55 protein-coding genes and 6 pseudogenes (1 of these 61 running past the window's edge) are annotated in these 56834 nt (G+C 68.0%); 32 read left to right on the forward strand and 29 right to left on the reverse strand.

Annotation, left to right across the window (positions count from 1 at the left end; genetic code table 11):
* The first annotated feature begins 54 nt into the window (after positions 1–54).
* Positions 55–873: a hypothetical protein gene (locus OG870_RS04095; RefSeq protein WP_327667730.1), complete on the forward strand. Its 819-nt coding sequence runs from the start codon at positions 55–57 to the stop codon at positions 871–873.
* 65 nt (positions 874–938) lie between these two features.
* Here OG870_RS04095 and OG870_RS04100 read toward each other — a convergent pair.
* Together OG870_RS04100 and OG870_RS04105 are read right to left on the reverse strand one after the other, a co-directional pair.
* Positions 939–1070, reverse strand: a pseudogene (locus tag OG870_RS04100) (methyltransferase); the annotation flags it as partial.
* Positions 1070–1220: pseudogene (locus OG870_RS04105) on the reverse strand (IS630 family transposase); the annotation flags it as partial. The pseudogenes OG870_RS04105 and OG870_RS04100, both read right to left, overlap by 1 nt.
* A 110-nt stretch (positions 1221–1330) precedes the next feature.
* Here OG870_RS04105 and OG870_RS04110 point away from each other — a divergent pair.
* Positions 1331–1753: an adenylyltransferase/cytidyltransferase family protein gene (locus OG870_RS04110; RefSeq protein ID WP_327690621.1), complete on the forward strand. Its 423-nt coding sequence runs from the start codon at positions 1331–1333 to the stop codon at positions 1751–1753.
* Positions 1754–1778: 25 nt separating this feature from the next.
* On the opposite strand, the gene OG870_RS04115 is transcribed toward OG870_RS04110, so the two are convergent.
* The 3 genes from OG870_RS04115 to OG870_RS04125 form a co-directional block, all read right to left on the reverse strand.
* Positions 1779–2096: a transposase gene (locus OG870_RS04115; protein WP_266593486.1), complete on the reverse strand. Its 318-nt coding sequence runs from the start codon at positions 2094–2096 to the stop codon at positions 1779–1781.
* Positions 2097–2113: 17 nt separating this feature from the next.
* Entirely contained in the window at positions 2114–2236 is a 123-nt protein-coding gene (locus OG870_RS48040; RefSeq protein WP_406348387.1) for a hypothetical protein, read from the reverse strand.
* 72 nt (positions 2237–2308) lie between these two features.
* Positions 2309–2641, reverse strand: coding sequence for a cupin domain-containing protein (locus OG870_RS04125; protein WP_266524100.1), 333 nt, complete (start codon positions 2639–2641; stop codon positions 2309–2311).
* A 220-nt stretch (positions 2642–2861) separates the two neighbouring features.
* On the opposite strand from OG870_RS04125, the gene OG870_RS04130 reads away from it, so the two are divergent.
* The gene (locus tag OG870_RS04130; protein WP_266593812.1) at positions 2862–3332 is read left to right on the forward strand and encodes a universal stress protein; all 471 of its coding nucleotides are present in this window, start codon (positions 2862–2864) and stop codon (positions 3330–3332) included.
* 341 nt (positions 3333–3673) lie between these two features.
* On the opposite strand, the gene OG870_RS04135 is transcribed toward OG870_RS04130, so the two are convergent.
* Positions 3674–6445 carry an aconitate hydratase gene (locus OG870_RS04135; protein WP_327690622.1) on the reverse strand — a complete coding sequence of 924 codons (2772 nt, stop codon included), beginning with the start codon at positions 6443–6445 and terminating at the stop codon, positions 3674–3676.
* A 416-nt stretch (positions 6446–6861) separates the two neighbouring features.
* Between OG870_RS04135 and gap the strand changes: the two genes are divergently transcribed.
* The 5 genes from gap (at position 6862) to OG870_RS04160 (ending at position 13196) form a co-directional block, all read left to right on the forward strand.
* Positions 6862–7869 (forward strand): type I glyceraldehyde-3-phosphate dehydrogenase, encoded by a 1008-nt coding sequence (gene gap / locus OG870_RS04140; protein WP_327690623.1) that lies wholly within the window; start codon positions 6862–6864, stop codon positions 7867–7869.
* 56 nt (positions 7870–7925) lie between these two features.
* Positions 7926–8393 carry a CBS domain-containing protein gene (locus OG870_RS04145; protein ID WP_327690624.1) on the forward strand — a complete coding sequence of 156 codons (468 nt, stop codon included), beginning with the start codon at positions 7926–7928 and terminating at the stop codon, positions 8391–8393.
* Between the two features lie 45 nt (positions 8394–8438).
* On the forward strand, positions 8439–9569 hold the full coding sequence (locus OG870_RS04150) for a thiamine pyrophosphate-dependent enzyme (RefSeq protein WP_266593476.1): 1131 nt from the start codon (positions 8439–8441) through the stop codon (positions 9567–9569).
* 80 nt (positions 9570–9649) lie between these two features.
* Positions 9650–10606 carry a dihydrolipoamide acetyltransferase family protein gene (locus tag OG870_RS04155; RefSeq protein ID WP_266845583.1) on the forward strand — a complete coding sequence of 319 codons (957 nt, stop codon included), beginning with the start codon at positions 9650–9652 and terminating at the stop codon, positions 10604–10606.
* A gap of 226 nt (positions 10607–10832) precedes the next feature.
* Positions 10833–13196, forward strand: coding sequence for a glycoside hydrolase family 65 protein (locus OG870_RS04160; protein WP_327690625.1), 2364 nt, complete (start codon positions 10833–10835; stop codon positions 13194–13196).
* A gap of 99 nt (positions 13197–13295) precedes the next feature.
* Here OG870_RS04160 and OG870_RS04165 read toward each other — a convergent pair whose 3' ends face one another.
* The 3 genes from OG870_RS04165 to tal all read right to left on the reverse strand — a co-directional run bounded on the left by OG870_RS04165 (position 13296) and on the right by tal (position 16310).
* Positions 13296–13790 carry a universal stress protein gene (locus OG870_RS04165; protein WP_266592408.1) on the reverse strand — a complete coding sequence of 165 codons (495 nt, stop codon included), beginning with the start codon at positions 13788–13790 and terminating at the stop codon, positions 13296–13298.
* A 154-nt stretch (positions 13791–13944) separates the two neighbouring features.
* Positions 13945–15195 carry an NAD(P)/FAD-dependent oxidoreductase gene (locus tag OG870_RS04170; protein ID WP_327690626.1) on the reverse strand — a complete coding sequence of 417 codons (1251 nt, stop codon included), beginning with the start codon at positions 15193–15195 and terminating at the stop codon, positions 13945–13947.
* A gap of 2 nt (positions 15196–15197) precedes the next feature.
* Positions 15198–16310 (reverse strand): transaldolase, encoded by a 1113-nt coding sequence (tal, locus tag OG870_RS04175; RefSeq protein WP_327690627.1) that lies wholly within the window; start codon positions 16308–16310, stop codon positions 15198–15200.
* 285 nt (positions 16311–16595) lie between these two features.
* Between tal and OG870_RS04180 the strand changes: the two genes are divergently transcribed.
* The 3 genes from OG870_RS04180 (at position 16596) to glpK (ending at position 20113) form a co-directional block, all read left to right on the forward strand.
* Positions 16596–17255 carry an ISAs1 family transposase gene (locus OG870_RS04180; protein WP_443063459.1) on the forward strand — a complete coding sequence of 220 codons (660 nt, stop codon included), beginning with the start codon at positions 16596–16598 and terminating at the stop codon, positions 17253–17255.
* Positions 17256–17498: 243 nt separating this feature from the next.
* Positions 17499–18386, forward strand: a complete 888-nt coding sequence (locus OG870_RS04185; protein ID WP_266524081.1) for an MIP/aquaporin family protein — start codon at positions 17499–17501, stop codon at positions 18384–18386.
* A 209-nt stretch (positions 18387–18595) separates the two neighbouring features.
* On the forward strand, positions 18596–20113 hold the full coding sequence (gene glpK / locus OG870_RS04190; RefSeq protein ID WP_327690629.1) for a glycerol kinase GlpK: 1518 nt from the start codon (positions 18596–18598) through the stop codon (positions 20111–20113).
* 236 nt (positions 20114–20349) lie between these two features.
* Here the strand turns inward: glpK and OG870_RS04195 are convergent, their stop codons facing one another.
* Together OG870_RS04195 and OG870_RS04200 are read right to left on the reverse strand one after the other, a co-directional pair.
* Positions 20350–20574, reverse strand: coding sequence for a hypothetical protein (locus tag OG870_RS04195; RefSeq protein ID WP_266524077.1), 225 nt, complete (start codon positions 20572–20574; stop codon positions 20350–20352).
* 116 nt (positions 20575–20690) lie between these two features.
* Positions 20691–20882, reverse strand: coding sequence for a hypothetical protein (locus OG870_RS04200; protein ID WP_266524076.1), 192 nt, complete (start codon positions 20880–20882; stop codon positions 20691–20693).
* Positions 20883–21050: 168 nt separating this feature from the next.
* On the opposite strand from OG870_RS04200, the gene OG870_RS04205 reads away from it, so the two are divergent.
* Positions 21051–22184, forward strand: coding sequence for a glutathione-independent formaldehyde dehydrogenase (locus tag OG870_RS04205; RefSeq protein WP_266524074.1), 1134 nt, complete (start codon positions 21051–21053; stop codon positions 22182–22184).
* Between the two features lie 198 nt (positions 22185–22382).
* On the opposite strand, the gene OG870_RS04210 is transcribed toward OG870_RS04205, so the two are convergent.
* The 7 genes and pseudogenes from OG870_RS04210 to OG870_RS48050 all read right to left on the reverse strand — a co-directional run.
* A complete protein-coding gene (locus tag OG870_RS04210; protein WP_266845597.1) occupies positions 22383–23132 on the reverse strand; it encodes a transposase in 750 nt (249 codons plus the stop codon).
* Positions 23133–23504: 372 nt separating this feature from the next.
* A complete protein-coding gene (locus tag OG870_RS04215) occupies positions 23505–23636 on the reverse strand; it encodes a hypothetical protein (RefSeq protein WP_266592396.1) in 132 nt (43 codons plus the stop codon).
* A gap of 25 nt (positions 23637–23661) precedes the next feature.
* Complete coding sequence (locus OG870_RS04220) at positions 23662–24564, reverse strand: helix-turn-helix transcriptional regulator (protein ID WP_266592394.1); 903 nt, start codon at positions 24562–24564, stop codon at positions 23662–23664.
* A 42-nt stretch (positions 24565–24606) separates the two neighbouring features.
* A complete protein-coding gene (locus tag OG870_RS04225) occupies positions 24607–25554 on the reverse strand; it encodes an alpha/beta hydrolase (protein ID WP_266592392.1) in 948 nt (315 codons plus the stop codon).
* Between the two features lie 69 nt (positions 25555–25623).
* Entirely contained in the window at positions 25624–26091 is a 468-nt protein-coding gene (locus OG870_RS04230; RefSeq protein ID WP_266592390.1) for a cupin domain-containing protein, read from the reverse strand.
* The gene (locus tag OG870_RS48045) at positions 26088–26294 is read right to left on the reverse strand and encodes a nitroreductase/quinone reductase family protein (RefSeq protein WP_354006203.1); all 207 of its coding nucleotides are present in this window, start codon (positions 26292–26294) and stop codon (positions 26088–26090) included. The genes OG870_RS04230 and OG870_RS48045 overlap by 4 nt, the downstream gene beginning before the upstream one ends.
* Before the next feature lie 23 nt (positions 26295–26317).
* A pseudogene (locus OG870_RS48050) lies at positions 26318–26548 on the reverse strand (nitroreductase/quinone reductase family protein); the annotation flags it as partial.
* A gap of 595 nt (positions 26549–27143) precedes the next feature.
* Here OG870_RS48050 and OG870_RS04240 point away from each other — a divergent pair.
* Positions 27144–28082, forward strand: a complete 939-nt coding sequence (locus OG870_RS04240; RefSeq protein ID WP_266845708.1) for an ISAs1 family transposase — start codon at positions 27144–27146, stop codon at positions 28080–28082.
* A 349-nt stretch (positions 28083–28431) separates the two neighbouring features.
* On the opposite strand, the gene OG870_RS04245 is transcribed toward OG870_RS04240, so the two are convergent.
* Entirely contained in the window at positions 28432–29901 is a 1470-nt protein-coding gene (locus OG870_RS04245; protein ID WP_266592386.1) for a hypothetical protein, read from the reverse strand.
* 411 nt (positions 29902–30312) lie between these two features.
* Here OG870_RS04245 and OG870_RS04250 point away from each other — a divergent pair.
* The 16 genes and pseudogenes from OG870_RS04250 (at position 30313) to OG870_RS04330 (ending at position 46356) form a co-directional block, all read left to right on the forward strand.
* Positions 30313–31063, forward strand: a pseudogene (locus OG870_RS04250) (transposase family protein).
* Between the two features lie 259 nt (positions 31064–31322).
* Positions 31323–33044: pseudogene (locus OG870_RS04255) on the forward strand (cbb3-type cytochrome c oxidase subunit I).
* A 15-nt stretch (positions 33045–33059) separates the two neighbouring features.
* Entirely contained in the window at positions 33060–33923 is an 864-nt protein-coding gene (locus OG870_RS04265; protein WP_323187458.1) for an HAD-IC family P-type ATPase, read from the forward strand.
* On the forward strand, positions 33920–34579 hold the full coding sequence (locus OG870_RS04270) for a potassium channel family protein (RefSeq protein ID WP_266592384.1): 660 nt from the start codon (positions 33920–33922) through the stop codon (positions 34577–34579). The genes OG870_RS04265 and OG870_RS04270 overlap by 4 nt, the downstream gene beginning before the upstream one ends.
* Complete coding sequence (locus OG870_RS04275; RefSeq protein WP_266845601.1) at positions 34576–35232, forward strand: potassium channel family protein; 657 nt, start codon at positions 34576–34578, stop codon at positions 35230–35232. Before OG870_RS04270 ends, OG870_RS04275 begins: the two co-directional genes overlap by 4 nt.
* 119 nt (positions 35233–35351) lie before the next feature.
* A complete protein-coding gene (locus OG870_RS04280; RefSeq protein WP_266592380.1) occupies positions 35352–35588 on the forward strand; it encodes a hypothetical protein in 237 nt (78 codons plus the stop codon).
* 169 nt (positions 35589–35757) lie between these two features.
* The gene (locus OG870_RS04285) at positions 35758–38127 is read left to right on the forward strand and encodes a SpoIIE family protein phosphatase (RefSeq protein ID WP_266592378.1); all 2370 of its coding nucleotides are present in this window, start codon (positions 35758–35760) and stop codon (positions 38125–38127) included.
* A 41-nt stretch (positions 38128–38168) separates the two neighbouring features.
* Complete coding sequence (locus OG870_RS04290) at positions 38169–39377, forward strand: PP2C family protein-serine/threonine phosphatase (protein ID WP_266592376.1); 1209 nt, start codon at positions 38169–38171, stop codon at positions 39375–39377.
* Between the two features lie 504 nt (positions 39378–39881).
* Positions 39882–40406, forward strand: coding sequence for a DUF2231 domain-containing protein (locus OG870_RS04295; RefSeq protein WP_266845605.1), 525 nt, complete (start codon positions 39882–39884; stop codon positions 40404–40406).
* 172 nt (positions 40407–40578) lie between these two features.
* Positions 40579–42432, forward strand: a complete 1854-nt coding sequence (locus OG870_RS04300) for a glycoside hydrolase family 15 protein (protein WP_266845607.1) — start codon at positions 40579–40581, stop codon at positions 42430–42432.
* On the forward strand, positions 42429–42911 hold the full coding sequence (locus OG870_RS04305) for a hypothetical protein (protein ID WP_266524063.1): 483 nt from the start codon (positions 42429–42431) through the stop codon (positions 42909–42911). Before OG870_RS04300 ends, OG870_RS04305 begins: the two co-directional genes overlap by 4 nt.
* 135 nt (positions 42912–43046) lie before the next feature.
* The gene (locus OG870_RS04310; RefSeq protein WP_266524061.1) at positions 43047–43544 is read left to right on the forward strand and encodes a VOC family protein; all 498 of its coding nucleotides are present in this window, start codon (positions 43047–43049) and stop codon (positions 43542–43544) included.
* 36 nt (positions 43545–43580) lie between these two features.
* Positions 43581–43943, forward strand: coding sequence for a DUF488 domain-containing protein (locus tag OG870_RS04315; RefSeq protein ID WP_266845610.1), 363 nt, complete (start codon positions 43581–43583; stop codon positions 43941–43943).
* A 234-nt stretch (positions 43944–44177) separates the two neighbouring features.
* Positions 44178–44636 carry a Crp/Fnr family transcriptional regulator gene (locus OG870_RS04320; RefSeq protein ID WP_266524056.1) on the forward strand — a complete coding sequence of 153 codons (459 nt, stop codon included), beginning with the start codon at positions 44178–44180 and terminating at the stop codon, positions 44634–44636.
* A 117-nt stretch (positions 44637–44753) separates the two neighbouring features.
* On the forward strand, positions 44754–45467 hold the full coding sequence (gene folE / locus OG870_RS04325; RefSeq protein WP_266592368.1) for a GTP cyclohydrolase I: 714 nt from the start codon (positions 44754–44756) through the stop codon (positions 45465–45467).
* 40 nt (positions 45468–45507) lie between these two features.
* The gene (locus tag OG870_RS04330; protein WP_266845613.1) at positions 45508–46356 is read left to right on the forward strand and encodes a dihydrofolate reductase family protein; all 849 of its coding nucleotides are present in this window, start codon (positions 45508–45510) and stop codon (positions 46354–46356) included.
* A 344-nt stretch (positions 46357–46700) separates the two neighbouring features.
* Here OG870_RS04330 and OG870_RS04335 read toward each other — a convergent pair whose 3' ends face one another.
* From OG870_RS04335 to fdxA, 4 genes are all read right to left on the reverse strand, one after another.
* Entirely contained in the window at positions 46701–47135 is a 435-nt protein-coding gene (locus tag OG870_RS04335; protein WP_266845615.1) for a hypothetical protein, read from the reverse strand.
* 110 nt (positions 47136–47245) lie between these two features.
* Positions 47246–47539 carry a cupin domain-containing protein gene (locus tag OG870_RS04340; protein ID WP_266592362.1) on the reverse strand — a complete coding sequence of 98 codons (294 nt, stop codon included), beginning with the start codon at positions 47537–47539 and terminating at the stop codon, positions 47246–47248.
* Positions 47540–47691: 152 nt separating this feature from the next.
* The gene (locus tag OG870_RS04345; RefSeq protein ID WP_266845617.1) at positions 47692–48375 is read right to left on the reverse strand and encodes a helix-turn-helix transcriptional regulator; all 684 of its coding nucleotides are present in this window, start codon (positions 48373–48375) and stop codon (positions 47692–47694) included.
* A gap of 5 nt (positions 48376–48380) precedes the next feature.
* Positions 48381–48707: a ferredoxin gene (fdxA, locus tag OG870_RS04350; RefSeq protein WP_266524047.1), complete on the reverse strand. Its 327-nt coding sequence runs from the start codon at positions 48705–48707 to the stop codon at positions 48381–48383.
* Positions 48708–48790: 83 nt separating this feature from the next.
* On the opposite strand from fdxA, the gene OG870_RS04355 reads away from it, so the two are divergent.
* Both OG870_RS04355 and OG870_RS04360 read left to right on the forward strand, forming a co-directional pair.
* Positions 48791–49522, forward strand: coding sequence for a DUF2249 domain-containing protein (locus tag OG870_RS04355; protein WP_266845620.1), 732 nt, complete (start codon positions 48791–48793; stop codon positions 49520–49522).
* Positions 49515–49961, forward strand: coding sequence for a hypothetical protein (locus OG870_RS04360; RefSeq protein ID WP_405626243.1), 447 nt, complete (start codon positions 49515–49517; stop codon positions 49959–49961). Before OG870_RS04355 ends, OG870_RS04360 begins: the two co-directional genes overlap by 8 nt.
* 542 nt (positions 49962–50503) lie before the next feature.
* Here the strand turns inward: OG870_RS04360 and OG870_RS04365 are convergent.
* Entirely contained in the window at positions 50504–50863 is a 360-nt protein-coding gene (locus OG870_RS04365) for a DUF488 domain-containing protein (RefSeq protein ID WP_266524043.1), read from the reverse strand.
* A gap of 182 nt (positions 50864–51045) precedes the next feature.
* Here OG870_RS04365 and OG870_RS04370 point away from each other — a divergent pair, with 182 nt between their 5' ends.
* Positions 51046–51834: a uracil-DNA glycosylase gene (locus OG870_RS04370; RefSeq protein ID WP_266845622.1), complete on the forward strand. Its 789-nt coding sequence runs from the start codon at positions 51046–51048 to the stop codon at positions 51832–51834.
* 225 nt (positions 51835–52059) lie between these two features.
* Here the strand turns inward: OG870_RS04370 and OG870_RS48055 are convergent, their stop codons facing one another.
* The 5 genes and pseudogenes from OG870_RS48055 to OG870_RS04390 form a co-directional block, all read right to left on the reverse strand.
* Positions 52060–52407 (reverse strand): transposase, encoded by a 348-nt coding sequence (locus OG870_RS48055; RefSeq protein ID WP_353963642.1) that lies wholly within the window; start codon positions 52405–52407, stop codon positions 52060–52062.
* 39 nt (positions 52408–52446) lie between these two features.
* The gene (locus OG870_RS04375) at positions 52447–53565 is read right to left on the reverse strand and encodes a recombinase zinc beta ribbon domain-containing protein (RefSeq protein ID WP_266845624.1); all 1119 of its coding nucleotides are present in this window, start codon (positions 53563–53565) and stop codon (positions 52447–52449) included.
* A gap of 33 nt (positions 53566–53598) precedes the next feature.
* Positions 53599–54300: a recombinase family protein gene (locus OG870_RS04380; protein ID WP_327690630.1), complete on the reverse strand. Its 702-nt coding sequence runs from the start codon at positions 54298–54300 to the stop codon at positions 53599–53601.
* Positions 54301–54572: 272 nt separating this feature from the next.
* Positions 54573–55046: a hypothetical protein gene (locus OG870_RS04385; protein WP_266524034.1), complete on the reverse strand. Its 474-nt coding sequence runs from the start codon at positions 55044–55046 to the stop codon at positions 54573–54575.
* Positions 55047–55255: 209 nt separating this feature from the next.
* Positions 55256–56834 (reverse strand): annotated as a pseudogene (locus tag OG870_RS04390) (ISAzo13 family transposase) (it continues 109 nt past the right edge of the window).

Below are 56834 nucleotides of genomic sequence, written 5' to 3' on the forward strand. Positions count from 1 at the left end.
GGCAACTTCACCTGGGAGCATGATTGTCCATCGGGTGGACAGGGGGAAAGCGGGATGACCACTGCGCACAGACGGGTTCGTGCGGCCATGATCGTTGCGGCGGTGCTGGCGGCCGCCGGCTGTTCCGGCGGGGGCGGTGACGACGCCGCTTCCAGCCCCTCCGCGACGACGACCGCGGCGGCCCCGGCCACCACCCCTTCGACGGCCTCGCCCACCCCTGCGGTCAAACCGTCGGACATCTACCCCACGAACGCGGCCGGCTGCCATCCGAACGCGAAGTGGAGTACGGCGAAGGCGGTGGACTGGGTCGACTGGGGGCAGGTCGGCACGCCCGCCCTGGGCCCGGGAGAGGTCCGGTTCCCCAAGTCCACGCCCGGCTTCGACGGGCCCCTGTGCGACCGGGTGACCGTCCAGGTCCAGTACTGGCGCGTCAACTACCGGCCGTCCAGCGCCACTTCGGCCGCCGACCCGCTTTCGAGGGAGGTGAACTACGACTACGCCCTGCAGTCCCTCAAGCGCACCGAACTGCACATCGACGGCCGCAAGGTCCACGACGTGAAGCCGCCGAAGGGCTTCGCCTCGGCCAAGGCCAGCCCCTGCGACGGCTTCCTGGAGGCGATCTACGTCGGCGCACCGCTCAAGAACCGCGAACTGCCGACCAAGATCAGCACGGGCAACACGATCGTCGGCGACGACGTCACCTTCCCGACCAAGCGCGTGGTCGATTACCACGTGTTCGCGCCGTCCGCGCCCCAGCTCTGCGACGACAACGGCATCCCCACGGCATCCCCCGCACCGTCCGGCTACCCGTCGTCCGGCTTCGGGCTGTCCACGCCGTCCTACCCCGCCTTCGACCTCACCCCGAAGAGCTGAGCGGCCGGGGGCTACGCCAGCACGCGCGCCAGCGCGAAGCCGTCGTGGCCCTTGCTGCCCACCGTCTACAGCGCCGTGCCGGTCAACCTCGCGTGGCTGCCGATCAGTTCGATCACGGCCCGGCTGCCCACCACGTCCGGCGAGGTGCTGCGGGCGTCGGCGACCTGGCCCTGCCGTACGACGTTGTCGACCACGACTCGTCGAACGCGAAGACGCGGTCGGGGAAGCGCGCCAGGACGCACTCGATGCGGTCAAGCTTGGCGTTGCGGTCCGGGTGACCCCTTCCAGGTCTTGGTGGGCTGGAAGGTGATGCCGCTGTGGGCGAGCAGGCACGGTAACGCCTCGCGGCGAGTGAGCCTTCTTGAGCCGCTTCGGGCGCCGACCGGCGGATGGTTGACGGAGCGGGGGCGGTTGGCCCAGTCTTGGTCGGCTTGGGACCGTCGAGAGGGCAACAGGCATGGCTGAGCGCGGGACCGTCTACGTCGACATGGTCGGGGACCTGTTCCACCCGGGACACGTCGCGCTGCTTAGGGCCGCGCGGGACTTCGGGGAGCGGCTGATGGTTGGGGTGCTCTCGGACGAGGTCGTGGCCGGGTACAAGCGCAGGCCCATCATGACGCTGGCGGAGCGGATCGCGGTGATCGAGGCGTGCCGGTACGTCGATGTGGTGCTCCCGGACGCGCCCTACCGTGTCACGAACGAGTTCCTGGACCGGCACGGCATCGACGTGGTCGTGCACGGTGACGACCTCACGGCGGACGCGGTCGAAGAGGTCTTCGGTCCTGTGGCTGATGCGGGGAAGCTGCGGCTTGTGCGGTACACGGCCGGTGTCTCCACCACCGAGCTCATCCAAGGGTGTCGCGCGGCGGACGCTTCATGAGGGGCCACGGTGACCTCGTAAGCTCCTAACGCGGATGTGATCCGGCCTTCCTAAGCCGCCTCCAGCAGATGAGGCTACAGCCCAACGAGACGAAGGCGTCGTGAAGTTCGAGGCGTCGCTCCCAGCGCACGGCCAGGCGCTTGAACTGGTGGAGCAGGGCGAAGGTCTGCTCGACGACGTAGCGGAGCTTGCCCAGGCCCTTGATGTTCGGGACGCCCTTGCGGGAGATCACCGGCATGATCCGGCGTTTGCGCAGTTCACGGCGGATAGCCCGGGAGTCGTACGCCTTGTCGCCCAGCACGGCGTCGGGGCGCCGACGGGGGTGCCCCGGACGCCCGGCCACCGGCGGGATGCCGTCGACTAGGGCATCATCTCGCGCGGTGTCGAAGCTGCTGGGGTCGCTGGGGAGGTCATCCCGGGTTCCGGAGCGGTGCGGACGTCGACCACGGCCAGCACCTCGGCGCCGTCCAGCAGAGCGGCCATCTCTTCTCTGGTGGCGGTGCTGTGCCCGAAAGTGAGCAGCTGTCCGCGGCTCTGGCCTGTGCGGTTCACACGTCAGCCGGGTTTGGCGACGGTGAGGAGCACCGCTGCGTCGTCGATCGCCTGGAGGGCGTGGCGGGCTGGGGGGATGACGATCAGGTCGCCGCTGCGCCCCTCCCAGGTGGTCTCGCCGCTGGTGAGCCGCACGCGTCCGCGCAGCACGAACAGCGTTGCCTCGCCAGGGCTCTCGTGTTCGGCCAGCGACGTTCCGGCGGTCAAGGCGAGGACGGTCTGGCGCAGGGTGTGCTCATGGCCCCCGTAGACGGTGGTGGCGCTGCGCCCGCTGGAAGTGGAGGCGGCCCGTTCCAGTTGCTCGCGAGCCTGTGCGTCTAGGGAGATCTTCTGCATGTGTGCGGTCTCCAGGTACGTGTGTCGGCATCCATCCGATGGTGTGCCGTGCGCCCGACCAGTCCCGCCTGGCTGTTGCGTCGCGACCGGCTGGACGCGCCGACCGGCACTGACTCCTACCTACTCGCCGGATCGGTGAGGCGCCCCTGTCGGCTGCGGTTGCATGGCGTATAACACCTATCTCGCACAGTGTGGACGTGTATGAAGAAGGGCGAATTTCATGGGTGGACGGGACTCGGCCTTGAACGTCGTGGTGGGTGTCGACGGCTCGCCTTCGTCGCATGCGGCGCTGCGGTGGGCGGTCAAGTATGCCGAGCTGATCGGCGGTGATGTGGTGGCAGTGGCTGCCTGGGAGCTGCCCTGGGCGTACGGGTGGTCCGCGCCCGCGGTGGACCCCACGTTCGACAGAACCATCGCCGAGCAGGGCCTCGTCAACCAGGTGCACCAGGTTCTCGGCGAGTCCGGCGCTGCCAAGGTGCGAAAGCGCCTGGTCAAAGGCAATCCCGTCGAGGTGCTGCTCAGCGAGGCGGAAGGGGCCAAGGCCCTCGTGGTGGGCAGCCGGGGCATGGGCGGATTCCGTCGCACGCTGCTGGGCTCCGTGAGTCAGCAGTGCGCGATGCACGCCACGTGTCCGGTCATCATCGTTCGAGGGACCGTCGAGGTGACGGGCGCCGGTACACAGGCCGAGTGAGGCGGGACCGGCTGTGGGCGAGGGCCCTCTTGGCGGCCCTATCCCGTTACGCACAGACGAGGCGGCGTGCCACGCTCGGGCACGTGCCCCCGGTGGCCGGCGACTTTCGCGAGTGGGGGATGAGATGCGCTTGGCCATCACTACGCTGCACTGCTTGCAGCGGCGGCGGAGGCGGAGGCGGAGGCGGGCAACGACATCCTTGCCGACCCGTCTGGAGTCGGCCGCAAGCGGACCGAGTCTCCACCACCGGACATTGCGGATTCGGCCCGGGGGATGCTGTTCATGGGCGTCTTTGTGTCGTCAATGCTCGGGAAGCCAGCAGTGCGGATCTCGCCGCGGTGTCATGAGGGGAGCAGGGCGCGCAGGGCGTAGGGCAGGATGCCGCCGTGCCGGTAGTAGTCGGCTTCCGTTGGGGTGTCCAGGCGCACCCTTGCCGTGAACCGTGTGGTGCCGCCGGCCCCTTCCGCCGCGACGGTGACCTCGTGGGGCAGCTCGGCCAGGCCGTGGATGGTGTACTGCTCCTCACCGGTCAGGCCCAGAGACCGGGCGCTGTCGCCGGGGGCGAACTGCAGCGGCAGGACGCCCATCCCGATCAGGTTGGAGCGGTGGATACGCTCGAACGACTCGGCCAGGACGGCCCTGACGCCGAGCAGCGCGGTTCCCTTGGCGGCCCAGTCCCGCGACGATCCGGAGCCGTATTCCTTGCCGGCGATGACGAGCAGGGGGACATCTTCGGCGGCGTACCGCGTCGCTGCCTGGTAGATGGTGGTCTGCTCGCCGTCGGGCAGGTGCCGGGTGTAGCCGCCCTCGGTTCCGGGGGCCAGCAGGTTGTGCAGCCGGATGTTGGCGAAGGTGCCGCGGATCATCACCTCGTGGTTGCCGCGCCGGGAGCCGTAGGAGTTGAAGTCCTCGGGAGCGATGCCGTGGGTTTGCAGGTATTCGCCGGCCGGGGAGTCCCGTTTGATGGCGCCGGCCGGGGAGATGTGGTCGGTGGTGACCGAGTCGCCGAGCAGGGCCAGCACCCGGGCGCCGGTGATGTCGTCCGGTGGCCGCGGCCTGCGGGGCATGTTCTCGAAGTAGGGCGGCTTGCGCACGTACGTCGAGGCGGGATCCCAGGCGAACAGGTCACCCTCGGGAGTGGGCAGGGCCCGCCACCGCTCGTCGCCGGTGAACAGGTCCGCGTAGCCGTCGGTGAACATGCTCGGCCGCAGGCTGGTGGAGATCACCTGCTGGATTTCGTCCTGGGTCGGCCAGATGTCGCGCAGGTGCACGGGTCGGCCGTCGTCGCCGGTGCCCAGCGGGTCGCGGGTGAGGTCGACCGCCATGGAGCCGGCCAGCGCGTAGGCGACGACCAGCGGTGGTGAGGCCAGGTAGTTCAGTTGTGTCTCGGGGTGGATGCGACCTTCGAAGTTGCGGTTGCCGGAGAGCACCGAGGCCACGGTGAGGTCTGCCTCGGCGACCGCCTGGGAGACCGCAGGGATCAGTGGCCCGGAGTTGCCGATGCAGGTGGTGCAGCCGTAGCCGACCAGGTCGAAGCCGAGCGTGTCCAAGTAAGGGATCAGTCCCGCGCGTTCGAAGTAGTCCATCACGATCCTCGACCCCGGTGCGAGGCTGGTCTTCACCCAGGGCTTGGACCGCAGGCCGCGCTCGACGGCCTTCTTGGCCAGCAGCGCGGCGGCGACCATCACCTGGGGGTTGGAGGTGTTGGTGCACGAGGTGATCGCGGCGATCACGACGGCGCCGTGCCCGATCTTGATGCTGCTGCCGTCCTCGAGCGTCACCGCAACGCGCTCAGGCGGCCGTGCCTTGCTCTCTCCGGCCGCCTCCAGGCACCCCGGCTGGTCGCCGGGGTGGCTGCCGGTGACGGACACCGGGTCGGAAGCCGGGAAGGACTCCACGCCGCTCTGGTCCAGCCCGACAGGGGCCGCATCGCAGGTCACCTCGCCGTCCAGGACAGCACTCAGGACCCGTGCGGCGTCCGCCAGGGCGATGCGGTCCTGCGGCCGTTTGGGCCCGGCGATCGACGGGACGACGGCCGACAGGTCCACTTCGACGGTCTGCGAGTAGCCGGGGATGTGGCCGGGGTCGTGCCACAGGCCCTGCTCTTTGGCGTACGCCTCCACCAGCGCCACCTGTCCGGGGCTCCGGCCTGTGAGCCGCAGGTAGGACAGGGTCTCGGCGTCGATCGGGAAGATCGCGCAGGTGGCGCCGTACTCGGGGCTCATGTTGCCGATGGTGGCCCGGTTGGCCAGGGGCACCTCGGCCACGCCGGGCCCGTAGAACTCCACGAAGGCGCCCACGACGCCGTGCTGACGCAGCCGCTCGGCGATGGTCAGCACCATGTCGGTGGCGGTGCTCCCTTCGGGCAGCGTGCCGGTGAGGCGTACGCCGACCACCTTGGGGATGAGCATGCTCACCGGCCGGCCGAGCATCGCTGCCTCCGCCTCGATGCCTCCCACCCCCCAGCCGAGCACGCCGAGCCCGTTGACCATGGGGGTGTGGGAGTCGGTGCCGACCAGGGTGTCGGGGAAGGCCGTGCCCTCTTCGGCGAACACCACTCGCGCCAGGTGCTCCAGGTTGACCTGGTGGCAGATGCCGGTGCCCGGCGGGACGACGCGCAGGTTACGCAGCGCGGTCTGCCCCCAGCGCAGGAACTGATAGCGCTCCCGGTTGCGCCGATACTCCAGTTCCACGTTGCGGCCGAACGCCTCGGGGACGCCGAAGTAGTCGGCGATCACCGAGTGGTCGATCACCAGCTCCACGGGCCGTCGCGCATCGATCAGCGCCGGATCGCCGCCGAGCGCAGCCATTGCCTCGCGCATCGCCACCAGGTCCACGATGCACGGCACCCCCGTGAAGTCCTGCATCAGCACCCGCGCGGGCGTGAACTGCACCTCCGTCGCCGGTTCCGCCGCCGGGTCCCACCTGGACAGCGCCTCGATCTGGTCGGCGGTGACAGTGCGGCCGTCCTCATTGCGCAGCAGGTTCTCCAGCAGGATCTTCAGGCTGTACGGCAGCCGTTGTGCGTCGGGCAGGGCGTCGAGCCGGTGGATGGAGTAGGAGGTGCCGTCTGCGTTGAGCGTGCCGCGGGCGGCGAAGCTGTCCAGGGACATGCGGGTGCCTCCTCAGTACAGGTCGGGCGGAGGTCGGCACGGGCTGGGGTCCCACCAGCGCCTCCCGGCGCAGAGCCGCGCCCGGATCGGCCACCCTGGTACGCGCGTACCGGTCGTCTCGCTGACCGCTCCCGCCGTCACCTCACGTCGCCACCCTGCACCCGTGCCCCGGTCCGCCGTGTCGACAGGCCAGCGCAGCCCTGCAGGGCAGTACCCGCCCAGACGGGCGGAGCGAACCACGGTCAGTCTCGACCACCGATACCCGGCCCGCAAATGGGGCGAATCAGGGAGTCCAGGGCAGGGGATGCGGGGCTCCCGGCTTCGCGCATCCCGCCTGCGTGCTGAGCGGAGGGGTGATAGGACGGATCAAGGGTCTCGTCCGCATTTGCCCGGAAACGATGGGAAGGGAACTCCGGATGGCGAAGATCGCGATCAACGGGCTCGGACGCATCGGACGGGCCGCGTTCAAGATTCTCCACGACCTCGACGGCGTTGAGGTGGCCGCGGTCAACGACCTTGTCCCCGCGGAGAACCTGGCCTACTTGCTCACCCACGACACGGTCTACGGACGCTACGGGAAGTCCGTCACCGCTGCCGGTGACGCGCTCGTTGTCGACGGACACACCGTCCCGCTGTACAGCCGCCGCGACCCGGCCGAGCTGCCGTGGCAAGAACTGGGAATCGACCTCGTCCTGGAGTGCACGGGTGCCTTCCGGCGCGAGGAGGAACTGGCCCGGCATCTCTCTGCGGGCGCACGATTCGTGATCCTTTCGGCGCCCGCCCGCACCGCGACGATGGCCACCGTGGTCCACGGCGTGAACACCACCCCGGCCGGGCAGCAGGTCATCTCCTGCGCGAGCTGCACGACCAACTGCATAACCCCGGTGGTGGAGGTGATGGACCGCAGAATCGGCGTGGAGCGGGCCGTGATGACCACCATCCATGCCTACACCTCCACCCAGCAACTCATCGACGGGCCCAGCAAAGACTTCCGGCGCGGCCGGGCCGGGGCCGCCAACATGCTTCCCGCCTCCACCGGCGCCGCGCTCGCGACCACCAAGGCACTCCCGGAGCTGGCCGGCCGCTTCGACGGCGTGGCCGTCCGGATCCCGATCCCGGTCGGGTCGATCGCCGACATCGTGCTGGTCACCGCCCGCCCGACATCGGTCGAGGAAGTGAACGAGCACTTCCGTGCGGAGGCCACCACAGGCCGCTACAGCGGCATCCTCGGCGTGTCGGACGAGCCGATCGTCTCCAGCGACATCATCGGCGACTCCCGGGCCTCGATCGTCGACGCGGCGATGACGCGGGTCGTGGACGGCACCCTGGTCAAGATCATGAGCTGGTACGACAACGAGTGGGGCTTCACCCACCAGATGGTCCGCGAAGCGCTCTCCGTCCTCGGCGTCAATCAACCGCGGTGAAACGCCTCACCGCGGTCGAGCGGACCGGCCGTTGCACCCACAGGGAAGGAACCACGGTGAAGGTCAGAGAGATCATGACCACCCGGGTGGTCACCGTGGCCGAGGACACCCTGGTGGCCGACATCGCCGCGATGCTGCGCGGTCACCGGATCAGCGCCGTGCCGGTCCTGGACACGGCCGGCGCGGTGGTCGGCCTGGTCAGCGAGTACGACCTGCTCGCCCGCCAGGGAGCCACCGCCCGCGAAGTAATGACCCGCGAGGTCATCACCGCCACCGAGGACACCGACGTCGAACAGGTACGCCACCTGCTGGTCGAACGCCGTATCCGACGCGTCCCGGTACTGGCCGGACTGCGCCTGGCCGGCATTGTCAGCCGGTCCGACGTGATCGCGCTGCTCACCACCGAATGGGCCTGCCAGGTCTGCGGACAGACCGAGCGCGGCCCTCACCCGCCACCGCGCTGTCTCACCTGCGACGCCGACAAGGACCGCTTCGCTCAACAGGCACCGCCCCCCGGCAGCTGACGCACCGCGGCAGACAGCAGGCCCCGACAGCAGGAGACACCGGCCATGGACCCGACGCAGGACCGTACCGAGCCCCACCCACAGGCACCGGCGGCGAGTGAGGACCCGGCGGTGCTGCGCGGTTACTACCGGCAGATGGCCCTGATCCGGCACTTCGAACTGCGGGCCGCGGAGATGTACACACGGGCGAAGATCGGCGGCTACTGCCACCTCAACCTGGGCGAGGAGGCCACCGTCGTCGGCCTGATGGCCGCACTGCGACCGACCGACTACCTGTTCACCACCTACCGCGATCACGGCTATGCGCTTGCCCGCGGCGCCGACCCCGGCGGGGTGCTGGCCGAACTGTTCGGCCGCGCCACGGGCCTGTCCGGCGGGCGCGGCGGCTCCATGCACCTGTTCGACGCCGCGCTGCGGATGCTCGGCGGCTACGGGATCGTCGGCGGCCAGATGCCCCCGGCGACCGGCGCCGCGCTCACGATCGCCCACCGCGGCGAGCCCGGACCGGACAGCGAGGCCGTGATGTGCCTGCTGGGCGACGGCACCACCAACATCGGCGCCTTCCACGAATCGCTCAACCTCGCCGCCGTATGGCACCTGCCCATCGTCTACGTCATCGTCAACAACCACCTCGGCATGGGCACCCCGGTCGAGGCAGCCTCCGGAGAACCGGCGCTGTACCGGCGCGGCTGCGCCTACCGGATTCCCGGCGCACGGGTCGACGGCAACGACGTGATCGCGGTGCGCGACGCCGCGCAGACCGCTCTGGAACAGGCGCGCACCGAGCACCGGCCCCGGCTTCTGGAGGCGGTCAGTCACCGGCTGCGCGGCCACTCCGTGGTCGACCCGGCCCGCTACCGTTCGGCGCAGGAGACCGAGCGGCTGCGAGAGCAGGACCCGCTGCCCGCCTTCCGGACCCGCCTGATCGAGGACCACACCCTCGATCAGGCGGCGGCGGACCGCATCGACGAGGAATGCGAGCAGGCGGTCACCGCCGCCGTCGGCTTCGCCGACGCCAGCCCGCCCCCGGACGTCGCCGCCCTGTTCGACCACGCATCGCCGAGGGGGCCTTCGACCGCCTCGACGCGCCCGTCCGCCGCGTCGCCGCCGCCGAGGTCCCCCTGCCGTACGCCAAACAACTGGAGACCGCAGCCCTGCCCGACGCAACAGCCCTGACCCGCGTGATCTACGAAACCCTCGACGCCACCGGTTTCACCGCCCACCAAGCCGCGTCCACGGCCGGTTAGGAGGCCACGATGCCCGAGGTCCTCATGCCCCGCCTGTCCGACACCATGGAGGAGGGCACCCTGAGCCGATGGCTCACACACGAGGGGGCCCCGGTCCGCAAGGGCCATGCCATTGCCGAGATCGAAACCGACAAGGCCATGATGGAACTGGAGGCATACGACGAGGGGCCCCTGACTCGCATCCTCGTCGCCGAAGGCACCACCGTGCCCATCGGAACCCCTCTCGCCGTCATCGGAACCGAACCCCAGGCCGCGCCGGATCAGGCGGCACCTGAGCAAGCCCGCCAGCCAGCCGCACATGCCCCGGCACCGCCGGCCGGGCCGACCGAAGGCCCAGCGCGGACCGTCCCCGCCACCGCGGAGCCGCCCGCACCCGCACGCCGGGACGAGCACGAGGTGCGCACCTCCCCACTGGCCCGCACGTTGGCCCGCCAGCACGGCATCGACATCACCACCCTCACCGGCAGCGGCCCCGGCGGGCGTATCGTCCGCGCGGACGTGGACGCCGCCATCACCCGGCACGGCGGACAACCAGGCGCCATCCGGCCCCCCACCGCACCCAGCCCCGCACCCGCCGCACCCGCCAGGGCGCACCCGATGCCCGCCGAGGAGGCCGACGACGAGGAAGTGCCCCTGAGCACCATCCGCCGCCTCACCGCGCAGCGCCTGACCCAGAGCACGCAGCAGGCCCTGCACTTCTACCTGACCACCGTCACCGACGCCGAACCGCTGCTCGCCTTCCGCGCCGACATCAACGCGCAACTCGGCGAACCCGGCCCCCGCATCAGCGTCACCGACCTGCTCGTCAAAGCCTGCGCGACAGCTCTGCGCACCCACCCGCAGGCCAACTCCTCCTGGGACAGCACCCGCATCCTGCGCCACCGCCGCATCCACATCGGCATCGCCGTCGCCTTCCTCGCCGACCTCAAAACAATCCTCGAACACCCCCTGGGCATCGTGCTGTAGCCGATGACGACGCTGCCCGATCACGCGTCCGCAGGCCGCCTGGGCGGCCTGCCTGCGCCACCCGTCGGCACAGCGAGGTGCACGACGAGCCCAGCCCACCACGGCCTTTGGTCTTCTGCACCGCCCGTCATGACCAGCCGGCCTCTCCCGAAGCTGCAACAGACCAGCGGCAGTCAGGGCCACGGCCCGATCGCCCGCGACCGTCACTGAATGCCGGAGGCCCGACGTGATCACCCATCCTGCGTACACCGTTGAACCGTGGTGCCTGCGCGAGAGCGAGCTCGACCTGGACGTGCTGGAGCAGAGCGAGTCGGTGTTCGCCCTGGCCAACGGTCATATCGGCTGGCGCGGCAACCTGGACGAGGGCGAGCCGCACGGGCTGCCGGGGACCTACCTCAACGGCTTGTTCGAGTTCCGTCCGCTCCCGTACGCGGAGGCCGGCTACGGATACCCGGAGTCCGGGCAGACGATCATCAACGTGACCAACGGCAAGGTGATTCGGCTGCTGGTGGACGACGAACCGTTCGACCTGCGCTACGGCCGACTGCACCGCCACGAGCGGGTGCTGGACTTCCGCGCCGGAGTATTGCACCGCACGGTCGAGTGGACGACTCCGTCGGGGCGCACGGTGCGCGTCCGCTCGACCCGGTTGGTCTCGCTCACCCAGCGAGCGATCGCCGCGATCGCCTACGAGGTCGAGGCGGTGGACGAGGAGGTTCGGATCGTGCTCCAGTCCGAGTTGGTCGCCAATGAACAGCTTCCCAAGCGGGAGGGCGACCCTCGGATCTCGGCCTCCTTGGGAGCGGTCCTGCAGCCCGAGGAGAACATTGCGCAGGACAGCAGGCTGCGGCTGGTGCACCGCACAGCCCGCAGCGGGCTGCGCGTGGCGGCGGCGGCCGACCATCTGATCGCGGGGCCCCAGGGCACCTCCGCTTCCGCGGAGAGCGGCCAAAATCTCAGCCGGCTGACGGTGACCTCGCTGTTGCGGCCGGGCCAGCGACTGCGAGTCGAGAAGACGGTCGCCTACGGATGGTCGGGGACCAGGTCGCTGCCCGCCGTCCAAGATCAGGTCGACGCCGCGCTGGCCGGGGCGGCCAGCACGGGCTGGGAGGGCCTGCTCGCCGAACAGCGCGGCTACCTGGACGCCTTCTGGGCTCGGGCGGATGTCGAGCTGGAGGGCGACACCGAGATCCAGCAGGCCGTCCGGTTCGCCCTGTTCCACGTGCTGCAGGCAGCGGCTCGCGCCGAGGAACGGGCCATCCCCGCCAAGGGCCTGACCGGCCCCGGCTACAACGGCCACTGCTTCTGGGACACCGACACGTATGTGCTGCCGATGCTCACCTACGTCGCGCCCCACACGGTGGGGCCGGCGCTGCGCTGGCGGCACACCACGCTGCCCGCCGCGCTGGGACGGGCCCGCCAGCTCGGCCTGGCCGGGGCCGCGTTTCCCTGGCGGACCATCGACGGCGACGAGTGCTCCGCCTACTGGCCGGCCGGCACCGCGGCGTTCCACATCAACGCGGACATCGCTGATGCGGTTGTGCGCTACACCGCTGCCACGGGTGATCTCGTCTTCGAGCGGGAAGCAGGGCTGGAGCTGCTGGTGCACACCGCCCGGCTGTGGCTCTCGCTCGGCCACCACGACCCGCACGGAGTGTTCCACCTGGACGGCGTCACCGGGCCGGACGAGTACAGCGCGATCGCGGACGACAACGCCTACACCAACGTGATGGCCCAGCAGAATCTGCGCGCCGCCGCCGACGCCGCCGAACGCCACCCCGACCTGGCCGCCTCGCTCGGGGTGGAGGACGAGGAGACCGCAGCATGGCGCGATGCCGCCCGACGGATCGTGCTGCCCTTCAACCAAGAACTCGGCGTGCACGAACAGTCCGCGGGCTTCACCTCCCACCAGGTCTGGGACTTCGCCGGAACCCCGGCGGACCGTTACCCGCTGCTGCTGCATTTCCCGTATTTCGACCTGTACCGCAAACAGGTGATCAAGCAGGCCGACCTGGTCCTGGCCATGCACTTGCGGGGCGACGCGTTCACCAAGGAGGAGAAGACCCGCAACTTCGCCTACTACGAACAGCTCACTGTCCGGGACTCCTCGCTGTCCGCCGGCAGCCAGGCCGTGATGGCCGCCGAGGTCGGCCAACTACGCCTGGCATACGACTACCTTGGCGAAGCCGCGATGACGGACCTCGCCAACCTGGAGCGCAACACGCGCGACGGCCTACACATCGCCTCGCTGGCCGGGACCTGGACCGCGCTCGTAGCGGGCTTTGGCGGGATGAGACACCACGGAGACGCCTTGTCCTTCGCCCCGCGACTGCCCGAGCAGATCAGTCGGCTGGCCTTCGCCGTGCAGTTCCGCCAGCGCTGCGTGCGCGTGGACATCTCCCATCAACAGGCCACGTACACCTTGCTGGCGGGCACCGAACTCGAAATACACCACCATGGCAGCCCGTTGAAGGTGACCAGGGACGTCCCTCGCAGCGGGCCGATAGCCGCTGTCCCTGACCTGCCTGAACCGCAGCAGCCGCCCGGCCGTGGTCCAGCCCGCCGCATATGGACGGGGCGCAACGAGTGAGTCCACACCCGAAAACGAGGGGGTCCACATCCGAACAGCATTTGTCGCCCCAACAGACGATACAGAGAGGCGACATGCCACCGTCGCTCCTTGGATGCCTCAGGAGGAGGCGCCGCGGGAGTCGGCCGGAACGACGACGACGGGCAGGTGAGCGTGGTGCACGACCTCGGTGCTGGTCGAACCGAGTGTGAGGCGCCCCCAGGCGCCCGAACCGCGGGTGCCGACCACCAGCAGAGAGGCGTCCTTGCTCGCGTCCAGCAGGACCTGCGCCGGGCGGCCCGCCTCGGCGAGGATCTCCACCTCCACGTGAGGTCCGCCAAGCTGCTGCTGTAGTTCGTGGACCGTCTCGGTCACCGCCTGCCGGGCGACATCGTGGAGCTGTTCGTAAAGGGTGGTGGCACCCTCCGGCACGGCCATCCATCCGTAGCCGGTGTAACGAGCGGGGGTGTAGTCGTAGGCACAGACCGCCCGCAGACCGGTGCCGCGCAGCTGTGCCTCGCGCAGAGCGAAGAGCACGGCGTGCCGGGCGTGCGGGGAGCCGTCCGTGCCGACCACGATCGGACCAGCCGGGACGGGCGCGGGAGTGTCGGTCATCGTGAATCCTTCCAAGGCGGCTCGCGTCGGCCGGGCAGCAATCTGATGAGCGTTCAGGAAGCGGTCGTCGCGTCCGCACCACCACTACCGGTGCGGCCACTGCCCTTACTGACCTCACTGCACCGGCCACGATCATCGCCGCTCGCTCAATCGCTCACCGGTGCTCGACGCTGGGGAGGAGAGACTCGAGAGGCACCTGTGGGTCGGTGAGCATGCTTGTGTCGACGGGCTGGGCGGTGCGGACGAGGGCCTGGAGCTGGTCGTTGACGTCCCAAATATTGACGTTCATGCCTGCGAGCACCCGGTTGTCTGCGAGCCAGAAGGCGATGAACGCGCGTCCGGCCACGTCACCGCGGAAGACGACCTGGTCGTATCCGCCAGGCTCGACGTACCCGGCGTACTCCATGCCCAGGTCGTACTGGTCGGTGAAGAAGTAAGGGACGCGGTCATACACCGCGTCCTGCCGGCCGAGCATTGCCCTGGCCGCGGTCTGCGGCTGGTGCAGCGCGTTGGCCCAGTGCTCGACGCGGATGTGCTTGCCCAGCAGCGGGTGGAAGGCGTTGGCCACGTCACCGGCCGCGTAGATGTCCGGGTAGGAGGTATGCAGCCGCTCATCGACGCGGATGCCGTTGTCGACCTCCAGGCCCGCCTCCTGCGCCAGCCCGATGTTCGGCATGATGCCGACCCCGACGATGACCACATCGGCGTCGATGCGGGTGCCGTCGGCCAGCCGCACCCCGTCCGCCGCGCCGCCGTTGCCGGTGATCTCGACGACCTGAACGCCGAACCGAAGATCCACACCGTGATCGCGGTGCAGGTCCGCGAAAACCTGCGCGACCTCGCGGCCGAGAACCCGCAGCAGCGGCAGCTCGGCCATCTCCAGCACGGTGACCTCCACACCGGCGATGCGGGCGGCAGCAGTGGCCTCCAGCCCGATCCAGCCCGCACCGATGACCACCGCCCGTGACGCGGACTGGAACGCCTCCTTGATCCGGTCGCTGTCCTCGACCCGCCGCAAATACAGCACCCGCTCCAGGTCCGCACCCGGGACAGGCAGGCGGCGCGGCGAGGATCCGGTGGTCAGCAGCAGCTTGCCGTAGCCGACCCGGCTGCCGTCCGCGAGCGTCACCTCGCGCGCGACAGGGTCGACGGCGGTGACCGCGATGCCGAGCCGCAGGTCCACATTGTGTTCGGCGTACCACTGCGGCGTATGGACGTAGATCTGCTCGCGCGCGTCCTTGCCCGTCAGGTAGCCCTTGGACAGCGGCGGCCGCTCGTAGGGCCGCTCCCTCTCGTCCCCGATCAGAACCAGCGGGCCGTCGAAGCCCTCCTCGCGCAGGGTTTGCGCGGCCTTGGCGCCGGCCAGGCTGGCGCCGACGATCACACACGCGTCGTTCGTGGACATCGTCAGTTGCCTTCCCGGGCTGCGGGCCGGCTCCGCAACGTTTCGGCGAGCTGCTCGGAGAGCTGCTCCCAGCTGGCGTCGAACTTCGACACGCCCTCGTCCTCAAGGGTCTGCACGAGGGGGTCGTAGATTGCCTGCAACGCATCGAGAACCTGCTGAGCGTCGTCGTAGTGGCCGCGGACCGAGTCGGCCGGTACTTCGCCGTGGTCGGCGACCGCGCGCAAGGTGGCCTCGGGCATGGTGTTGACCACGCCGGGTGCGACAAGCTCGGTCACGTAGCGGGTGTCGGGGTAGGCGGGGTCCTTGACGGAGGTCGAGGCCCACAGCGGACGCTGCGGGTGGGCCCCCGCCTTCTGAAGGGCCTGCCAGCGGGGTGAGGAGAACACCCGCTCGTAGTGCTGGTAGGCCAGCCGTGCGTTGGCGATCGCCACCCGGCCGTGCAGCGCGGCCGCATGTGTGGTGGCGATCTTGTCCAGGCGTGCGTCTGCCGCAGTATCGACACGGGAGACGAAGAACGAAGCCACCGAGCCGATCCCGGACAGCTCCCGGCCCGCATCGCGGGCGCGTTCCATCCCGTTGAGGAAGGCATCCATGACCTCGTCGTAGCGGGCGAGGGAGAAGATCAGCGTGACGTTGATGCTGATTCCCTCCGCCAGGCACGCGGTGATCGCCGGCAGGCCCTGCCGGGCAGCCGGGATCTTCACGAACAGGTTGGGCCGGTCGACCAGCCACCACAGCGCCCGCGCCTCGGCGATCGTCGCGGCGGTGTCGTGCGCGAGCCGGGGGTCGACCTCGATGGAGACCCGTCCGTCGACGCCGTCCGTCGCGTCGTAGACCGGGCGCAGCACGTCGCATGCCCACCGGACGTCGGTGGTGGTCAGCGCCCGCAGCGCTTCACCGACCCCGACTCCTCGGGCGGCCAGGTCACGGATCTGTTCGTCGTACGCGTCGCCGCTCGTGATGGCCTTGGCGAAGATCGTCGGGTTGGTGGTCACCCCCACCACCCGGTCCCGCGCGACCAGGTCTGCCAGACTTCCGGACACCAGCCGCTCCCGGCTGAGATCGTCCAGCCAGATCGACACTCCGGCATCACTCAGTGTGTTCAAAGGATCCATGACGCTGCCGCTCCTCCCGCGTGCCAAGCGGACGGGCTTCCTGCTGCTCGTCCGCGGCCCGCACCAGAGCCTGCCTGTCGCTCCATCGTCTCTGGAGGGCCAGTGACCCGCATCTGCACACCGGGTCATGCCGACAGGCCAAGCTGCTGGGCTACCCACGCGTACCTGGTCGCTGTCCATACGGGCAGGCATACGGCTGCTTCCCGTTTGTGGGCCCGGCTGGAACCGGGAGGTACTGGGGACGAAAGATGATGTTGGACGCCATGGCATGCGGCCCAGCGGCAGATCACCTCCAAGAGCAACGAAATGCCCGCCTTCCAGCCCCTGTTGGACACCATCGACCTGGAAGACACCGTGCTGACCACAGACGCCCTGTACACCCAGCACGCCCACGGCGCCTATCTCCGTACGCGCGGCGCCCACTACCTGGCCGTCGTCAAGAAGAATCATCCCGGTCTGTATGCGCAGGTCAGGAAGCTTCCGTGGGCCGAGATCCCGCTGGAGCACCGGACCCGTGACAAGGCCCACCACCGCGTGGAGATCCGCCGGCTCAAGGTCGCAGCCTTCCGCCACCTCGACTATCCCGGCGCCCGCCAGGCCATCCAAGTCGTCCGATGGCGAAGGGAATTGAGTACCGGCAAGCTCACCATCGAGCGGGTCTACGTGATCACCAGCCTGGACATCTACGACGCCACCCCGGCCCAGCTCGCCGCCTGGATCAGAGGCCACTGGGGCATCGAGAACCTCCTGCACCACGTCCGTGACCGCACCTTCCGCGAGGACGAATCCAAGGTCCGCACCGGCCACCTGCCCCGCACCATGGCCGGCCTGCGCAACCTCGCCGTCAGCCTCTTCCGCCAGAACGGCGAGACCAACATCGCCGCCGCCCTCCGCCACACCAGCCGCGACTACCACCGCCCGCTGTCAGCCCTCGGCCTCACATGATCAACCCGGACAGATCGCGATCATGCAATGCCCCTGCCAGCGGCGCACCCAAACAAGCGGGCTGGCGGCAGTCCGTGACCCGTCCGGCAAGATCTCGCACGGCCGCCAGAAATTGGCGCGCGGACTGCTCCATAGAGGTGGAATCTGCGGATTCACCGGCGTGTCCACCCCGAAGGACTTATCTTCGCCTACGTTTCGGGTGAGGAATTGGCAGGTCCGTTACTTTCCGACCGAGGAGGGTCGATGGCTGAACGCATCGTTCATCGACGCGGTTACCGAGAAGGGCTCGGCGGCGAGATGGTTGCCGAGTTCCTGGGCACGTTCGTCTTGATTCTGCTGGGTGTCGGGTCGGTGGCTGTCGCAGTCGTCGGTCTGCCGGGATCAGGCCGGCAGGCCGTTGACTTCGGGCCCGCCAACTGGCTGATCATCTCGTGGGGCTGGGGTCTCGCCGTGGTATTCGGCGTATATGTGGCCGGTGGAATCAGCGGCGCCCACCTCAATCCCGCGGTCACCCTCGCCTTCGCGGTCCGACGTGATTTCCCATGGCGGAAGGTCCTGCCCTACTGGGTGGCGCAGGTCGTGGGCGCCTTCGTCGCCGCCGCGCTCGTCTACGCGACCTACAGGTGGGCTATCGACGCGTCCATCAAAAAATCGGGTGTCCCGCGAGATGAATCGCTGGGAACATACTCGATCTTCGCCACGTTCCCCGCCGAATATCTCGGAGATTCGTGGTGGGGTCCCTTGCTCGACCAGATCGTGGGGACTGGCATCCTGCTTCTGTTGATCTGCGCACTTATCGACACGCGCAATACGGCTCCGATGTCCAACCTCCATCCGTTCCTCATTGGCCTGGTGGTCGTCGCGATCGGCTTGACCTTCGGGACCAACGCCGGGTACGCGATCAATCCAGCACGTGACTTCGGCCCGCGATTGTTCACATACTTCGAGGGCTGGGGTTCTATCGCTCTTCCCGGCACATTTCAGTGGTTCAGCAACTACTGGTGGATCCCCATTGTCGGCCCGTTCATCGGCGGAGTCGCCGGTGTCGGCGTGTACGACCTCCTCATCTCTCCGCTGATCAAGGCCAGGCATGGAGAGGCCGAAGAAGGTCCCGCCACCGAAGAGCCCTAGAACACAGAGCAGGAACCGTCCGGCAGTGGCGGCAGCGGCCAGGTGAACGACGCTTACACACTCCGCCTCTCGGTCGCCCGGGTGGCCGTGCTCCACAGGGGCCCGTACCGGGCTTCGTTGAGGGTTCAGGACGGGCAGCAGCACGGCCTGAACCCAAAACGTCACCCCAGAGCGCAATGACAACAGGACCATGAAAAGAGGCGGCAGCGATGCCCGAATTCATCGGCGCGGTGGACCAGGGGACCACCAGCACACGCTTCATGATCTTCGATCACGCAGGCAACGAGGTGGCCAAGCACCAACTCGAGCACCATCAGATCCTCCCGCAGTCCGGTTGGGTCGAGCACGACCCAGTGGAGATCTGGGAGCGCACCAACACGGTGATCCAGAACGCCCTCCGCAGCGGAGGACTGTCCGCCACCGACCTCAAAGCGATCGGCATCACCAACCAGCGCGAGACGACTGTGGTCTGGGACCCGCGCACCGGCCGCCCCTACTACAACGCCATCGTCTGGCAGGACACCCGCACCGACAGCATCGCCGCCGCCCTCGAACGCGACGGCCACGGCGAGACCATCCGCCACAAGGCAGGCCTGCCGCCTGCCACCTACTTCTCCGGCGGCAAGATCAAGTGGTTGCTGGAGAACGTGGACGGACTGCGCGAGGCCGCCGAAGCGGGGCACGCTCTCTTCGGCAACACGGACGCGTGGGTGCTGTGGAATCTCACCGGCGGCCCCAACGGGGGTGTGCACGCCACCGACGTCACCAACGCCAGCCGCACCATGCTGATGAATCTGGAGACCTTGGACTGGGACGACGAACTGCTGGGAATCTTCAACATCCCGCGCGCGATGCTGCCGGTCGTCCGCCCCTCGTCCGACCCTGAGGCGTTCGGCCAGGCCCGCACGTCACGACCGTTGAACGCCGCCGTCCCGATCACCGGTGTCCTCGGCGACCAGCAGGCGGCGACCGTCGGCCAGGTCTGCTTCGCCCCCGGCGAAGCCAAGAACACGTACGGCACCGGCAACTTCCTGGTCCTCAACACCGGTACGGAGCTGGTGCGTTCACAGCACGGTCTGCTGACCACGGTGGCGTACCAGTTCGCGGGCAGCCCCGCCGTCTACGCTCTGGAGGGGTCCATTGCCGTCACCGGCGCGGCCGTGCAGTGGCTGCGCGACCAGCTCAAGGTGATTGGGAGCGCCGCCGAGAGTGAGCAACTGGCCCGCTCGGTTGACGACAACGGCGGTATGTACTTCGTCCCGGCCTTCTCGGGTCTGTTCGCCCCGTACTGGCGCTCCGACGCTCGTGGCGCGATGGTTGGTCTCGCCCGCTACAACACCGGCGGGCACATCGCCCGAGCCACGCTGGAGGCCATCTGCTACCAGAGCCGCGACGTGGTCGACGCCATGGAACAGGACTCCGGCGTGCACTTGGACGTACTCAAGGTTGACGGGGGTGTGACCGCGAACGACCTGTGCATGCAGATCCAGGCAGACGTGCTGGGCGTGCCCGTCAGCCGGCCGGTGGTTGCGGAGACCACTGCGCTGGGCGCCGCCTACGCAGCCGGACTCGCCACCGGCTTCTGGAGCGATACCGACGAGCTGCGCTCACACTGGCAGGAATCGAAGCGCTGGACCCCTGAGTGGAGCGAGGAGCAACGCCAGGACGGCTATGAAGGCTGGAAACGGGCCGTGGAGCGCACCCTGGACTGGGTCAAGGTCACCTGACGACCGGCACCTGCTCCCCCGGACGGCATCTTCCCTCGAGCAGAGACCGGGAGTAGCGCCTCACCGCCTTCGCGCTGGGTCACGTCGAAAGGTATGGGGAGGACCGCCGGCCGGCTCCGGCTTGGTCGCGAAGGCCGTGTCCGCGCCAGACCATCCCGCCGACGGCTGGCTCGCCGGTCCAAGATCGCGGGATGCACATTCCTGGGCCCGGCGCGCCATGACCGTGCCGACCGGGTTCAACGAAAGATGGAAACCTGGGAGTTCGACCCGGCCGCGCTGCCGATGTACTGACGCCGATCGCCGGCGTACGCATGCACTTCTTGCCCGCGGCTGTCGCGTCCGATCTCGAACGCCTCCTGCCACCGGGCAGGCTGGCCGCACGTGCCTCCCGCCGGAAGCCTGCGATGACACATGCTGGCCAGGAAGTTGATGCGCATCAAGAGGTCAACTTCGAAGGTCACGGCTTCTCCGCTTCCGGCGTTGGAGACTTTCGATGGGAAGGTCTGAATCAGCGCCCCAGCGGCATGGAATGAGGTCACACGGCATCGATGCGGAGCTATGAGCGGCGCAGGAGATGTCAGCGGTCGGCGATGTCCTCGCGGAGACCGTCGGAGAATTCCCACCACGACAGAGGAAGCCAGTCGCCGTTGACAAAGGCATCGACAGTCGCGCCTCGACCACGGACCGTGACGGTCGTTCCTGGCGGATAGATTATGCCGGACAGACCCGGCACAGGGACAAGCAGGGTTCCCAGTCGTTGTGCTGACACTCGCCCTCCCTCTCTATTCCTGAGTGCGCCCCGAGCAGTTTAGTCATCCTGAGATTACTGACTTGCCCGATCGCGTAGGCCGGAGAAGCATGAGAGATGGGTCACGCGGAGAAAGGGCGAGCGTGGCCGCCAGCTGGACATGTACATCGTCGATCAGAGGTGGCAGCCATGAAGGCCGTCGTTTACAAGGGACCGTTCACCGTTGCAGTCGAAGATGTTGAAAAGCCCAGCATCCAGCACCCGAACGATGTGATCGTACGGGTCACCTCCACCGCGATATGTGGTTCCGATCTGCACATGTACGAGGGCCGCACCGCTGCCCAGCCCGGCATCGTCTTCGGCCACGAGAACATGGGAATCATCGAGGACCTCGGCCCGGGAGTCACCACGCTCAAGGCGGGCGACCGCGTGGTCATGCCCTTCAATGTCGCCTGCGGATTCTGCACCAACTGTGTCGAGGGTTTCACCGGATACTGCACCACCGTCAATCCCGGTTTCGCCGGCGGTGCTTACGGCTACGTGGCCATGGGGCCATGGAAGGGTGGCCAGGCCGAATACCTGCGCGTTCCCTACGCTGACTTCAACTGCCTGAAGCTCCCTCAGGGAAACGAGCACGAGAGCGATTTCATCCTGCTCGCCGACATCTTTCCCACCGGCTACCACGGTTGCGAACTCGCCCAGGTCCGCCCTGGCGACAGCGTCGCCGTGTACGGGGCGGGGCCAGTTGGGCTCATGGCCGCCTACTCGGCCCTGCTGCGCGGCGCGAAGAAGGTATTCGTCGTGGACCGGGTCCCCGAGCGGCTGCAGAAGGTCGAGGAGATCGGCGCGGTTCCGATCAACTTTGCCGAGGGCGACCCGGTCGAGCAGATCAAGGAGCAGACCGAAGGCGTCGGCACGGACAAGGGCGTGGACGCCGTCGGCTACCAGGCGACGTCGCAGGGCACTGGTCACGAGGAGCCGGCGACGGTTCTGAACTCACTCATCGGTACCGTCAGACCTACCGGAGCGCTTGGCGTGCCCGGGCTCTATGTCCCGGCCGACCCAGGAGGCCCGGACGAGCAGGCCAAGCAAGGCATGCTCCTCGTCGCGATCGGCAAGCTCTTCGAGAAGGGCCTGCGAGTGGGCACGGGCCAGTGCAACGTGAAGCGCTACAACCGGCGCCTGCGAGACATGATCATCGAGGGCAGGGCGAAGCCCAGTTTCGTCGTCTCCCACGAACTGCCCCTGGATCAGGCATCGTCGGCCTACGACAAGTTCGACAAGCGGATCGAGGGCTACACGAAGGTGGTGCTGCACCCGTAGTGCTGCGGACCTGCCGCTCGCCGACTGCGTCGGGGCGCGCCCGCCGTAGCTTGGTGCTTAGATCACGAGCCGTTTCCAACTGATCAGTCCGGAGGCGGGATCGTATCGTGAGTACTCCAGCCGTTCGCCGGAGAACCAAATGATAGGTCGGTTAAGCCCTGCCCACCCTCTCCCGCCATGTGCGAGCAGTGAGCTTCTTCAGCGTTGCCGCTCCAGCGTGAGGATGGCCTTGACGATTGACGTCATGCGGTTGGGGCTGCATCGGGACCTGCGGAAGATCCGCCAGGACTTCAGGCTCGCGACACCGCGTTCGACGGGCGCTCGTGCTGCGGCCAGCGCCCGGTTGAGGGTCTTTTCGGTGGGAGTGAGTTCCTGCAGGGGTCTGCGTTTGATGCCGGTTGTCAGCCATGGTCCGCCGCCTTGGTAGGCGAGATCGGCCAGGATGGGAACGCCCTGGCGCTCGCAGATCCGGATGATCCGGTGGGTGCGGGCGGCCGTCAGGTCGTGGGTGCGGCCCGGCAGGGCGGGCGAGAGCCACAGCAGCCGGCCGCCGGGGTCGGCGATGACCTGCACGTTCACGCCGTGGCGACGGTGCTTGTGGGAATAGTCGGCCCGGCCGTCACCTACCCGGTCGCACTCGGCGAGGGTGCCGTCGAGCAGGATGAAGTCGGGATCGTGCTCGCGCAGCGTCTTGAGCAGGCCCGGTGCTCGTTCGGCGAGTAGATCGACGACCGCGCGGGTGTAGGCGTGGGCGGTGGACTCGCTGATCCCGAACCCGGCGGCGATCTTCGCCAGAGTGGTGTGCTCTCGTAGGTACACCAGTGCCACCATCGCCCGCTGGGACGGACGGAGCTTGCAGCGCCGGTCGCCCTCACGGGTGACAACCAGCATGGTGACCCACTCCACGAGTGCATGCGGCAGGTCAAGTGCGGCAGGATGGATGACCAACGAGGCCCCCGAGCAACGTGATTGAGACGTCAGACATCTCGATCAACAGCTCGGGGGCCTCGTTCGTTGCGCTTCCCGGCCCATCACCCGATCGGTGGCCAACTCGAAGAAGCTCATTAAGCCCCTCTCGGCACTATCCGATAACTCTTGCTGATCCCCGCTAAGCGGTACAGTCGCGTTCGAGCTGGAGCAGGACGAGGGCGGCATAGGCGATCCGGGTGATAGCCGCGAGGTCAAGGTGACCCTGCGCAGGGCCTTGGAGGTCAGGGCTTCGGCGTAGTCGCGGGTTGAGCGGGGTCGTCCCGATATGGGCCCGGAACGTAGGGCGGGCGCGAGCTTCCAAGATCATGTGGGTGTCGAGTCCAGTGATCCCTACGGAAGTCCGTGCCCGCCGTCGTATCTTCTCCGATCCCGCCCGTCCTTGACCAACTCCGTGATCAGCCTGACGCCGCAGAGGTTGAACTGCCCGGACTGCTGGGCCGGTTGGCCGAGGTTCCGGCGCATCGTCCTGAGCCTGGGATCGGCGTCATCAGCCGGGGCTGGAGATCTCTGACGTGGGGCGGGACGGGCCCTTGCCCGGCGGATGACAGGTGGCACGCAGGGCGTTCATCTTCTCCGAGTCGGTGGTCCCGGCCTCGGCCGTGTACGTGACGATCCTGAGGTCGGTTCCGGCGGCCATCAGGACGTCGAGGTCGAGGGCGATGTCGCCCACCAGCGGATGTTCGATGGTCTTGCGGTCACCGACATGGGTTCGGGCGGTGCCGTTGGACCACAGGCGGGCGAAGCGGGGGTTGGCCCGCCGCATGTGATCGACGAATGAGACGAGTCGTCCGTCGTGGGGATGGGCGGCCGCGGTCTCCCGCAGGTCGGCGACGAGTTCCTCCTCCTCCACTTCGTCGCCCGCCCAGGACAGAACGGGCCATGCCGCGATCGGTTCCCGCGCTCGTCCGCCGCTCGACCGGAACATCCCGGCGACGAGATTGTGCTCGTCCCAGCCGTACGTACGGGGATCGCCGACCGCGGCGGACCACATCGCGTTCCATCCGATGAGGGTCCAGTCGGCGGCGAAGACCGCGGTGGGGTTGTCTCCCAACTGGCTGACCAGTCGGTGCACACGCGCGGGTGCCTGCCGGGACACAATCCCGGTGGCGGGCGGTGCGAGACGGGCACAGCGGAACAGATGATCACGCTCGGACGGGTCGAGGCGCAGCGCCCTGGCCAGGGCTGCGACCACCTGGGCCGAGGGGTGCCGAGCGCGGCCCTGTTCCAGCCGGACCACGTAGTCGACGGACAGCCCGGCCAGTCGGGCCAGCTCCTCCCGGCGCAGCCCGGGGATGCGCCGGCCCCCGCCCGCCTCCAGCCCGCTGTCCTGCGGTGACGCGCGCCCGCGCCAGCCCCGCAGAGCGATGCCGAAGTGGTTCGTCGTTGCCATGCAGGTCATCGTCGTCCAGACGGCATGGACCGCAGGGCGCTTCTACTGCGGCACAACGGACTCTTTACTCGCAGGCAGTTCCTCGTCGGTGGCGTCGGTGGTGGCCCAGTGTGCGAGGGTGAAGGCGGCGGCGGCCTGCAGCGCGGCGTCGGCCTCGTCGAGCATCACGGCGAACGCCTGGAAGACGTGCGGTACTTGGGGCCAGACCTGCAGTTCGACGTGGACGTCGTGTTCGGCGGCGCGGGCTGCCAGCCGTACGGCGTCGTCCAGCAGGATCTCGTGCGAGCCGACCTGGATGAGCAGGGGCGCCAGACCGGTCAGATCGGCGAAGACGGGGCTGGCATGAGGCGTGGCGGGATCGGTGTCCCGCAGATAGTCGCGGGCGCGTGTGCGCAGCCCCTCGGGGGTCAGCGCGGGATCGACGGCGGCTTTGCCGACCACGCTGTTGCCGGACACGCTCAGATCGGCCCACGGGGAGAAGACCGCGGCCGACGAGGGTTGGGGCAGGCCCGCGTCCTTGGCTGCGACCAGCGTCGCGACGGCGAGACCGCCGCCCGCCGACTCGCCGACGAAGGCGATGGCGGAGCTGGGAACACCGTCGTCGAGCAGCGCGCGGTAGACGGCCAGGGCGTCATCGACGGCTGCGGGGTAAGGGTTCTCGGGGGCCAGCCGGTAGTCCACGCACACGGCGCGTGCACCGGTGCGCCGGGCGACGTCCCCGGCCAGGCCCGCTGCGTCGGCCGCCGAGCCGATGGCATAGGCACCGCCGTGCAGGTACAGCAGCACGGTCGCCGGGTCGTTCGCCGGTGTCTCCACGGTGACGACGGGTACGCCGCCCAACTCGCCTGCCGTGGTCGAGACGTCGGGGGGCAAAGGTAGGGACGTCATCATGTCGTGGAAGATGGCGCGCTGTTCGGCGACGTCGCCTCCGAGGTCGAGCGGGCCGTGCCGCAGCAGGTCGTCGAGGGTTTGGCGCTGTTGCCGGGACATGGCAGTGCCTTTCGTGGTTCCGGTGAGTGCCGTACGGCGGAGCGATGATCGCTGCGGACCTGCCGACGCTCAGCGCGGCGGCCCGACGATGATCTGGCCGTACATGTCGGCGGCTTCGGCCATGAGGTCCCGTGAGATCTCGAAGCCTTCGGGGCGCGGGGTGGCCAGGTCACGTCCGGCGTGGCGGAACATGCCTTCGATGCCGCCGGGGGTGCAGATCATCAGCAGGTCGGCGGTGTCGGAAGTGATCCGGTAGCCGTGGGGGACGTTTCGGGGGAGGTAGACGATGCCGCCCTCCGACAGTTCCATCTCCTGGTCGTCGCACCACAGCAGCGCACTGCCCTTGATCAGCATGAAGATCTCGTCCTCACGGGTGTGCGTGTGGTAAGGCGGCGCCTCGCCCTTGCAGACGGAGAACCGTCCGACGGTCAGTTGTCCGCCGGTGGCCACGCTGTCCAGGAGTACGGCGAACTCGCTGCCGTCGAGCCATTCGAGCCTCTGCTGCTGCTCGGGCTGGGCGAGGTAGGCCATGGTCATGACGGTGTCCGTTCTGCGTGATCGGTGGACTCGGCGCCTTCGCCGAGGGGAATGAGCGCGATCACGGGGATGACCCGCTCGGTCTTGCTCTGATAGCCGGCGAAGCCGGGATAGCGGCGGGCCTGTTCGGCGAACGCCGTGCCGCGCTCCGTGCCCCGCAGTTTGACGGCGCGCACGGCGAGGATCGCGTCGTCCACCTCGATGCGTGCCTCGGGGGATGCGCGTGCCGGTTGTGGTACCGGTCCGGATTGCGGTCGGAGCTGGCCTTGGAGGCGAAGACGAGGAAGCGGCCTCTGTCGGCCAGGTACATCATCGGATTGACGCGGGACCTGCCCGAGCGCGCGCCGACGGTGTGCAGCAGGAGTAGGGGCGCCCCGCTGAAACCACCACCGACCCCTCCCTTGTTGGCACGGAACTCGTGGATGATGCGTGCGTTCAAGTCCGGTTTGCCAGTCATGGCTGTCTCCGGTTCGGACTGTGCCGTGCCTGTGGCGCTGCGGACCCGGGCCGCAGTTCGCTTGTTCGATCGTCCTCTGGGCGATACGTCAGCCGCCAGTCGCGAGGGTAGGAACAGCAGTACCACTCCCCTCGATTCGTCTTCTACGCCACCGTGCAGTTCGCCGCATGCGTGCTGTTCGTGCTCATGGTCCGGGAAATCCGCGGTGACGGCCTTTACCCAGGGTTTCGGCGTAGTCGCGTGACGCCCAGTTCGTGGCGAACTACCAGCTCAGCGGTGCTCTCGGAACGTGACAGGCACGGCTCCCAAGATCATGGATTTCTTTACGCCCCGTGATCCAAGTGGAAGACCGTGCCTGCCGACGCATCACTTCTCATCTCGCCTGCCCTTGACCAACTGCGCGAGAATCCGCAGGTCGGACGTGAGGAGGTCCCGGGCCTGCTGGAGCGGCTGGCCAAGGTGCCGGACCCGCGTGACCCACGCGGGGTGCGCCACCGCCTGGCCGTCGTGCTTGCTCTCACTGCGTGCGCGGTGCTGGCCCGGAGCGACCTCGCTGCTGGCGGTCGGCGAGTGGATCGCCGATGCCCCTGGGTATGTGCTGGAACAGGTCGGTGCCGACCTCGATCCGCTTCTGCCGAGGCGGGTCCTTCCCGCCGAGACCACGGTCCGCCGACTGCTGGCCCGCATCGACGGCGACGCGCTGGACCTGGCTGTCGGGAGCTGGCTTGCCGACCGCCGCCCGAAGGCGACCGGGCTGCGCGGTCTGGCCGTGGACGGCAAGAGCCTGCGCGGCGCGGGCAGATCGAAGGGCCGCAAATTCCACCTGCTCGCCGCACTGGAGCACGCCACTTCCCTGGTCCTGGCCCAGCTGGACGTCGGCGAGAAGACGAACGAGATTACGTGCTTCCAGCCGCTGCTGAACACCGTCGCCGACCTGGCCGGCACCGTGGTCACCAGCGACGCGATGCACACCCAGCGCGAGCACGCCGACTACCTCCTCGCCCGGGGCGCTCACTACATCGTGATCGTCAAGGGCAACCAGAAGAAGCTGCGGCGCCAGCTCAAGTCCCTTCCCTGGAAGGACATTCCGCTCCAGGGACGCACCCAGGGCATCGGTCACGGCCGCTCGGAGATCCGCCGGATCAAGGTCGTCACCGTGAACAGCCTCCTCTTCCCCGGAGCCCGCCAGGCCGTCCAGATCAAGCGCCGGCGCACCGACCGCAAGACCGGCAAGACCACCGTCACGACGGTCTACGCCGTCACCAGCCTGACCGCCGAGCAGGTCACCGCGGCCCAGCTCGCCGAACTCGTCCGCGACCACTGGAAGATCGAGGCCCTGCACCATGTCCGCGACACCACCTTCGCCGAGGACGCCTCTCAGCTGCGGACCGGCAACTCGCCCCGTGCGATGGCCACCTGGCGCAACCTTGCCATCGGAGCCCTCCGCACGGCCGGAGTGAAGAACATCGCGGCCAGCCTCCGCCGCAACGCTCGCGACCCTCGCCGCCCCCTGGCACTCCTCGGTCTCGGATGATCACGAACCGGACGTCACGCGACTACGCCGAAGCCCTGCCTTGGAGGTGACTTTCAGCCGGGCGTTGGCGTGTGAGGCAACGCTGGAGGAGGCGTGTCGGACGGCGTTGAAATCCCTGGTCCCGATGCCTAGTTCGTCCGCCTTAGCGATTCTTGGCCAGTTGGCGGAAGTAGGGTCCGGCAGTTTCGTAGCCGAGGTCGGTCAGCGTGGGGATGCCGAGGGGGCGACGAGGCGGTTCAGGTCGCGGGCGCGGGTGGGGTTGTGCTCGCGACCTGAGCAACAGGGAGACCGGGCAGGGTATTGAACGTGTTCCGTAGGTCCCGGTTATAACAGCGCCTGGCTACGAATCTTATGCTTGTCCGTGAACCGGGTCGAGTGTGACATGCGCGCCGACTGCCTCGCACTGTCCGCTTTTCACCTCATCGGCTAGTTTTTGGATCAGGTTGTTCTGGCATTTCTGCACCGCTGCCACGAGTAGTGCGTAAAGTAGAGCAGACAGCAAGCCAGAGGCAACGAAGCACAGAAAAAGCCAAGGGAAGACCGACAAGGTCGAATTGCTTGCAGACAGGAGGCTCGCAACCTGGGCGACCGGTAGCGTGAACAATGCGGGGCAAGCAAGGACAGCAAGGATTTTGTTGCGGCGGCTGTTATTCAGCGCGGCAAATCGCCAGAGCTGGTGAGAGACGATGACTGGCGTGGCAACAACTGAGGTGAAGGCCAGAGTCGCCACTGAGCAGTGGCCGCGGTGTCCGCGCAAGCGATTCCCGGTCAGCATAATACGATGGAACTGGATGGCGCCAATTACTGGATAAAGGAGCCATGGAAAAATGAGCAACCCTGAAGCCATCGGCCATGCGGCAGCCTCAATCACAGGACGCGCCTCCACATACAAGCCGTTGTCGCGTACCTTACCGACGAAGGGAGCTTTTCGGCTCTCCTCATCTCTGCGACCTTCCAACGCTGAAAGCAGCCATATCATTCGAAGCACCCCTAGAGCTCCCAGCCATACGACGTAAAGATAATTCGCAAATGCGATTGGTAGCCAGTCCTGCCACGACGGCCACTCGGTGGCAGCTTGAAAGGTGGATTTTGTTACCCACCAGGCGAGCAGAATCGCCAGTGCGAGCAAACATGCAGCCGGAAAGGCGAGAATCGCTAGGTCGACAGGCTTTTCCGGAACCGGCTTTCTTTCAAGTGCCCCAAAGACTTTCCTTTCCTGCTCATAAGCGCCAACCGATTTGTTCACGTACCAGCTGCTTGCGGTGTTGTTAAGGCCAAGTTCGTCCTGATCGGCGAGACCAAGAATTTGCCTCTTGAGACGGAAGGCAGATACCAACGGTCGAGTGGCCACGTAGCCGGTGACGAAGGTGATGAAGACCAGCACTAGCAGACCTGCGGTACCAATATGGATTGCGTGGCCGACCGCCGTCGGCAGATCTCCTCCACCACCACCGGTCATCAAGTTGACCAGCTCTTTACTGATCTCACCGAAGGTCTTCTCAAGGCGACTATCTTGTAGGCTACTCAGCAGATCATTTCCGAAATGCTTGTCTTTCTTTTGTGTGACACTGCCTGCGATAACAGATCTTGCAGCGCGTCCAGCGAGCTGGATAATAATCGACGCAACGATCACAGCAGACACCGCAAAGCCGATGAGGGCGAACGTGTAACGACTTGGTGGGAGGGCTTTGCGGTACGCCGCGCAAGCGGAGCGATCTCGATCATCGCGATCGGGCGTCAGCTCGCCGAGAGCCTCTCGAACGTGATATTGTCGTTCAAGTGTCAGGAGTGACCGCTCTACGTGGCGGATGAGGAACATTCGCGTCCCAAAGGTCACACGGGGAAACCGGGCCAATGGCTTGAGAAATCGCCACCGCGAGGGCCGAGAGTGCACCAACACGAACGGCGCCAAAGACGCCGCATCCTCTATTGCTCGGTCATACATCTTGAGAAGTTGCGGTACGCCGGTGCCGGAAACTGGAACCACAGAATCGGGTTCGGGTGCCAACTCCTCGACCTCCTTGTCGCAGACATCGGCTCCGGGCTGGCCATCAGATAGCGAATTCTCCTCATGGCGTCGCAATAATTCTGAACGACACGCCCGGATAGAGGTGAGCGCTTTTCGGCGCGGCCACTGATCGGGTGACGGCTTCGGCATCCGCAACGCACGAGGCCCCCGTGCCGTTGACGTAGGTGTTCGACGTCTCAACTCATCAGCGCAGGAGCCTCGTTGGTTCCCTATCCTGCCGCACTCGACCTGCCCCACGCCCTGGTCGAGTGGGTAACCATGCTCATCGTCACCCGCGAGGGTAAACGCCGCTGCAAGCTTCCACCGCACCAGCGTGCCCTGGTCGGCCTGGTGTACCTGCGCCGGCACGACACCCTCGCCCAACTCGCCGTCGGCTTCGGCATCTCCGTCGGCACCGCCCACGCCTACACGGCAGCCGTCGTCGACCTGCTCGCCGACCGCGCGCCCGGACTGCTGCGCGCCCTGCGCGAAGCCGACCCGGACTACGTCCTGCTCGACGGCACCCTCGCAGAGTGCGACCGGGTCGGCGACAGCCGGGCCGACTTCTCCCACAAGCACCGACGACATGGGGTGAACGTGCAGGTGGTGACCGATCCGGCCGGACAGCTGCTGTGGATCTCCCCCGCACTGCCCGGCCGTGCGCACGACCTCACTGCCGCCCGTACCCACCGGATCATCTGGATCTGCGAACGCCAGGGCATCCCGGTCCTCGCCGACCGCGCCTACATGGGAGCCGGACCGTGGGTGACGACACCCCTCAGACGCCCACCCGGCCGCGACCTCACATCCACCCAGCAAACCGTCAACCGCGCGCTCTCCGCAGCCCGGGCACCGGTGGAACGCGGCGTCGCACGACTGAAGTCATGGCGGATCTTCCGCAAAGCCCGATGCAGCCCCGAATCGAATGTCGTCAATCGCCGCCGCCGTCCTCACCCTGGAACGGCAACGCTGAAAGAACTCAGTGTCTCAACCTCTGCTGGTTCGTCGAGCCGGTACCCATCGCCGCGGTCAAACAACTGCTCCGGATCGTGCACGGTACGGGCTGCCCACGTCGCGTCGGAGTCATTCGCTCCGCTTGGATCGGCATCGCGGCCTTTTCTTCACGGGATGGGACGCAAGGCACGCCCAAATGGAGGAATCCCCAACCTCGGTGGAGCAACGCCATGGCGGCTGTCAATCATACGTGTGACCGTTGACCGTAGTGTGCCGCAGTGACCACGACGGACAATGCCGGAGCAGCCGCACCCAGCGCCCAGGCCCATCCGCGGCGGCTGCGGGGCGGCAAGGTAGTGGTGGCGTGGCTAACCACCACCGACCACAAGACGATCGGCACGCTGTACCTGATCACGTCGTTCGCGTTCTTCATGATCGGCGGCGTGATGGCGCTGCTCATGCGCGCCGAACTGGCCCGACCCGGCAAGCAGATCCTCTCGAACGAACAGTTCAACCAGTCGTTCACAATGCACGGCACGATCATGCTGCTGATGTTCGCGACGCCGCTGTTCGCCGGCTTCACCAACTGGATCATGCCGCTGCAGATCGGCGCTCCCGACGTGGCGTTCCCACGCCTGAACATGTTCGCCTACTGGCTCTAGCTGTTCGGCTCGCTCATCGCGGTCGGCGGCTTCCTCGCTCCGCAAGGCGCGGCCGACTTCGGCTGGTTCGCCTACGCCCCCCTCAATGACGTGGTCCACTCGCCGGGCGTCGGCGGCGACCTGTGGATCATGGGCCTTGCCTTCTCCGGCTTCGGTACGATCCTCGGTTCAGTCAACTTCATCAGCACGATCATCTGCATGCGTGCTCCGGGTATGACGATGTTCCGCGTGCCGATTTTCACCTGGAACGTCCTGCTCACCGCGGTGTTGGTGCTCCTGGCGTTCCCTGTGCTGGCCGCCGCTCTTCTGTGTCTGGAGGCAGACCGGAAGTTCGGGGCGCACGTCTTCGACGCCGCCAACGGCGGGCCGTTGTTGTGGCAGCACTTGTTCTGGTTCTTCGGGCACCCGGAGGTGTACATCATCGCGCTGCCGTTCTTCGGTATCGTGAGCGAGGTCATCCCGGTCTTCAGCCGCAAGCCGATCTTCGGTTACATGGGCCTGATCGGCGCCACGATCGCGATCGCCGGCCTTTCGGCGACGGTGTGGGCCCACCACATGTTCGCCACCGGCGGTGTCCTGCTGCCGTTCTTTTCCTTCATGTCCTACCTCATCGCGGTCCCGACCGGCGTGAAGTTCTTCAACTGGATCGGCACCATGTGGAAGGGGTCGCTGAGTTTCGAGACTCCGATGCTGTGGGCAACGGGGTTCATGGTCACCTTTCTCTTCGGCGGCCTGACCGGTGTCCTGCTGGCCTCACCGCCGCTGGATTTCCACGTCACGGACTCCTACTTCGTCGTCGCCCACTTCCACTACGTCGTCTTCGGCACCGTCGTCTTCGCCATGTTCTCCGGCTTCCACTTCTGGTGGCCCAAGTTCACCGGCAAGATGCTCGACGAACGCCTCGGCAAGATCACTTTCTGGACGCTGTTCACCACCGCGCACCACGACCTGGCCTCCCAGGGGCTGCGTGTGCTGGCAGTCGCCTCCCGTACCCTTCCCGGCCCGCGTTCCGTGCGGGAGGAAGCCGAGGCGGGGCTGACGCTGCTGGGACTGGTCGGCATGCTCGACCCTCCGCGGCCAGAGGTCAGCGAGTCGGTCCGCGCGGTACGGCGCGCCGGCATCCGCATCGTGATGGTCACCGGAGACCACCCGCTGACCGCCGAGGCCGTCGCCCGCCGTGTGGGGATCGTGCGGCAGAGCGCCCCCACCGTCGTCACGGGCAGCGAACTCGACACGCTGGACGACGGCGCGCTCGATGCCCTGCTCGGTCAGCCAGCAGAGCTGCTGCTGTGCGGGGTGAGCCCGGAGCACAAGATGCGGGTGGTCGCCGCCCTGTAGCGCCGGGGTGAGGTGGTGGCTGTGACAGGTGATGGCGCGAATGACGCTCCCGCGCTGAAACACGCGGACATCGGTGTCGCGATGGGTGCGTCGGGCACGGACGTGGCGCGCGAGGCCGCGTCGATGGTGCTGTTGGACGACTCGTTCGCCTCCATCGCCGCGGCGGTGAAGCTGGGCAGGTCGGTCTACCAGAACATCCGCAAGTTCCTCGTCTACGTTTTCGCCAAGAATATCGGCGAGCTCGTTCCGGTCCTGGCCGCGACGTTCACGGGGTTCCCGCTGGTTCCGATCAGCGCGGTGCAGATCCTTGCGATCGATCTCGGATCCGACGTCCTGCCCGCACCGGCACTGGGCGCGGAACCGCCCGAGCCCGATGTCATGGACCGCCCGCCCCGTTCCCGGCGCGAGCCCTTGTTCTCGGCGGCCGTGGTGCGGCGGATTCTCTTTCTGGGCGGCATCCAGGCGCTCGGTGTGTGCGTGGTGTTCTTCTGGCACATCGGCGCCTCAGGGATTCCGTACGCCGACTTCACCGAAGACCATCCCGTGTACCGGGAGGCGGTCACGATGGTCCAGGCGGGCATCGTGCTCAGTCAGTTCTTCGTCGCTCTGGCCGTGCGTACGGACCGGCAGAGTGTCTTCCGGGTCGGAGCTCTGTCCAATCCGAGACTGCTCGCCGCAGGCTTCGTCGGGGTGGCCCTGATGGCAGCGATCAGTTACGTGCCCGTGCTGCAGGAGGTGTTCAACACCGCGCCGTTGGCCGCCGCCGACTGGGCGGTTCTGGCCGGATTCGGAGCAGTGCTGCTGGGCGCGGAGGAAGCCCGCAAGTGGTGGCTGCGCCGACGCTCTCGCTCACTGGGCAGGAAGGGAGGACAGCGATGAGGGTGATCATCGTGGGCTGTGGGCGGGTGGGCGCGTCGCTTGCCGACCGGCTCACCGCCGAGGGCCATGACGTGCACATTATCGACCGCAGCCCTCAGGCCCGCAGGCGGCTGTCCGCGGGTTTCAGCGGCCAGTTCCACGAGGGCAACGGGTTCAGCCGCTCTCTGCTGGAGTCTGTGGGGATCGAGCATGCGGACGCGCTTGTCGCCGTCACCTCCGGTGACAGCAGCAACGTCGTCAGCGCCCGGACGGCGAAGGAGGTCTACCGGGTGCCGATCGTCCTCGCCCGCATGTTCGACCCCCGCCGCGCCGACATCTACCGCGATCTCGGCATCCCCACCATCGCCGGCGTGAGCTGGGCCGTACATCAGATCCACCAGAGGCTCCTGCACCGTCACCTCTCGCCCGAGATCAGCTTCGGCAACGGTGAGACCCTGCTGATCCGCTCCGAACTGCCCGCCTACTTCGCCGGGCGGCGGCTGGCCGAACTGGATGTGGACGGCGAGATCCGCGTCGTGGAGGCCACTCGCGCGGGCCGCTCGTTCGTTCCCGCGCACAGCACGCTGGCGGTCGGTGGCGACCTGGTCACGTTCACTGTTGCCGCCACCGCTCTCGGCCGCCTGCGGGGCTTTCTGGACAAGGAGCTCGGGACATGAAGGTACTGGTGGCCGGCGCGGGCCGCCTCGGCGCCCAGATCGCCCAGGTCCTCGCAGCAGCCCATAACGACGTCACCCTCGTCGACCTGAACGAGCACCGCATCGCCGAACTCGAAGGTCACCTCCCCGTACGACTTGTCGCGGGAGACGCCTGCGAGGCGCGCCTCCTCGAGCACGCGGGGGCACACACCACCGACCTCGTCATCGCAGCCACCGGAGACGACGAGGACAACCTCGTCATCAGCCTGCTCGCAAAACGCCGATTCGCCGTCGCCCGCGTAGCAGCCCGCGTCAACGACGAGGAGAACACCTGGCTGTTCGATCACCGCTGGGGCGTCGACGTAGCCGTTCCCGCTACAGGCCCCCTGATCTCCCTCATCGAAGAAGCAACCGGAGCCACCGACACCGTGGCGCTCCTCCGGCTGAGCAAGGCAGGCGTGAATGTGATCGAAACCGCCATCACTCCGCAGTCCCACGTCGCCGGCCGCCCCCTCGCCGACGTCCAGCTCCCCGCGGGCACCATCATCGCCACCGTCATCCGAGCCGGTCAGCCCACTGTCCCCACGGACCAGACACAACTGATGCCCGGCGACGAAATCCTCCTGGTCTCCCACACAGCTACCGAGGAGGAAATCCACGCCGCGTTCCAATAAGCAGGTCTCCCAGCCCTTCACCGAATGCCTCGGTCAAGATCGAAGCCATGGGTAACGGTGGCCCCTCCGCCGGGCATATTGACGGCCCTCAGGGGGAGGGGGGTGGAACCGGTCTTTCCATGACCGAGAGCGCGAGCCCCTATATCTCGACTCCGAGGATCACCGTGCTGGGAGTGCAGCCCGGTAATCCTCCCTTTCGCATTGTGGAGATCGACGGGGAGGTGGTCGGTGAGGCAACCTCAATGACGGACGTGCTCTTCGCCGCCGCTGCCGCAGGCATCACGGTCCACGACCTCGATGACCCAAGCGTGGTCCGGTGGGTGGGCGGCGGGAAGTTCACCTGGAGGCTGCACTGAGCACCGCCTGCACGGGAGGCACTTTCGGTCAGGCAGCCGCCACCGTGAGTGCTTCGAGGGGCGAGGCAGGCACCGACCAATTGCGAGACCGCCGAACGCCGCACCGCCGCTTCAGCGGTCGCAGCCGCACCCCGGACACGTCAGGCTGGAGGTGGTGGAGGTGGTTGTTGTGGCACGCGATGCCCCGCTCATGGTCGTGGACGCCGAGGGGATGGTTATCCGGTGGAGCCACGAAGCGGAGGAATTGCTGGGGCGGGCGGCGGATGAGGTGATCGGGCGGTCGGCAACCGACCTGGTCAACCGGACCGCGGCGAGTTCCCGGCACGGGACACACAAGGGCGCTGGTGTGGCACTCCAGCACCGGGACGGCCACGCCGTTGACGCCGACCTGCGCGTACGGCCCCTGACGCGAGGTGACGGGTCTGTGGTCTGGGCCGTTTTCCAAGCGACGGCGAAGGAGGCTACCGGACCGGACGTGGGGTCGGCGGCGCTGGAGGCACTGTTCGCCCACGCACCGGTAGGGATGCACGTCCTGGACAAGAAGCTGCGGATCGTATCGGCCAACAATGCGGCGCACGTCATGTGCGGCGTGCCCGCCGAACGAATCGTGGAGCGCCGCCTTACTGATGTTTACGCTCTGTCCACCCCTGACGAGGTGGAGGCCATGCTGCGTGGGGTGCTGGAGAGCGGAGTCCCCTCGCCTGGGCTTGTGGTGAGTATGCAACCCAAGGACGCCCCGGGAAGAGGCTGCACGGTCTTGGTCTCGGCTTTCCGTTTGCAGGACTCGCGGGGGGCGATCCTTGGGGTTGCCGCGGCTGTGGCTGATGTCACCGAATACGAAAAGACGCGCGCCCGGCTCCGGATCCTCGCTGGAGTGCGGGAGCGGGTGGGCCGAAGCCTCGATGTGGTGGCCAACTGTCAGGAGTTGGTGGAGGCCGTGGTGCCTGGCTTTGCGGACGTCGCGGTGGTGGAAGTGGTGGATGCTGTACTGCGCGGTGAGGAACCCCCGCTCGGCCCCCTGGGGAGGGATGTGCCGCTGCGCCGTGCCGCCTTCCGCCATAGCGGCCGCGAGCAGCAGATTCAGGCACATCCGGTGGGTGACGTGCGCAGCCTGCCGTTCTCGACCCCCTACGCCCGGGCCCTGGCCGATCTCAAACCCCGCCTCGTCCGCCTGGATTCCGACACGCCCTGGCTGGTAGCCGACCCCGCACGCGCCGAGGCCATCCGCGCATCCGGCGTCCGCACGCTCCTCGCCGCGCCCCTGACTTTGCGCGGCACCGTGCTGGGGCTGGTAAGCCTCTACCGGACTGAACAGGCCGGCACTTTCGACGAGAGGGAAGTGGCTCTCACCCTCGAACTGGCCGCCCACACAGCGTTGTGTATCGACAACGCCCGCCGTTACACCCGCGAGCACACCGTCGCCACAACCCTGCAACGTCGGCTGCTGCCTCCGTGCCCTTCGTCGCAGAGCACCGTGGAATCCGCCCACTTGCTCGTGTCCGGCGACGAGGGCGGCGGGGGTTGGTTCGACACCTTCGCCCTGTCCAGCGCCCGCACCGCCCTGGTGGTCGGTGAAGTCACCGGACAGGGCATTCAAGCCGCCACCACCATGGGACAGCTGCGAACGGTCATCCATTCCCTGGCGTCACTGGACCTCGACGCCGACGAGCTCCTCGCACGCCTCAACGACACAGCCATTCTCCTGGCTCAAGAGCGGGCCGCACTCCCGCCCGGGGACCCCTTGCACCGGCAGGTGCTCACTGCCAGCTGCGTGTATGCCGTTTACGACCCCCTCACCCGCACGTGCACGTTTGCCCGGGCCGGTCACCCCGCGCCCGTCATCGCCCACCCCGACGGCACCACCGAGATCCCCGACTCTCCCCCCGGGCCCCTGCTGGGCAGCTCCGAGGGCCCGCCCTTCGACACGGCCACCGTCACTCTCACCGACGGCAGCATCCTGGCCCTCTACACCACCGCCCTCCTGCCCGCCTCTCCGGCACGTCCCCCAGAGAACCCGTCCAGCCTGCGCCAGGTGCTGAGCGACCCCGACCGCCCGCTGCAGGACCTGTGCGATGACGCCCTGTACCGCCTGTACCGGGACACTCGCCCTGGCGACGCCGTTCTCCTCCTCGGACGCACCCACACCTTCCCCACCGAGGACGTCGCAACGTGGCACCTGATTGACGCCCCAACGGCCGCCGGCACGGCGCGCGCCCACACTCGACGCCAGCTCACAGAGTGGGACGTGGAGGAGGAAACCGCCTACGCCACCGAATTGATCGTCAGCGAACTGGTCACCAACGCCCTCCTCCACGGCACACCACCCCTGCACCTGCGCATCATCAAGGACCACGCCCTCACCTGCGAGGTCCAGGACTCCGGCGCCAACGCACCGCGCCTGCGCCATGCACGGACAGTCGACGAAGGCGGACGCGGACTGTTCATCGTCGCCCGACTTTCCCGAAACTGGGGCACCCGCTATACACCGGACGGCAAGACCGTCTGGACCGAGCAGGCACTCCCGCCCCAGCCTTCATAACTCTGCGGATGCAGACAGGAACAGTCCGAGAACGCAGGTGAGTGATCACATCAACGGAGCAGCGTTCGCCGTTTGCGGGGCCGGAAGAGCTGAAGGAGGCTGGTGGTGTGTTCCGCAGGCTTTTGCCATCTCGTCCATCCGATGCGCCACTGACGTCACGCGCCGAGCACGCGGTCGAGCCTTTTCCCACAAGCGCGGTCAGGGCTCCGCTGGCCTATGTGGTCGCGCTGACGATCCCGATCGTGGTGCTGGAGCTGGCCATCGATGACCGTACAGTGCGGCTCACCCCCCTCCTGATCCTGCTGCCGGCCTTCCCGGCGGCGATCGGCACGGTGCGGCAGACCATCTACGCGGTCGGCTGGGTGCTGATCGTCATCACCGGAGTACTGATCTACCGGCCGCTCCCTTCGTGGTACGACTACGTGATCGTCATGGTGCTGGCCGCAGCGCTCGGCGTGCTGGGCGTCCTGACCTGCCACTTGAGGATCCGGCGCGAGCAAGATCTCCACCGCGTCCGGTCCACGGCCGTCGCCCTGCAACGGCAGGTGCTGCGCCCGCTGCCCGTCCTGACCGACCGGGTGATCGTCGACGGCGTGTATCTGCCGGTGGAGCAGGACCGCCTGGTAGGAGGAGACATCTACGAGGCAGTGGCCTCTCCGTACGGCACGCGTCTACTCTTCGGCGATGTCCAGGGCAAGGGGCTGCCGGCGATCGGAGCCGCCTTCGCCGCGCTCGGAGCGTTCCGCGAGGCCGCCTTGCGCGAGCCAACACTCACCGCGCTCGTGGACGACCTGGAGATGGCCGTCGTCCGACACAACTCCTTCGCGCAGCAGACCGGCGAACCTGAACGGTTCGTCACCGCTCTCATCCTGGGCATCGACGCCTCAACGGACACGCAGGCGGTCAACTGCGGCCACCCTCCGCCCTACTTGCTGAACTCGGGAGCGGTCACCCGCGTACGGCTCGGCGACCCCGGCGTGCCGCTCGGTCTTGCGGATCTCGCTCCGAAACCCCGGACCGTCGAGTGGTTCCCGTTTCCTGCCGGGGCCACTCTTCTTGCCTGCAGCGACGGCGTCACCGAGGCACGCAGCATCTCCGGTGCCTTCTATCCCCTCGAAGAGCGGCTGCGGGCCTGGGCGGACGTTTCCCCCTGGGAAGTCGCCGACAATCTGGCCAAAGACTTGAGCCAACACACCGCTGGTGAACAGCGGGACGACATCACGGCCCTCGTGGTCCGCAGAGCCTCCTGAACAGGCGCTTGGCCAGCAACGGCACGCTCGTTCCTTCTGCCCTTCGCATTCAGCGGGTACCTGCGGGTCAAGGAGCGTGTGACCGGGGACGGCACGAGGTGCAGAGGTCAGCCGCGGGGACTGCAGACCTCCTGCTGGTCATTGACCTAGAGGATGATGGTGCGGCCTATGACAACTCCCTGGGATCCCCCTGCCGGTGAGGGCCCCCTTGCGGGATCCGTGCAGACCACCGTCTCGCCCGCGACCCCGTTTCCAGGTTCCGAAACGAACCCCTCAGTGCCCCGTCGGCGTCGGACACCCCCGTACCCCGCCAACGGGGGGTGAACTGGGCCTTGTCGGTGCCGTTCCGCACGGCGTGAGAGATCTTCGAATCAGACGAAGTGAGAGGCCACGACTCGCCTCGCCAGACCCAGGATCCGAACGCTGATCGGCCCCCGTTGGCGCTCCTGTACATCGAGGGAGAGCCTGGAAAGGCATAGCACGACCAACCGGCCTGGAGATGCCATGTACAGCAAGATCACCATAGCTGGCCATCCCATTCACCCGATGCTCGTCGGTTTCCCCATCGCCTGCTACACCGGCACCCTGGTGGGTTTCGCCGTCTATGCGGCCAATGGGCAGCAGTTCTGGCTCAACCTGGCCATCGCCCTCAACATCGCTGGGGTCGGCACGGCACTGCTGGCAGCCCTGCCCGGCATCGCCGATCTGGCGTTCGGCATTCCCCGCCGGTCGGCGGCAAAGGCCGTCGGCCTTGCCCACGGCGGTCTCAATGTCGCGGCGCTGGGCCTGTTCGGCGCGAGCCTTGCCATCTACGCCACCCATTGGGATAGCCCGGCCAATGGCGTCACTGCTGGACTGGCCCTGTCCGCGGCCGGGCTCGCCTGCACGCTCGGGGCCGGCTTCCTGGGCTGGACGCTGGTCCAGGACTACCACGTCGGCATCCGGCTCACACCCCTCCAGGAAAGCGATGAACAGGCGGTCCAGAACGCAGAACTGATCCACCTGCATCGCGGCTCCCACGTGGCGTGAGCGGCGTAGCCCAGCCACTGAGCGGCCGGAGTTGTCGACCGGCCGTTCCACCGACACTGACGCACCCCTGGCCGGCCTCCTCCTCGACCAGGAGGCGGCGGATTACCGAAAAGGGCGCCTTCAGGTGACACCTATACCGTCCAGTTCGGGTTCTCCATCGCCGGCACCGGACATGCGCTGGAGCCGACAGCCGGACCTGCCAGATCTGTCCGACGACGTCCCGGCCGGCCGACCGGCACGCGTGGACGGGTACACGGAGCTGCGAAACTATGCGGTGATCGGGGACGGCCGGTGCGTCGCGCTCATCGCCCGGGACGGCTCGGTGGACTGGCTGGCCTGGCCGGACCTTGACTCGCCGACCCTGTTCGCCGCCGTGCTCGACCACGTCCAGGGAGGACGGTTCTTCCTGCAGCCGGAAGGGCCCTACACGACCTCCCGCCGTTACCTGCCTGGCACCAACGTGCTGGAAACGACGTTCACCACCGCAGGCGGCACGGTACGGGTGACCGACGCACTGACCCTTCCCGACACCAGCTCCCTGGCGCCCGCCCGGGAACTGGTCCGGCGGATCGAGGGCATAGCGGGCAGCGTCCCCATGCGCTGGAGTGTCCAGCCACGCTTCGGCTACGGCGCCCACGCCCCCCGGCTGACACGTCGCGCCGGAGTTCCCGTCGTCACCTTCAGCCCTGAGGCGGTCGGGATCTGTGCCTGGAACGCGGGAGAGCCGCAGCCGACCTCCGACGCCGTCGCATCGCGCTTCCGTGCCGACGTGGGCACCCGGGCCATGCTCGCGCTGCCGTACGCACACCGGGAACCGCTGGTGCTCCCCACGCGCGCCGACTGCGAGGCCCGGCTGGACCATACCGTCGCCACTTGGAGGGAGTGGAGTGACGGCCGCACCTACACGGGGCCCTGGTACGAGGCGGTGCTGCGCAGTGCCCTCGCTCTCAAGCTGCTGGTCTTCGCCCCCTCCGGTGCGGTCGCCGCCGCGGCGACCTGCTCCCTGCCCGAGGAGCTCGGTGGGGAACGCAACTGGGACTACCGTTTCAGCTGGATCCGCGACTCCGCCTTCACCCTGAACGCCTTCCTCAAGCTGGGGTGCGCACCGGAAGCGACCGGCTACTTCTGGTGGCTCATGCACGCCTCCCAGCTCACCCACCCCCGCCTGCACGTCCTGTACCGCCTCGACGGCGGCGCCCGCGCACCCGAGAAGACCCTTCCCCTGTCGGGCTACCGCGGCTCGACGCCCGTACGCATCGGCAATGCCGCCGCAGACCAGCTGCAACTGGACACCTACGGGGAGCTGGTGCAGACCGCGTGGCTGTACACGGCAGCGGGCCATCGGCTCGACGCCGACATCGCCCGCCGACTGGCCCAGACCGCCGACTTCGTCTGCACGACCTGGCAGCAGCCCGACACGGGCATCTGGGAGGTCCGCAGCGCTCCCGAGCACTTCACCCAGTCCAAGATGATGTGCTGGGTCGCCCTCGACCGTGCTCTCGACCTCGCACAGCGGCGGCTGATCCCCGACCGGCACGCACCTCGCTGGCGGTGCGAACGTCAGGCCATCACCGAGTTCGTGGACGACCGGTGCTTCAGCCCGCGGCTGAACAGTTACGTGCGCTCCGCCGGCAGCGACGAGCTGGACGCGGGCCTCCTGCTCGGGCTGCTCCACGGCTATCGGTCGCCCGACGACCCGCGCATGCGCGGTACCGTCGCCGCCGTCCAGCAGGAGTTGCAGGACGGCCCGTATGTCAACCGATACGTCGGCGCCGACGGCGTTGCCGGCGGCGAGGGCGCCTTTCTCGCCTGCTCCTTCTGGCTCGTCGAAGCCCTCGCTCGGACCGGCCGCGCCGACGAAGCCGCCCTCCTCATGGACCAACTCGTGCGCCTCGCCAATGACGTCGGCCTCTACAGCGAGGAGATCGACCCCGTCACCGGCGACTTCCTCGGCAATCTGCCCCAGGGCCTGTCCCACCTCGCCCTGATCAGCGCAGCCTGCGCGATCGGTCAGGCCACACGATGAGCATCTGGGCCGCACTGGCGGGCGGGCTTGTCGGCACCCTGGTACTGACAACCGGCCTGCGCGCGGCCAATGCCTTCAGCCTCACCCGCATCGATCTGCCGTTCCTCCTCGGGACGGCCTTCACCAGCAACCGGACCCGCGCAAAGGCTCTCGGCTACGGCGCACACTTCATCAACGGCCTGATCTTCGCCCTGCTCTACTACGCGGTCTTCGTCGCCATCGGCTACAGCAGCTGGTGGCTGGGATGCGTCTTCGGCCTCATCCACGGCCTGTTCGCCACCACCGCGCTCGTCAACATCCTGCTGCCGCTCGTCCACCCGCGCATGGGCCAACCCGAAACCAGCGCTCCCCATGTCGCGCTGCTCGAACCACCCGGATTCCTCATGCTCAACTACGGGCCCGGCACACCCGCCATCACGCTCACCGCCCACCTCGCCTACGGCACCATCGTCGGCGGGTTCCTTACATGGGCAGGCTGAGAACCCGTGACCGCGCCCCTGGGAGCCTGCTGGACGCTTCCAGCAGGCACAACACGGGCCGGGTAGCGTGGAAACCGGACCGGGAAACCTCCCGAGGAAGCCCTCGCATCGCAGTCGAAGGTGGAAGGGGGCCTCATGGCCTACCCACATGAAGCGGCGTCGTCCGGCCCGCAGCCTGCGCATCTTGCACCTGATTCGGAGCCGACGGGTAGCGGACCGGACGCGCGCGGACCCCGGCTGGCCTCGGTCGTGGTGTTCGTCCACGACCACGACGCATCGGCGGACTTCTACGGGGAGCTGCTGAACATGAAGGTCACCGTACGTACCTCGACGGCCGCACTACTCGTGAGCCGCAACGGCTTCCAGGTGTACCTGCGCGCCGTGGGCGCGCACGCCATCCACCCGACGGGCCACGTCGGCGCGCACTACGTGATCTGGACGGCGGACGGCCCCGACGACTTCCAGCGGTGCGAGCGCGTACTCAGAGCCCGCTCCGACCGTGTCGACACGAGGGAGGCCGAGGGCTTCACCCTCCTCGAGGGCCGGGATCCCAGCGGCCTGCCGGTCCTGGTGGCCTATCCGGGACCGGACGAAGTGGCGCGGCTCGAGATCATCTCTCGCTACTACGTGTGATGCCGGAATAAGCGGAGATTCGGCAGGAGGCCCTTCATGGCACACAACCGAACGGTGCACGTCCGCCGCGTCTACGACACGCCGGCGCAGACCGACGGTGCCAGAGTGCTGGTCGACCGCCTCTGGCCCCGGGGCATGACCAAGGAGAAGGCCCACCTCGACGAGTGGTGCAAGCAGGTCGCACCCTCCGTGGAGCTGCGCAAGTGGTACCTCCGCAACCCCGTTCGTTTCGCGGAGTTCAGCCACCGCTACCAGGCCGAGCTCCAAGATCCCGAGCGTGCAGATGCTCTGGCGCACCTGCGTGACCTCGCCGAAGACGCCACCCTGACACTACTCACCGCCACCAGACATCCCGAGACCAGCAAAGCCGAAGTGCTTGCCGCGCTTATCCGGAGCTGACAGCAAAGGAAGCTGAGCTCCAGTGACAGGCCCCAGAGCGCTCTGCGAAACCAAACGGTACAGGCACAGCCGCGCCGGTGACCTGTACCTCCATCTGTAGCGCGACGCGCCGCGGACGCTAGGGCTCCTGGTGAGAGGGGACACGGTAGGGCAGGCAAGTTCCAGCGAGTCCGGGGTGCCGCTCCTCAGGAGGAATTTCCGCGTAGACAGTGACTCTGAGACGGGAGGGCCTGCATGGCCACCACGACGAATTTGCTGAGCCTGCTCTCGCCCGAAGACCGCGACCGCTTGCTGCAGTTCGCGTCTGATGTGTCTTTCCCCGCGGGCGCCCGCGTCTTCGAGGAGGGCAGCAAAGCCGACCGGTTCTGGATCGTCATCACCGGACTGGTTGCGCTCGACGTGCACGTCCCCGGCCGCCGGGCCGCCACCGTGGACGCCATCGGACAGGGTGAACTGCTCGGATGGTCGTGGCTGGTCCCACCGCACACCTGGCAGCTCGGCGCAGAGGCACATGGCCCGGTACACGCCCTGGAATTCGACGCGGCTGCGGTGCGCACACTGATCGAGGAAGACCCGGTACTGGGGCTGGCGATCACACGCTGTGTAGCCACCGTGGTCGGGAACCGACTTCAATCCACCCGGACCCGCCTGCTGGATCTGTACGGGCCAGCCGGCAGCGGCCCGAGGCCCTGACCCGCCCGGTGTGCCGCCGCGGGACCCCTACGTGAACTGCTCAGCACTCCCGCACATACAGAGTGATAATGGAACAATCCGACTCCGCGGGATGTCCATCGCATCTTGAGGCCGCGTATGAACGAGCAATTCACGCAGATCCATGGTCCTCCGCCCGTTGTGGGGATGGTGGGCGAACGGCTTGTGCCCCTCACCGACGAGGCGGAGTGGGCGGCCGTTGCTCCGCGGCAGATCGGCCCCGAGGAGTGGCAGCGGTTCGAGGGATACATGAGTGAGATCTTCGGGGCGCTGGGCCTGGCCGTTGGGGCGGAGGCCACCGTGGACACCCCCCGCCGCTTCCTGCGTGCCCTCTTTGATGCCACCAGCGGGTACGAAGGCGACGAGAAGCTGGTCACCGCCTTCGAAACCGAATGCCATGGCGGTTCGGACTGCAGGATCAGCCAGATCGTCGAAGGACCCATCCCGTTCTTCGCCCTCTGCGAGCACCACGCTCTGCCGTTCTTCGGCAAGGCGTACATCGGCTACATCGCCCACGAGCACATCCTCGGCCTGTCCAAGCTGACCAGACTGGTGCGGCTGTTCGCCCGCCGCTTCTCGGTGCAGGAGCGCATCGGCCGCCAGCTCGCCGAATCGTTGCAGCAGATCCTGCTGCCCCACGGCGTTGCGGTCCACCTGGAAGCGGTGCATCTGTGTACGCAGATGCGGGGCGTCCGGGAGATCGAATCCAGTACCCGTACCACCCACTGGCGGGGCACCTACGACGAGGATCCGCCACTGCGAGGCGAGTTCTTCACGCTGTGCGGCCAGCGGGGCCTGGCCGGCCATGGCTGAGGACAGCGCCAGGCACCCCATAGGAGGAACTTCGACAGGCTTGCTGGAGCCGCTGCAGTTGCTGTACGAGGAGGCTGGGCAGCCCCGTTTCGATCTGCCCCCGGCCCTTGCCATTGCCTACGGCGGTGATCTGGGCTTCCCCTTGCCGCGTGTGTACGCGAACTTCGTCACCTCCATCGACGGAGTGGTCGCCCTGGGGCCCGAATACCCCTCCTCCGGCTCGGCGATCAGCGGCCGCGAACCCGCGGACCGATTCGTCATGGGACTGCTGCGCGCCTGCGCCGACGCCGTACTCATCGGGGCCGGCACACTCCGAGCTACGCCCGGCCACCGATGGACACCGGACCACGTCTGCCCGCAGGCAGCCCCCGCCTTCGCCGAGCTGCGGCGGAATCTGCGACACGCCGCCCGCCCGGAGCTGGTCGTGGTCACCGCGAGCGGCGACCTCCCCACCGAGCACCCAGCCCTGCAGTCTGGCGCACTCGTGGCCACCACCGCGGACGGCGCCCGTCGACTTGAGGGACGCCTGCCGCCGACATGCACGGCACTCCCGGCAGGCGAAGGACCCGCCCTGCGTATGGCCGATGTACTCGCGGCTCTTCACGCTCACGGACACACCGCGGTGCTCACCGAGGGCGGACCGCACCTCATCGGCAACCTGCTCGGCGAGGGCTTGCTGGATGAACTGTTCCTCACGACGTCCCCGGTACTCGCCGGCCGCGCCGACACCCCACGCCCCGGACTGATCACCGGACTCGAGCTGTTGCCGAGGCAACCGGCCTGGGCCGACCTGATCAGCGCTCGGCGACGGACTTCCTACCTGTTCCTCCGCTACCGACTTCGCTCCTCAGGAGCACGCGTCGGCCTGCGATCCGAGCCGGCCCTTTGAGGCGGGCCGATAGCGCCCGCGTCGATTCAGAACTCAGCGGCCCCGCGTCCTGCTGGAATCGGAGAGCGAGCCGAGACCGCAATTTGACTCCGATCCGACGCTACCGGGCGCCAACCCTGATGCCCGGACGGCGTGTTCCGTTGGCTCGGCACCGTTCGGGCATGGGCGGACGAGCACGTCGGTGATCGCGCGAGCCGCTCAGCTCCGCCGAGAGGGACGAGCAGTGCGACATACAGGACCCCGTTGAGAGTGCCGTCGTCGACGCGCTGACATCCGAGGTCTCCCCTGGCCTCGGCCGGGCCGCCAGACACTCCAGCGCCACGGAAGATCACCTGTGCCCTCGGTCATCGGGCCAGTACCGCATAGCCCAGGGCGAGCAGGGACAGCACCTTCACCAGCTCGAGCGCCACGTAGTACAGGTGGGCGCGGGAGCGGTGCCGCGCGGGGTCCTCGCCCGCGAGCACGGCGTCGGAACGCCTGTTCAGGCGCGGGCGGACGACGGCGAGCTGTCCGGCCAGGACCGCCAGGATGATCGCGGTGAGCGTGACGACGGCCGTGGACGGCGTGGCCGTGGCGACCGCGGCGACAACGATCATGGCGAGGGCGGTCTCGACGAGGTTGAGCGCGCGGAAGACCATCCGGCCGATGCCGAGTCCGATCGGGATTGTCACTCCCGGGGCCCGGAACTTCAACGGCGCCTCCAGGAAGGAGATCGCCAGCACCATCCCGAGCCAGAGACAGGTGACGGCGCCTGCCACGGCTGCCGACGTCGTATTCATTGCTGTGGTCTCTCTCGTGTCCGAGGCGGCATCCGTCACAATCAGTCGCCGGACGTCACCGTCGAGTGGGAATGCCGGGGCGTCCGGCGGCGGCACCGTGGCCCGGTGCTTCAGGCGATCGGCCACTCCTCCAGCCGGGAGGCGAACGCCGGGGGCGAGGCCACGACCATCAGGGAGGCGGGTTCGGTGCCCGGGTTCGCGAGGCTGACCCGCTCACCGGTGTCGATGTGCGCCGCCGAGCCGGGCACCAGAGTGTGTACGTCCCGGCCGTGGTGCACCCGAACGGACCCGGAGACCGGGATCAGGACGATCTGTGAGGCGCCGTGGTCGTGCTCGGGCATGCCACCGCCCGGCGGGATCTCCAGGTGGATGACGGCGAGTTGGCCGGAGGTGGTAGCGGTCATGAGCGGTGCTGCAGTCGGGCCGCCGGCCACGGGGGCTCGGCGGCGGGGCGCGGATCCGGTGTCAGCGACGTACATGGCGACTCCTCGTTTCTGGCGCGGGTGAGCCTGCGATGCGCTTCGTATCCGCGCAGGGGCTGGTGCTCGATCGGGTTCTATGCGGCCGTGGAGGACGCCAGATGTGCCAGGCAGGCGTCGGGTTCAGCGAAAGGTTCGAGCCGGACGGCTTCCACAGGGGCGCGCAGTTCCGCGAGGGCGCCCTGCATCAGGCCCAGGTGGAGTGGGCAGACGATCGTGCCGTACTCCTCGGCGAGTTCGAGGAAGGGGCAGTGCCGCAGCCGGACGGGGCCGGGCACCTCACTGTCATCGGCGACCTGCGGGTCGAACCCCAGATCGTCGAGCATGGCGGCCAGCCGACCGACGGCTTCGTCAGCGCTCAGCCGACGGGACGGCGGGACCTGCTCGACCAGATACCGGCCCCAGGCGCGTCCCGCGTCGGTGGCCGCCGCCTCGGCGCCGGGCCCGGCCGAAGCCAGTTGGCTGAGCAGCATCCGGGCCAGCAGTCGGTAGCGGCGTGTGCCGCCCCGGTCCATTCCCGGTTGTGGTGCGTAGACCGTGCGCGGGCGTCCCGGACCCGACGGTTGCTCCACCGTCCGCTCCACGCGGCCCTGTGCCACGAGCGCGTCGAGATGGAAGCGCACCGTGTTGGGGTGCACGTCGAGCCGGTCGGCGACCTCGTTGACGCCCAGCGGGGCACCGGCGGCCTGCACCGTGTCGAGTACCGCGCGGCGGCGTCCGGAAAGCTGTTGCCGATCCTCCCGCTCCTGGTTGGTGGCCATGTGGATCAGCCTTTCCCGATCTGCGGCGGCAGTGCGGCGATGAGCGGGTGGTCACGCTCGATAAGCCCGAGCTTGGCGGCGCCGCCGGGTGAGCCAAGGGCGTCGAAGAACTCGATATTTGCCCGGGTGTAGACCTGCCACTCCGGCGGGACGTCCTCCTCGTAGAAGATCGCCTCGACCGGGCAGACCGGCTCGCAGGCCCCACAGTCCACGCATTCGTCCGGATGAATGTACAGAGAACGCTGCCCCTCGTAGATGCAGTCGACGGGGCACTCCTCGACGCACGCCTTGTCTTTCACGTCGACGCAAGGCTCGGCGATCACGTAGGTCACGATGCGCTCCTGAAGCCACCGAGAGGTTTCTCCAAATAGTACATGTAATAATCGTGAGCGGGGGCTGAGAGGAGCATCGCGCCGTGGCATCGTCATCCGAGATCTATATAGAGGCGACAGAAACCGACCCGGCCGTCCGGGCCCAGGTAGCGATCCGTGCCGTGCACCAACGGCTGCGGATGGGGCTCGCCGCCTTCGGTGAAGCCGAACCGGTCGCCGGCTCACAGAGCGTCGTGCACGCGGCCCTGGTGGATTTCTGCACCGGTGAGCTGCGCCATCATCTGGCCGCCGCCGACCAGACGCTCTTCGCGGCCGCCTCCGGTGCGGCCGAGACACGCCTGCTGGCCCGCGCCCTGCGCACCACGACCGCAGCCCTCGATGCGCACATCGACGCGCTCGCCGCCACCGACCACACCGCCACCGGGATGGCGATCGCCCAGGTGATCGAGGCGGTCCTGGACGTCCATCTGGCGACCGAGGAGACGGTCCTGCTGCCCGCGCTGGCAGCCCTGCCCGGCGCCAATCTGCCCGCCCTCGTCACGGACATGCTGACCCTGCTCGCGGGCGGCGAACTCGACCATCCGCCGGTCCTCGACGTCCGTGAGATCCCGCACGGCCAACGGCACCCGCGGATCTTCGCGCGCTACGGCCGCCTGGACCCCGGCGAGAGCTTCGTCCTGGTCAACAACCACGACCCCAAGCCCCTGCGCCGGGAGTTCGAGGCCACCCACCCGGGCACCCACACCTGGGACTACATCGAATCCGGCCCGGAGATCTGGCGTGTGCGGATCGGAATGGCGGCCGTCGGTGCCTGACACCCCACCTCCCGGCATCCCCGGGGCGATCGACGCGGATGTTGCCGTGCCCTCGCCGGGGTCCGCCTCCGCGCCGACGCCGCGGCTGCTGTGTGACGTCCATGCCCTCGGCGGGGCCGATCCGGCGACGGCGGGTGCCGTGTGGAAGCTCACCGAGTCCGGCCGCCAACTCGACGCCAACCTCGTGCACCTGCCAGCTCACCAGAGCGTCGAGACCCACGCCGAGCCCGACCTCGACGTACTCCTGCTCGTCGTCGCCGGGCACGGCATCCTCGGCACCAGCGACCGGACCGAACCCCTCACAGGGGGCGCGCTGTTCTGGCTTCCCCACGGCTCGACCCGCCGCATCACCGCAAGTGCGGATGGCCTGTCCTACCTCACCGTTCACCGCCGACGCCCCGGCATGCAGATCCGGTCCCGCCCCGCAACGGACATCTGATCGCCGGCGCATCTCCACCGGTGCCCCGTCCGGCAACTCGAGGTGCGCAGTCCGCAGCAGTGGAGCGGTATACACCTACTCGGTCGGCCTCAGCTAAGCAGTCCCGGTCGTGTCGATGGCAGTCGAGGCGGTCGCGGTCGGGCCGGCCGGGCCGGGCTGCCAGCGCGAGGCGAGGGTGGAGAGCTCGGCGCCAGGCACGGCCCCGAGCGTAGGCAGGAGAATGGCCTGTTCCACGGTCAGATGGGTCGCAGGACCGCCTTAATGTGCTGAGTGAGGGTGGCCACGGTGCCTGCGTCATGGGGGTGGGGCCAAGCATCGATTTTCTCGTCGAGGTCGCCCGAGAGGGCCCGCAGCGTCCGGACCAGTAGGCGGTTGGTAGAGCTCGGCCCACTACAGTCCATGGTCAACGCGGCCCGAGCGCCGGAATGTCCCGCCTTCGCCCGCTCCGATGATGCCTGTGGAGGCCCCACCTCGCCGATCAGCCGGGCCCCTACGAGCCGACCTTGCAAGGTTCCGGCGTCGTCAGAGGCTTGCTGTACCGGTCAGATATCGGTCAGCCATTCCGCGAGTACGGCCGCCTGACTGTGATCCACGTCCTTGGTGGCGGTGAGGAGCGTGAGCTTGTCGTGGGCGGCAAGGTCACGCAGATGCTCGGCGGCCTGCCGGTGTCCGTCATCCTTCAACTCCGACAGGTAGCGGCGGCGGAACTCAGCGAAGCGGCTGGGCTCATGGCCGTACCAGCGACGCAGGTCGGTCGAAGGGGCGACGTCGCGCAGCCACTCGTTCAAGTGTGCGTCGTCCTTGCGCATGCCTCGTGGCCAGACACGGTCGACAAGGACCCGCTTGCCGTCATTGGGCGAGGTCTCTTCGTAAACTCGGCGGTAGGTGATCTGCTCGGCCATGACGGCACCTTCCAGATCGATCAGCCAGTCCGGCCCGCAACCGTGAGCGGGCCGGTACCTGCCCCGTGCAAGGGATGTTTCTGACTCACTCATTTTATCGGGGGTTGCCCTTGCCGGGGATCCTGAGGCGAGCCAGCCGGGCTGTCACCGCGACCCATTCGACAGACGGTGTGAGGAGGAGCATGAGCACGCACGGCAACCGCCCGACGCCGCAGGCCCGCCACTTCCCCTTGGCGACAGCTCCCCGACTGGATTCCGTGCGCGAACTGGACAAGACGGTGAGCACCTGTCGGGCCTGCCCGCGGTTGGTGGCCTGGAGGGAGGAGGTCGCCCGCGTCAAGCGCAGGTCCTTCCGGGACTGGGATTACTGGGCCAGGCCCGTGCCAGGCTTCGGCCCGCCGGACGCACCGCTGGCAATCATCGGACTGGCTCCAGCCGCACACGGCGGCAACCGCACCGGACGCATCTTCACCGGCGACCCGTCCGGCGATGCCCTTTACGCCGCCCTGCACGACCTCGGCCTGGCCTCCCAGCCAGTTGCCACACACCGCGACGACGGGATGAAACTGTACGGCGTGCGGATCACAGTGCCGGTGCACTGCGCACCGCCCGACAACCGCCCCACCACCACAGAGCGCGACACCTGCCGGCCATGGCTCGCCCAGGAGCTCGAACTCCTGCGCCCGACCCTGCGCGCAATCGTGGTACTCGGCGGCTTCGCCTGGCAGGCACTGCTCCCGGTACTCACCGCCACCGGCTGGCAGGTTCCCCGCCCACGCCCAGCCTTCGGGCACGGCGCACACGCGCAACTCGTCGACGCCCGAAGTGGACGGGTGTTGCACCTGATCGGCGGCTACCACCCGAGCCAGCGCAACATGTCCACCCGCACCCTGACCCCCGCCATGCTCCGCGACGTCCTGCACCGCGGTGCCGACCTTGCCGACCTGCCGGTCGGCGATCCTCCTGGGTGACCTGTCGTTGACCAGCTCTCCCCCGGCGGGAACGACGACGTGTGTCAAAGGCGGGATCCGTCTCTGTTCCTTCGCTGCCGCTTTTGACCCCACGCGCGGGCGTCGGCCCACAATGGTCATCGGCAGGCTGCGTCGCCGTAAGCGGTGGTCCGTCCCGGCGACGTGCCGTTCGCGGCGGGGTCGGCCATCATTGGGCGACTCTGTCGGGAATCTTGCGATCCGGGGTCACTTGCCTTGCCGCCACCACAGGGGGGGCAGGCTGCGTGCGTCGAGGTACTGCTGGAACGCCGTGGGAGGGCGGGCCCGGTAGGAGTGGCTGACGGGCTCTTGGCGGCTCAGCCGCTCGACGTTGATCGCGAGCGCGGTCAGGACGTGCTGGACGTGCGTCTTGGCCAGGCCGCGGTAGCGGCACCGGCGTCCTCGATGACCGTGCGTGAACTCCTCGATGGTGCCTTCGGCCCCGGAGCGCAGCCCGTAGAGTCTGCGTCCTGCTGATCGGCGCGATTCTTGGCCTCGAGTTCGTGCAGGCGGCGGGGCGGGAAGTACGGGCTGCGTAACGGGCCCGGGGTACACGCGGCTGTTCTCCCGGCCGAAGCCATCCTCGGCCCGGTGCTACGGCGAGGTGCTGGAGGGAAGCGGCCCGACCAGGTGACGCGGTGGAGGCGGGCGGCGGCGTCCGTGCCGGCGACGTAGATGTAGCCGCCGTCGAACAGGTGCTACCCGGGCAGCAGGCGAAGCCTCCTGAGGCGGGCATGGATGCCGGGCAGCGCCTGGCTGTCCGCGCTGGAGACGACGGTGGCCACGTCGGTGATGACGTTGATTTGCTTGTCGTCGCAGGTCTCGGTCACGTGGACGACCGCGTTGCAACAGGTAACCGGGGGTCGGGTCGGACGTCGTGGACGGGATCGAGTGCCTGATCGTGATCCGGTCGGGGCCGACGCGGACTTCCTTGACCACTGCGCGCAGGATGCGTTGACGCTCGAGGACCGAGGCGGTCCGCGCGCTTTCGCGTAGCCGGTCCAAGAACCCTTCGAGGTTCTCGGCGAGTTTGAGGTATGCCTGCTGGTCGACAAGCTGAGCGGCCAGAGACTTCAGGTGGTTGTGCAGGATCTGCCGTTGAGATCGGAGCCGGGGCACCCGCTCGCGGAGCTCGTCCAGGGTGACCAGCTCTTCCTGGTAGGCCCCGACCAGCCGGGCGATCGCCGCGTCGAGCACTGCGATCTCCTGGTGCAGACGCTCCTTGCGGGCCTGGAACGGGGCGGCGTCGCGCATGCGCGCCAGGCGGCGTTCCAGTTCGGCGCGGACCAGTTCCGGGTCCGACAGCAGGGTAAGTACGTGCTGCCAGACGAGTTCCTCCAGGTCATCGGCCCGTAGCGGGCGGCTGGTGCAGATCTTGATGGCCCCGGGGAGTTCCCAGCCGTTGGTGCCCGGACAACGGTAGTAGCGGTACTTCTTCGGGCCGGGCCCCTGCGAGGTCCGGCTGTAGGCGTACCCGCACACGTCGCAGATCAGCAGCCCCTGCAGGAGCACGGGCACCTTGGTGTTGCGCGGGGAAAACTTCGCGTTCTCCGCCAGCCGGCGCTCCACCAGGATGAAGAGCTCCTCGCTGACCAGTGCGGGACCCGGGACCTCGATCCACTCCTCGCGCGGCGTCGCGGTGACCCCGGCCTGCGGAGAGATGCCCCGTCCGGCCAGCCGTGAGGTCCGGTTGGGGCGGGGCGCGTCCGGCACGGTCCGGCTCTTCCCAAAGCACGCTCGCCCCACTTAGGCAGGATTACGGAGCATCCGCCCCAAGGTGCCGGCATCCCACTGCGGGTTGCCCTGCGGCGAGGGGATCTGGTCCTTCGACAGCTCGCGGGCAAGCGCCTGCATCGAGATCCCTCCGGCCGCGTACCGGTGAAAGATCCGTGCCACCACCCGGGCCTCGGCCTCGACAACCGCGTAGGCGGCTGTCCGGTGCTCCGCGCGGGAGAGGTAGCGGTAACCGTACGGTGCCCGGCCCAGGAGGCTGGTCTCGCCGTTCCTCGCCCGGTGCAGCTTGCCGCGCCGGGTGCGCTCGGATATCTGGGCCCGCTCGTACTCGGCGATCATGCCCTGGAACTGCACCATCAGGGACTCTTCCGCGGTGGTGGCCACCGGATTGTGGATGAACACCAGGTCGGTGCCGTTCTTGGTGAACTCCTCGATCAGCAGCACCTGGTGGGCATAGTTGCGGGCCAGACGGTCCGGCGACAGACAGACCACCCGCTCCACGAGCCGTTGGGTGCTCAGGTCCCGCAGCCGCTCCAGGGCCGGACGCACCAGAGCCGACCCCGACCATCCGTCGTCCGTGAAGACCCACTCCGCAGGGATCTCCCACCCCTGCTCCTGAGCGTGTTCATGCAGGCAGGCGACCTGGCTGTCGATCGTCTCGTGCTGTTTCTGCCGGGTCGAGGACACACGGGCGTAAAGCGCTGCATGGATCATGGCCATCACCTTGGGGGCCGGGGCGAACGGCTCGTCCCCAGACGGGGACGAGAACCTGGTAGGCGGCGGCGAGCTCCACCGCGCCCAGCCGGTCGAAGACGAACTCGACCGTGACCTCGGGGTGGTCCATCAACACTCCAGGCCGACGGTGGACTCACCGCACACGGCCGGAATCGGGTGGACATCGTCGCGACCACCGCCTGCGCTTCGACCGTATCGCCGGGATCCTCACCCGTCTGCGCCCCGGAGTGATCGAGTCCTGAGGTCCGCGGTCACACCCGCGGTGACCTGAAACTCGAAGTTACCTTTTGCGTTGTAGGAGTCTGCGCGAGGTAGTCGGTCCAGCGGGTATCGCGGCGCCGCGTCCAGCGGGCCTCGGTCTCGTACGGCGACGCGATTTGCACCCGGGAGGGCGGCTGGCCGTCGCGCTTGGTGCGCGGCCGGAACTGTCCGCGCCCGTCCGCAGGGAAGCGCTGCACCAGGAGTGTTCGGAGTACCTGGGCCTGCGCCGGAACGGCGCCGGCGGGGAAGCGTGCGTCAAGTCGCTGAAGCAGTTCGCGGGCGTCGGCGCCCACCTGCTCGAGCCTGGCGACGGGGTAGCTGGGATGGGAGCACAGGCGCACCTGCCGCCCGTAACGTTCGGCCCGCTCGGCGGTGACCAGCTCATCCAGCAGTTCCGGCGTGTCTCGGGCCACATCCTCCAGGACGGCGCGCACCGCCTCGGACACCAGCTCCAGTCGGGTCAACTTCCGCGCGGCGGACGGGACGTAGGTGGAGTCGGTGCGCTGCTTGCCGCGCCCCTTGAGCAGGACGGCCCGCCGGATCCGCGTGAGCGCGAGGCCCAGCAGCCGGTCGGCTAGGTCGCCTTCGGCGAGCCGGTGGTGAAAGTCGGACAGGAGGCTGTGGTGGAAGCCGGAGTCTTCGGGTTCCAGTCCGTTAAAGGGCGTGCAGATCTTTAACTCGTCTTTTTGACCTTGGTTTGGGTGGGGTTGGAAGCGAGGAAGGTCGTGACGTCTGCTGGTGTGCGGAGGCGGGCTGTTGAGGTGTTGATGTGGTGGCCGTGTGCTTCCAGGAGTGGGCTGACCTCCTGTTTCGCGCGGCTGATGGTCATGGCGGTGACGCCGAAGAGTTGGCCGAGGAGGTCCATGGTGGCGAGTTTGCGCAGGTGGAGCACGGTGGCCAGGATTTGGTCGGCTGAGGTCAGCTTGGCTTTGGCGCCCGCGCCAGGGGCGACCATGCGCTCGTGACCACGGCGGGTGTGGAGCACTCGCTCGTGTTGAACCTGCAGCGCGGGAGTCAGTGCGTCGATGAGGTCGGTGAGCTGTTGGCGGGTCATCCCAGTCAGTTCAGGGTCCTGCAGCGACTGCTGGGTAAGGCGATCCGGTCCGTCCGTCGGGGCCTGGTTTGACGTGGTGTTGGTCGCTGACGGGTCCGGCGGGTGCTGGGGGTGGAGGGTGTAGTTCCAGTCGCCGTGGAAGCGGTGCCGGGTGATCGGGAGGGTGGCGATCTCGCCGTCGCTGACCTGGATGCCGGTGGGGTACGGGTTGGTGTCGAGTTCGGCGTGCACCGTCAGGCCGGTCTTGGTGGTGGTGGCCGCGATGCTCTCGATAATGACTTCGTGGCTGGTCAGGGGCCTGCCTCGCCAGTTCATGGTGATGTGGGAGAACAGCCGGTGCTCGATCCGGTTCCACTTCGACGTGCCGGGAGGCAGGTGGCAGACGGTGATGGTCAGGCCGGACTCAGCGGCGAACTGGGCGAGTTCGGTCTTCCAGGTGCGGGTGCGATACCCGTTGGAGCCGCCCGCGTCGGCGGTGATCAGCAGTCGTTCGGCCGTCGGATAGGTGGCCCGGCCGGCTCCGTTCCACCAGCGGCGGATCGACTCGACGGCGAACGCGGCGGTGTCGTGGTCGGTGCCCACGTTGACCCAGCCGGTGTTCGCGGCGACATCGTAGATGCCGTAGGGCACCGCTCTGCCCAGCTCGCGATCGGGGAAGTCGTGGGTGTCGACCCGCACCGGCTCGCCTCTCGGCTCCCATTCACGGCCGTTGTTCTTGAACGGGCCGACCAGCTCCTTCTTCTTCGTGTCCACACTGATCACTGGTGCCTCGCAGTCCTGGTGGTCGCGGGCCGGCTCGTTGAGGTAGTGGAACTGTGCGTCCCGGTCGGGGTGCTGCTTGCCTTCGAGGGTCTTGGCGTTGCTCTGCAGACTGAAGCCCTCCTCGCGAGGTCGCCCACCGTATCCGCACAGATCCGGTGGCCCTGCCGGGTCAGCTGTTCGGCGAGCTTGCGGGTGGACTTGGTGGTCCAGCGCAGCGGCGACATGGGATCCCCGCGGACGCCGGGCTCGACCAATGCAAGGAGAGCCTCCCGGACAGCTGGGTTCAGGTCGGCGACGCGTTTGCGGCCACCGCCGGGCCGGCGGATGCGTCCCAACGGGGCCTCTCTTGAGCCGAGTTCCCGCACTCCGGCAGACACAGTGCCCTCACGGACACCGGCGGCACGGGCGACCGCTCTGATCCCGCCGTGGCCGAGGG

Origin of the sequence: Streptomyces sp. NBC_00461, assembly GCF_036013935.1 — a bacterium.
In the GTDB taxonomy this organism is placed as follows: domain Bacteria; phylum Actinomycetota; class Actinomycetes; order Streptomycetales; family Streptomycetaceae; genus Streptomyces.

What these genes read in the sequence shown, in the direction of transcription:
- OG870_RS04135 (WP_327690622.1), bottom strand. Translation starts at nt 6,445, where the DNA reads ATGTCCCTGGACAGCTTCGCCGCCCGCGGCACGCTCAACGCAGACGGC.
- OG870_RS04370 (WP_266845622.1), top strand. Translation starts at nt 51,046, where the DNA reads ATGAGCACGCACGGCAACCGCCCGACGCCGCAGGCCCGCCACTTCCCC.
- OG870_RS04185 (WP_266524081.1), top strand. Translation starts at nt 17,499, where the DNA reads ATGGCTGAACGCATCGTTCATCGACGCGGTTACCGAGAAGGGCTCGGC.
- OG870_RS04295 (WP_266845605.1), top strand. Translation starts at nt 39,882, where the DNA reads ATGTACAGCAAGATCACCATAGCTGGCCATCCCATTCACCCGATGCTC.
- OG870_RS04305 (WP_266524063.1), top strand. Translation starts at nt 42,429, where the DNA reads ATGAGCATCTGGGCCGCACTGGCGGGCGGGCTTGTCGGCACCCTGGTA.
- OG870_RS04230 (WP_266592390.1), bottom strand. Translation starts at nt 26,091, where the DNA reads ATGACCATGGCCTACCTCGCCCAGCCCGAGCAGCAGCAGAGGCTCGAA.
- OG870_RS04380 (WP_327690630.1), bottom strand. Translation starts at nt 54,300, where the DNA reads ATGATCCATGCAGCGCTTTACGCCCGTGTGTCCTCGACCCGGCAGAAA.
- OG870_RS04220 (WP_266592394.1), bottom strand. Translation starts at nt 24,564, where the DNA reads ATGGCAACGACGAACCACTTCGGCATCGCTCTGCGGGGCTGGCGCGGG.
- gap (WP_327690623.1), top strand. Translation starts at nt 6,862, where the DNA reads ATGGCGAAGATCGCGATCAACGGGCTCGGACGCATCGGACGGGCCGCG.
- OG870_RS04150 (WP_266593476.1), top strand. Translation starts at nt 8,439, where the DNA reads ATGGACCCGACGCAGGACCGTACCGAGCCCCACCCACAGGCACCGGCG.
- OG870_RS04270 (WP_266592384.1), top strand. Translation starts at nt 33,920, where the DNA reads ATGAGGGTGATCATCGTGGGCTGTGGGCGGGTGGGCGCGTCGCTTGCC.
- OG870_RS04320 (WP_266524056.1), top strand. Translation starts at nt 44,178, where the DNA reads ATGGCCACCACGACGAATTTGCTGAGCCTGCTCTCGCCCGAAGACCGC.
- OG870_RS48040 (WP_406348387.1), bottom strand. Translation starts at nt 2,236, where the DNA reads ATGGCCGCTCTGCTGGACGGCGCCGAGGTGCTGGCCGTGGTCGACGTC.
- OG870_RS04165 (WP_266592408.1), bottom strand. Translation starts at nt 13,790, where the DNA reads ATGACCGACACTCCCGCGCCCGTCCCGGCTGGTCCGATCGTGGTCGGC.
- OG870_RS04315 (WP_266845610.1), top strand. Translation starts at nt 43,581, where the DNA reads ATGGCACACAACCGAACGGTGCACGTCCGCCGCGTCTACGACACGCCG.
- OG870_RS04345 (WP_266845617.1), bottom strand. Translation starts at nt 48,375, where the DNA reads ATGGCCACCAACCAGGAGCGGGAGGATCGGCAACAGCTTTCCGGACGC.
- OG870_RS04125 (WP_266524100.1), bottom strand. Translation starts at nt 2,641, where the DNA reads ATGCAGAAGATCTCCCTAGACGCACAGGCTCGCGAGCAACTGGAACGG.
- folE (WP_266592368.1), top strand. Translation starts at nt 44,754, where the DNA reads ATGAACGAGCAATTCACGCAGATCCATGGTCCTCCGCCCGTTGTGGGG.
- OG870_RS04225 (WP_266592392.1), bottom strand. Translation starts at nt 25,554, where the DNA reads ATGTCCCGGCAACAGCGCCAAACCCTCGACGACCTGCTGCGGCACGGC.
- OG870_RS04215 (WP_266592396.1), bottom strand. Translation starts at nt 23,636, where the DNA reads ATGCGCCGGAACCTCGGCCAACCGGCCCAGCAGTCCGGGCAGTTCAAC.
- OG870_RS04245 (WP_266592386.1), bottom strand. Translation starts at nt 29,901, where the DNA reads ATGTTCCTCATCCGCCACGTAGAGCGGTCACTCCTGACACTTGAACGA.
- tal (WP_327690627.1), bottom strand. Translation starts at nt 16,310, where the DNA reads ATGGATCCTTTGAACACACTGAGTGATGCCGGAGTGTCGATCTGGCTG.
- OG870_RS04280 (WP_266592380.1), top strand. Translation starts at nt 35,352, where the DNA reads ATGACCGAGAGCGCGAGCCCCTATATCTCGACTCCGAGGATCACCGTG.
- OG870_RS04155 (WP_266845583.1), top strand. Translation starts at nt 9,650, where the DNA reads ATGCCCGAGGTCCTCATGCCCCGCCTGTCCGACACCATGGAGGAGGGC.
- OG870_RS04130 (WP_266593812.1), top strand. Translation starts at nt 2,862, where the DNA reads ATGGGTGGACGGGACTCGGCCTTGAACGTCGTGGTGGGTGTCGACGGC.
- OG870_RS04340 (WP_266592362.1), bottom strand. Translation starts at nt 47,539, where the DNA reads ATGACCGCTACCACCTCCGGCCAACTCGCCGTCATCCACCTGGAGATC.
- OG870_RS04300 (WP_266845607.1), top strand. Translation starts at nt 40,579, where the DNA reads ATGCGCTGGAGCCGACAGCCGGACCTGCCAGATCTGTCCGACGACGTC.
- OG870_RS04205 (WP_266524074.1), top strand. Translation starts at nt 21,051, where the DNA reads ATGAAGGCCGTCGTTTACAAGGGACCGTTCACCGTTGCAGTCGAAGAT.
- OG870_RS04170 (WP_327690626.1), bottom strand. Translation starts at nt 15,195, where the DNA reads ATGTCCACGAACGACGCGTGTGTGATCGTCGGCGCCAGCCTGGCCGGC.
- glpK (WP_327690629.1), top strand. Translation starts at nt 18,596, where the DNA reads ATGCCCGAATTCATCGGCGCGGTGGACCAGGGGACCACCAGCACACGC.
- OG870_RS04365 (WP_266524043.1), bottom strand. Translation starts at nt 50,863, where the DNA reads ATGGCCGAGCAGATCACCTACCGCCGAGTTTACGAAGAGACCTCGCCC.
- OG870_RS04335 (WP_266845615.1), bottom strand. Translation starts at nt 47,135, where the DNA reads ATGAATACGACGTCGGCAGCCGTGGCAGGCGCCGTCACCTGTCTCTGG.
- OG870_RS04110 (WP_327690621.1), top strand. Translation starts at nt 1,331, where the DNA reads ATGGCTGAGCGCGGGACCGTCTACGTCGACATGGTCGGGGACCTGTTC.
- OG870_RS04310 (WP_266524061.1), top strand. Translation starts at nt 43,047, where the DNA reads ATGGCCTACCCACATGAAGCGGCGTCGTCCGGCCCGCAGCCTGCGCAT.
- OG870_RS04095 (WP_327667730.1), top strand. Translation starts at nt 55, where the DNA reads ATGACCACTGCGCACAGACGGGTTCGTGCGGCCATGATCGTTGCGGCG.
- OG870_RS04275 (WP_266845601.1), top strand. Translation starts at nt 34,576, where the DNA reads ATGAAGGTACTGGTGGCCGGCGCGGGCCGCCTCGGCGCCCAGATCGCC.